Below are 57671 nucleotides of genomic sequence, written 5' to 3' on the forward strand. Positions count from 1 at the left end.
AGAGGGTAATTCACGAGAAGCAGTGCGACGCGATCGTCGTGATCGAGATTGGCCGCCGTCACGTACTGGTGGTTACCGGCGAAATCGGCGAAACCCAACGTGTGGTCGTCGAGGACCTGCAGAAAGCCCTTCGGGCCACTTCGGTACTGGATGTAGGGCCACCCGGTCTCGGCGACAGTGGCGATCTGGAACTGATCGAGCGCGCGAATCATGGCCTTCTCGCGAGTGTCGAGAGGCGTCGGGCCGTCGTCCGGTCGCTCGGTCTGTGATCCGTAGGCGGTGAAACTGCCGTCGACCTTCTGTCGCGCAATCGCAGCAGGGCCGAACATCAAGTGGTGGTAGTGGTTGCTCTGCGGCACGGGTGTCACCTTAGGACACCGGGGCCTCGCGGCAATGGACGTGTCGGAGGCAACTGCAATGATCTTCGACGCGGGATATGTGTCGATCGCGCACAATGGACGAAGACGTCAGAATGCGCCCCAGTGAGAAGGTGATAGCCGTGACCACTCAGTTCGAGTTTCGACTGAAGGGAGTGACTGCACCTGAGGGCGAGCTGGATGCCAACGACCTGATTGCTCTCGTAATGGGTCTCAAGGCAGTTGCTATGAGTATCGGCCGAAGCGAGACCGATGCCGATCGGCTCGGCCGCGCACCCTCACGAGTGCACCGGGTTGCCAATCTGGTCATCGGGTTGACCCCTGGCAGCACCAAACTTCTTGTTCGCCGCGCAGGAGCTGGTGCGGATGCGTTGGATTTCGATCTGGCAGACGAGGAAGGCTTCGACGCAACATTCCAGAAGTTGGTGGAATCGATCGGTCTCGACCATCGGCCGGACTGGGTGAGTGATTCGCTTTCGAGCGCGGCTGGCGAATTGGCATCGGCGCTTCGTCGTGCTGCTCCGGAGGTCGAGTTCAAAGCCGATGGACTGACCTTGCAGACATTCGATACGGCTGCACTTCGACCCGAGACCTGGCAGGTCGCAACTGGCGTGTCGACCGAACTCCGAACCTTTATCGGACGCCTGTACTCGGCGAACCTACATACACACCGCTTTCAGGTGGAGGATGACGCCGGCAACCAGGTCGCTCTCCCCGACGTGGCCGACGACTCGGGACTCGGTCCGTTGCTCGGCAGGTACGTAACCGTGACCGGTAGCCCGGAAGCCGACGCGGGCGGACAGTTGAAGAGGCTGTTGAACGCCAGGATGGTTGCCCTTCCTGAAGCAATAGCGGAGACAGGTGTCCCCGACCCGGTCTCCCTCGAAGACATCCTGGCTGCTGCATCCGGTATCGAGCCCGGGGGGATAGACGGGGTGAGCGACGATGAAGCTGACGCGTTCTTTGCGGCTATCGGTCTATGACCCGGCCCGTGAGTCGGGGTGCTGTTCTCGTTGATACCGACGTATTCAGCATCCTGTACATCGACCCGGTCAAGGCTGCGAATCGTGGCCTTCCTGTCGAACAACTCCGTGCACAACTGGCTGGACTTCAGGTTGTGATTGCCTTCCAGACGAGGGCAGAGGTACTCGCGGGAGCGATGGTGGGCAATTGGGGTGAGCGCAAATTGACTCACACCCGGGCAAAGCTCGATTCGGCCCCTACGATTTCGATCGACACTGGAGTCGTGGATGCTTACGCGTCTTTGACCGCTGCATGCAGGCATGTAGGTCATGCGCTGCACGACAAGATTCACACCGGCGATCGCTGGATTGCAGCATGCGCGATCTCGAAGGAGGTGCCGTTGCTGAGCCTTGACGGCATCTATGCGGGAGCGCCGGACTTGGCTCTACTGGGAGGTTGAGCGCCCGCTGTCGCTTGCCAGGTTGATGGGACCACCTGATTGCCAGAGGGTAGGGACCACCGTGGCGCGTTATTGAGGATGCGCGTTGTCGGTGGTGGCGTCCGTCTCGCGCAGCCGGGGCGTACGGTGGTACTACCGACTGTGTAGTAGCAGCACGCCCTGGGGGGACCACCATGTTCGACGACGCCTTACCTGTGAGTTCGTCCCAGGCCGACATCTGGATTGCCCAACAGTTCATGCCGGACGTGCCCTTCACCATTGCGTACTACGTCGACATCATCGGCGCTGTGAACCTCGACGCGCTGGTCGAGTGCGGTAGCAGGGCGCATCGAGAGTTCTCGTCGTCGACGATGCGCATCGTCGAGATCGACGGCACCCCGATGCAACGGTTCGAGCCTCGGGAGACCGACAGGGTGGAGATCCTCGATTTCCGCGAACACGACCGGCCGGCCGACACGGCGACGCAGTGGATGAACGACGATTGCCGCACGCACTTCCCGATGGACGGCCAGCTCGTCCGGTTGCGGGTCCTTCGCGTCGGGGACGATCGCGTGTTCTGGTACACCCGAGCCCACCACATCGCGCTCGACGGTTATGCCTCGATGAAGGTGCTCGAGCGGGCGGCGGCCCTGTATGCAGCCGCGTCTGGTGGCGTCGAGCCTGCGACCATCGATCCGACGACGCCGACCGCGCTTGTCGCCGAGGACGAGCGCTACCGCACCTCCACCCGCGCGCGACGCGATCGGGCCCACTGGCAGTCCGCAGACCTGGGTCACGCCGAGCCTCTCGGCCGGATCGCTCAGCCTGCATCGGTGCCGATCGTCGTCGGCGAGGATCGATCGGTTTCTCCGACCGCTGCCGGTCATGCGACGTCGACTGTGGTGATCGCGGCCTTCGCTGCGTACCTGGCGCGGATGAACGACACCGAGAACGTGGATCTGTCGTTGCCGGTCTCAGCGCGGCCGTTGGCGATGTTGCGCCGGGCCGGGTCCTCGTTGTCGAACGTTGTGCCGCTGAGCCTGCCGGGCATCGGATCTGCGACGGTGAACAACGTGATCAAGTCCACCGAGGTGGCGATCGGTGCCGTGCTCCGCCATCAGCGCAGCAGACCTCAGTTGTCCGAGAGTGGTAATGCGCTGAGCGCAGGGCGTTTCGGGCCGACGATCAACGTGATGATGTTCGCGAACACCGTCGCCATCGGCAACTTCGACGGTGAGATCAACATTCTGACCACGGGGCCGGTGTCGGACCTCGCCGTCAACATCTACCCCGGGCGAGGTGGAGCGCGTCCTCGCATCGACTTCGAGGCCAATCCTGCCGCCTACGCACCGAGCGACCTGGCGCGCCACCACGCTCGATTCCTGCACTTTCTCGACCGTTTCGCCGAATCCGGCTACGGAGATACCGCGATAGCAGAACTCGACCTGCTCCTGCCTGACGAACCGTGTACGACGCCCGCCTCGGTGGGCGCGGCCGTGACCGAGCGTGGATCTCTGAACGATGTGTTCTCGACGGCAATCACGCAGCACGGCAATCGAATTGCGATCCAGGATGCGGAGGTGTCGGTCACCTACGCGGAGTTGGATACGAGAGTCGCCGCACTCGCATCCGCCTGGAGTACACGAGGAATCGGTAGCGAGGACCGGGTCGCCGTGCGCCTCGGCCGATCCGTGGAGGGGGTCGTCGCGTTCTGGGCCATCGCACGAGTGGGTGCGGTGTACGTTCCGGTCGACCCGAATCACCCACGCGAGAGAGCGCAGTTCGTGGTGCGAAACAGCGGAGCGGTGTTGGGCCTGTGCACCGGAGGTGCCGAGCTGGGCGAGGTGGAATGGCTGAACCTCGATGACGTTCTCGCGGAGGGAGGCCCGGGTGATGAACCCGCTCCGACGACACCGCACCACGCGGCGTACGTCATCTACACCTCCGGCTCCACCGGCACTCCCAAAGGCGTTGTCGTCACTCACGGTGGCATAGCCGCTCTGGTGCAACAGATCAGGAGCAGCTACGACCTCGACGCCGAGTCGCGCGTCTGCCATCTCGCCTCTCCCGGATTCGATACCGCTGTGGTCGAAGTGCTCGCCGCAGCAACCGCCGGCGCGGCAGTGGTGATCGCCCCGCCGGATAGCTACGGCGGCGCAGAACTGTCGGAACTGATTGCCCAGCAATCGATCACACATCTGCTGATCACGCCCTCGGCGCTGGCCACGCTGGATCCCGCAGCCCTGTCGCGTGTCGGGACCATCATCATCGGCGGTGAATCGGCACCGCAGGACACCGTCGACCGATGGTCGGTGGGTCATCGGCTACTCAATGCCTACGGGCCCACCGAGACGACCTGCAGTGTCACCATGACCGAGCCACTGAACCTGGGCAGCGCGGACGGAATCGGTCGAGCCATGGTGGGGGCGGTGATTCACCTTCTCGATCGGGCGTTGCGCCCCGTTCCCTCGGGTGCAGTCGGTGAAATCTACATCGAAACGCGCGGCGTTGCGCGTGGATATCTCGGGCGCACCGCAGAAACAGCAGCTCGCTTCGTCGCGAATCCGTTCGGCAGCAGCGGCCTTCGGATGTTCCGCAGTGGAGATCGGGCGCGTCTGCGCGGAGATGGGACATTGGAGTTCCTTGGACGTACCGACGACCAGATCAAGATCCGCGGCAATCGCGTCGAACTGGGGGAGGTCGACGCGGCACTGCGGTCGCATCCGGAAGTCGCTGCGGCGTCGTCGTCGTTGCGCCGCAGTCGAACTGGTGACCTTCGTATCGACGGGTACATTGTCGCGACGCGGCCGAGGGAACTCGTCGACACGACGCGAATCCGCAACGATCTCGTGGGGCGTCTGCCTGCCCATATGCTGCCGGCGACCATCTCGGTTCTCGACGAGATTCCGCTGACGATCAACCGGAAGATCGATCGTGGAGCGCTGCCGTCACCCGATCTGTCCATGGTGTCGACCGGGCATCGAACTGCGCCGTCCGGTGCAACCGAGGAGATGGTGGCAGCAGCCTTCTCGCGTGTACTCGACACAGATGACGTCGACTGCGCCACATCGTTCTTCGACCTCGGTGGTGACTCACTGGCCGCGACCAGAGTCGTCGCATCGATCCGGGCCGAGGCATCGGTGGACATCGGTGTCCGAGATCTCGCGGCGGCTCCGTCCGTCCAGTCCTGCGCGGCACGGATCGATGCACTCCGTCTGGTTGGGCTACAACATAATTCGAGACCTGAACAAGGTATGTCGCAGGGCGTGATTGCAATTCCGCTGGCGCCGCAGCAACGCCACATCGATCGAAGCGCAGCGCTACCGCTGTCCAATCTGCCGTTCACGGTGTCGATAACCGGGGAGTTCGATCCAGCGGCAGCCTCGCAGGCGTTGACCGATCTGATCGAGCGACACCGCACGTTGCGCACGCGCTATCCGGATGTCGACGGGATTCCAGTTCAGGTGATCGAGCAGGATTCTGCTGGGGTGGCACCGAACCTCGACGTTCTGGACTTCGATGCACCATCAGTGACGGAGACCCTCGAGCACCCTCTCGACGTGCGTACCGAGTTCCCGATCCGTGCTCGACTGTTCGCGCTAGCACCCGATCACCACGTGCTGGCGTGCGCCGTTCACCACATCGCAGCGGACGGGTGGTCGCTCGGGCTGCTGGCGTCGGATTTCGTACTGGCTTATCACGCCAGGATGGCCGGCAGTGCACCGTCGTGGCCTGAATTGCTTTTGCAGTACGCCGATTACAGTGTCTGGGCCGTCGATCGGGATGTATCGGCCGACATCGATTTCTGGCGTGCGGAACTCGCGGGTGTCCCCAGCGGCACAGAGTTGCCGTTGGACCGGCCACGTCCGCAGGAGTGGGATTTCTCCGGTGCACGCACATCGCTTCGCTTCGATGCACCCGCCACGGAGAAAATGACCGAACTTGCCCAGCGTTGTGGGACAGGACGATTCACCGTGCTTCGCGCAGCACTGCTGATTCTGCTCGCGGAGGTGACGGACTCCACCGATATCGTCGTCGGGACCCCGGTTGCCGGACGCGACGATCCGAGGCTCGAGCAGCTGGTCGGTACCTTCACCAACACCGTCGCGATTCGGACGGACATCGCGTCCGCTACGACCGTCGAGGACGTGGTGCAGGCGGCCCGCGGGAGCGAGCTGCGGGCCTTCGATCATGCATCGGTGCCGTTCGAGGATGTCGTCGCCGATCTCGCTTCTGACACGGTGGCCGGGCAGCATCCGATTTTCCAGGTTGCGCTGTCGTTGGACGTCTTCACCGCCGCAACGCTCGACCTGGGGGACACGCGTGTCGAGATCACGCCCCGACCGATCGACATCGCGAAATGCGACCTGCATCTGCACGTCACCGAACGGCGGGACGACCAAGGGAAGGCTATCGGTATCGACGTCGATATCGTCTATCCCACAACATTGTTCGACGCGAACACCGTTGTCGCGCTGGGACGGAATCTCGAGCAGATCGTGCATGCGATGGTCGCCGAACCCGACTCGGCGTGGCGATCCCTGGCGGCACTGGACCCATCCATGCAACTACTACACAACGTGTAGCATGTGTTGTGCGTGAGGTGCACGCGACTTTCCAAGCAAGCGGGAGAACGCATGTCCACCTTCAACGGCCTACCGGCCCACATTCTTCTCGTTCACTTCATCGTGGTGCTGGCACCGCTGACCGCGCTGCTCGCCATCGCGGCCAGCATCTGGTCCGGTGTGCGCAGCCGTCTCGTGTGGCTCATCGCAGCACTGGCGGTGTTCACGTTGGTGTTGACGCCGCTGACGACCGAGGCAGGTGAGTGGCTCGAGGAGCGCGTGCCCGAGACCGCGGCCGTCGAACAGCACACCGAGATCGGCGACTGGATGATCTTCTTCTCCGTCGGTCTTGTCGTCGTCGCCGCGGCGCTTGTGTTCGTGCATCTGCGTGAGCGTCGGGGCAATACCCCCGTGCGTTGGCAGTCGATTACGGTGGTGGTGTTGGCAGTGGTTGTCGGAGCGACCACAATCGTCCAGGTGTACAGAATCGGTGAGTCCGGCGCGCGCGCCGCATGGGATGACGTATCAGTGACGGCCGTCGATGAGTGAGCCCGAGCCGAGCCTGCACGATCACGAACCGCACGCAGATATGTCCGGTCGGCTGAACTGGCTGCGGGCAGGCGTGTTGGGCGCGAACGACGGCATCGTCTCCACTGCCGGCCTGGTCGTCGGTGTCGCAGCTGCCACCACCGACAAAGGATCGCTGCTCACTGCAGGCGTTGCGGGGCTTGTTGCGGGAGCCGTGTCGATGGCGCTCGGGGAGTACGTCTCGGTGAGCACGCAGCGTGACGCCGAGCGATCCCTGTTGATCAAGGAACGCAAAGAGCTGGACGAGCAGCCCGAGGAAGAATTGGCCGAGCTCGCGGCGCTGTACGAGGCCAAGGGGCTCTCGGCAGAGACTGCCCAGACTGTCGCGCGCGAACTCACCGAACACGATCCATTTGCCGCGCACGTGGACGTCGAGTTGGGAATCGACCCCGACGCATTGACCAATCCATGGCAAGCGGCCGCATCGTCGGCGGTGTCGTTCATCAGCGGTGCGCTCTTGCCGTTGCTCTCGATCCTGCTTCTGCCTGCTTCGCAACGTATTCCGGTCACCTTTGTCGTCGTGTTGCTGGCTCTGGCGTTGACCGGAACCATCAGTGCGCGCCTCGGCGGTGCGCCGAGTCGGCCGGCGGTGACTCGTATCGTGATCGGTGGTGCGATCGCGATGGCCGTCACCTATGCGATCGGCCAACTGGCGGGCGTCGCCGGTATCTGACCGAGATCAGCGAAAGATCGAGGTGGCGACTTCTCCGGTTTCGGGGGCCACCACATCTTGAACGACGTCGAACAGTGCCGTGGAAATGACGGTGAAGGCGAGGATCAGCACCAAACCGGCCGCGAGAACCCCGCGATCACGACGGTGCCGTGGTGGTTCGCTGAGGGCCTGCACGCGGCGAACGACGTCGCCGCCGGTACTGGCGAGCGTGCGGGTTCCATGGTCGAGTTGTTTCCGCAGGAGGGCGGTTCTGGCGATGGCAGACAACGTGTCTCGACGCCCGAGAGACGCTGCGCTCTCGTCGGCCTGACGCTCGGCGGCGTGCCGGACCTTCGAGGGCACCGGCCGGAGAATCGGATTCAGTCGAGCCGCGATCTCACACATCTGAATCCACACGCTGTGGCGATGCCGTAGGTGCGCACGCTCGTGTTCGACCACGGCGCGTAATTCGTTGTCCGACAAAGCCTCCGCGAGGCCGGTGGTGATCACGACGGCCCCTCCGCCGGAGGGGACGGCAAAGGCGTCGGGAACGTCGGAGTCGACCACGACGATGCCGCCCGTCGCCCGCGCCTCGTCACCGAATTCCGATGCGATCGACGCACCGACGGCGACGCGTCGAACATGGCGGGCGACCTCGATCACGCGCCAGAACATCCACGCAGAAATGATGATTCCTACCGCTACCCAGGCAATCTCACCTGACGCCAGCAGTACCGCAGCGAGTGCGGCCATGGACGCAGCCACGGAGAATGCGGTCACCATCGACAGGATGGGCAACAGGACGACGGCGGTCGACGGATTGAGTCGACGATCGAGTTGATCGGCTCCGAATCCCAGTAGCAGTGACAGCACCCACGGCAGGACGGCCACGACCAGGAGCAGGGTCATGGGTGTTGCTCGGCTGCGTCCGACTTGGCCAGCAGTTCGCGCAGCGTCGCCTCGTCCTCGGGGTCGAGTGCAGCCACGAAGCTGGCCAGTACGTCTGCGCGTTCGGCTCTGGCACCGAGTTCGGTGCGCATCCGCATCGCAGCCCGAAGAGCCGGGATCTCGTCGACCGGGGCGTTGAGGGTGTAGACGAAGGATCGCCCGCGCCGCTCGCGATCGACCAGGCCTTTCCCGTGCAGGCGCACCAGAGCGGTCATGACCGTGGTGTGGGCGAGATTCGAGCCCAGATGCTCGCGGGCCTGGGCCACCGAGAGTTCCGTGTGCTCGCCGAGCAACTCGAGGACCGACTCCTCCAACTGTCCGGACGCTCTACGCACTGCGATTCCTCACTCGAGTCGGTACTTCGAGGATAGGCGACGGTCGGGATTCGTGAAACCGTAGTATGTCGTAGATCTGGCGGGCGGCACGATTCTGTAATACGCTGTCGAGATCAGCCCATCACCTCGAGGACCAGCCATGAGCGTCGAAGGCAATACCCGCGCGATAGAGAAGACCGTCGTCACCGACTTCAGAGACCGTATGAGTTACGGCGCGTACCTGGACCTCGACACGTTGCTCAGCGCCCAGAAACCGGTGAGCACCCCCAAGCATCACGATGAATTGCTGTTCATCATTCAGCACCAGACCACCGAACTGTGGCTCAAGCTGGTACTGCACGAGACCCTGGCCGCGCGAGCAGCTCTCGATGCCGACGACATCGGTACCGCGCTGAAATGTGTGGCCCGGGTCAAGCACATCCAGAAGACGTTGACCGAGCAGTGGTCGGTACTGGCCACTCTCACCCCGACGGAGTACTCGCAGTTCCGCGACTTCCTCGGCAACTCGTCGGGTTTCCAGTCGTATCAGTACCGGGCCGTGGAGTTCGTGCTGGGAAACAAGAATGCGGGCATGCTGACGGTCTTCGATTCCGATCCGGCTGCGCACCAATTGCTTTCGACGCTGCTGCACGAGCCGAGCCTGTACGACGCCTTCTGGCAATCGCTGGCCCGGCAAGGCTACGACGTGCCGGCATCTGCCCTCGATCGTGACGTCACCGCGGCGTACACGTTCAACGAGGACCTGATGCCGCTGATCAAGTTCGTCTACGAGAATCACACCGAACATTGGGCGGTGTACGAGGCCTTCGAGGAGTTCGTCGATCTCGAGGAGAACTTCCAGCTGTGGCGCTTCCGGCACATGCAAACGGTGCTCCGTATCATCGGGATGAAGAGCGGGACCGGAGGCTCGAGTGGTGTCGGATTTCTGCAGAAGGCACTCGAACTCACCTTCTTCCCCGAATTGCTCGCTGTGAGAACGGACATCGGACGATGACGGAACGCGCACTCGAACTCGACGAGAAGGATCCACTCCGCAGCTACCGCGACAAGTTCCTCGGCAGTGACGATCCGTCGATCAGCGCGTATCTCGACGGTAACTCGCTGGGCCGGCCCACCAAGGCCAGCGTCGAACGGATCAACACCTTCATGACGCAGGCCTGGGGTGGACGCCTGATCCGTGGCTGGGACGAGCAGTGGTTCGATCTCCCCGTCACCATCGGGGACGCCCTGGCCGACGCCACCCTCGGGGCAGCGCCCGGCCAGACCACCATCGGCGATTCGACGACGGTACTGCTGTACAAACTGGCGCGGGCTGCGATCGCCATGCGGCCGGGCCGCACCGAGATCGTCATCGACCGCGATAACTTCCCGACCGATCGATACTTGCTCGAAGGCATTGCAGCAGAGCTGAATATGACCCTGCGGTGGATCGAGACGGACCGCCGCGGTGGTATCGAACCGGAACAACTTGCGGAGGTGGTGGGGGAGAACACCGCCTTGGTGGTGATCACTCACGTCGCCTACCGTTCCGGCTTCCTCGTCGACGTGGCCGAGGCGACACGCATCACGCATGCTGCCGGAGCTTTGATGCTGCTGGATGTGTGCCACTCCGTCGGATCGGTACCGCTCGAACTCGATTCCTGGGGAGTGGATCTGGCCGTCGGGTGCACGTACAAGTACCTCAACGGAGGACCCGGCTCGCCGGCTTTCGCGTACGTGCGCAGTGATCTTCAGAGCGATTTCGTCCAGCCGATCTGGGGCTGGATGGGTCGCGCCGATCCGTTCGAGATGGCGCAGGGTTACGTTCCGGCACAGGGTATTCGACGCGTCATCAGTGGCACGCCGTCGGTGTTCGGAATGATCGCGATGCAGGACACCATCGAGATGATCGCCGAGGTGGGGATGGACGCGATACGCGCGAAGTCCGTTGCGCTGACCGAATACGCCCTCGAACTGGTCCGCGAGATGCTGGTACCGCTCGGGGTGGAGATCGCCTCACCCGAGGACGCGAATCGACGCGGCGGTCACGTCACCATCGACCATCCCGAGTTCAAGGCGATCACCGCTCGCCTGTGGGAGAAGGGCGTCATCCCGGATTACCGCGCGCCGCAGGGTATTCGCCTGGGATTGAGCCCTCTCAGTACTTCCTATCGAGAGGTGTACCTGGGAATCGTGGCGATCCGTGACGAACTCCGCTCCTAATCCTGCCGGGGCGATCCTCGACGACTTCGAGTCCCGTCCGGGAAGCGCCACCTCACTCGTGCGCACGGTGCTCGGGGCCTACGTTCGCCCGCTCGGAGGGTGGTTCGCCATCGCCGATGTCGTCATCTGGATGGACGCGCTCGGGGTGCCGCCGGAGAGCACGCGCATCGCGGTGGCCAGGTTGAAGAAGAAGGGCGTCGTCGTATCGAGTAATCGTGAGGGCCGCACCGGCTATCGCATCACCGAGCAGGCCGACGCCATGTTCGCGCGCGGCGACGGTCGGATCTTCGGGTTTCGGCGGATGGCCGACGGCGACCCGTTTCGGCTCATCTCGTTCACCATCCCCGAGACCCAACGCGCCGCGCGCCACCAGCTGAGGCGTCGACTCACCGGAATTGGCTGCGGCACAGTTTCACCCGGTTTATGGATCGCACCCGACTACCTCGCGGAGGAGGCCGGTGCCATTGTCGACGCGTTGGAGCTTTCGCCCTACGTGACGACTTTCGTCGCCTCCGAGGTCGCGCCGCCGACCACGTTGCGTGAGAGCGCTGCGCAATGGTGGGATCTGGCCGGCATCGCCGATCGGCATCGGGCATTTCTTGCCGCTTACGAGACCGTCGCCCCGGCTCGGAATCCGCGGGACGCGTTCGTCACGTTCGCGACGCTGCTCGACGAGTGGCGCGTCATTCCCTACGTCGACCCGGGCCTCCCGCCGTCCATGACACCGGAGGACTGGCCGGGAACCCGGGCCGTCGCGACATTCGAGGCAGCGCGAGGGCGCTACCTCGAGGTCAGTCGAGAATGGGTTGCGAGCTAACTGCTCTGGTACGACGGTTCCCGCTTCTTGATGTACGAGATGACGCGGTACGTGATGGGGAGGACGAGGACCTCGACGAGTGTCTTCCACAGGAATCCGACGACGACGTAGTTGATGAAGTCGGTCCACGTGCTGATGCCGATGACGCCGGCGGCGATGGCGCAGAAGATCAGCGTGTCGAAGAATTCGCCGACGACGGTTGAGCCGATCAGGCGCGCCCACAGGTGCTTTTCCTTGGTGCGTTCCTTGATCTTGACCAGGACGTAGGAGTTGAGCAGCTGGCCGACGGCAAAGCCGGCGAGACCGGCGAGTACGAGTCGGGGAACGACACCGACGACGGTTTCGAGGGCCTCTTGGTTCTCGTAGAACGAGGCGGCGGGGAGTTCGATGGCGATCCAGAAGCACACCGAGGTGAGGATCAGGGAGCCGAAGCCGAGGTAGATCGCGCGGCGTGCGGCTTTGAAGCCGTAGACCTCGCTGAGGACGTCGCCGAGGATGTAGGCGAGGGGGAACAGGAAGAATGCGCCGTCGGTGTTGATCGGCAGGATCTGCAGTGGTCCGAGCATGACGTCGGACGAGGCGAAGAAGGCGACACCTTTGCTGGCGGCCACGTTCGAGATCAGCAGCGTCGCGACGAAAAGCGCGACGATGGTGGGGTAGTAGCCCCGGCTGATGTGAGCGAACGTGGCCTGCCCAGACTCGGTGCCGCCGTTGGCGGCGGTGTGTTCGGTAGTAGTCACTGCTCGATCCAAGCACCGAGACGACGATGGGCGCGAATCCCGGGTGAGGGATGCGCGCCCATCGAGGCGGATCTCAGGTCAGGCGACGCGTCCGCGCACCGTGACGCGGTAGGCGTAGGTTCCGGCGATGATCGTGATCGGAATGGTCACCAGCAGGCCGACCACGAGCAGGATCGCACCGAGGACGTTCAGGCCGAACAGGGCGAGCGCGAGCACGAAGATCGTGCCACCGTTCGACGCGATCGCCTTGGCGCTGGCCTTGATGGCGGGGATCGGCTCGTCGCCGCGGTCGATGACGAATTGGAAGGTCCACCACGTGAAGAACGTGACGACGAGTCCGGGGATGACCAGCAGGATGTAGCCGATGCCGGTTGCGATGCCGACGAGGATGCCGGCGATGACGATGGCGAAGACGTTGTTGAACTGGAAGAACGACCCGAACGCGGGCTTCATCCCGTCCACCTCGTGCAGAGCGCCGCGGACGAGTGCCGCCTGAATGAGGAGCGTGGCGACTCCGACGATGACACTGAAGAACAAACTGAGGACGAAGTTGTCGGAGCTCAACACGTAGTTCAGAACGCCCTGGATGATCGCGGCGATGAGGACGATGCCGATCCAGACGAGGGCGTTTTCCTTGAACTTGTTGAAGCCGTAGCCGATGGCCGTTCCCACGGACAGCTGCGTCGGCATCGGTGACTCACCGAAGGCCGGAGGCGGCGGATAGTTGCCCTGCGGGGGCGGTGGGTAGTTGCCCGGGGGCGGGTAGTTGCCCTGCGGGGGAGGCGGGTAGTTGCCGGGTGGTGGATAGCCGCCCTGCTGAGGTGGTGGGTAGTTGCCCTGGGGAGGGGGCGGGTAGCCGCCCTGCGGCGGGGGATAGCCGCCGGGGTTCTGCGGATCCTTGTCGGGGTCGTAACCGCCTGAGGTCATCGTGTCCTTCTCCCTCGGGAAGAGTTGTCGCGGCCACTGTACGTCCGATTCGTGCGCAGTTGGGTCCTGTCGCATTGCAACGTGATCTCGATCGGTACAACGGTCAGAGATTCGAGGGGTCGAACACCCACGGTTCGCGCGGTACCAGCGTCGGCTTCCACTGTTCGAGCAGTTCCTCGGCGTCGTTCGCATTCGGCATGCCGAGCGAGGCGGTGATGAGCGACCACGCGTCGGGCCGCTCGCGCAGGGTCACCGCGCCGTCTCGCTTGGCCAGACGCTTGCCCTCGATGTTCAGAGCGAGAGGCACATGGACGTAGGTCGCGGGGGTGAGGCCGAGAAGTTGCGCCAGATATCCCTGCCGCGGCGCGGAGGTGAGGAGGTCGTCGCCGCGCACGATCTGGTCGACGCCCTGTGCGCCATCGTCGACGACGACGGCGAGGTTGTAGGCGGGGACGCCGTCGGATCGGCGGAGGACGAAGTCGTCCACCTGGCCCCTGTAGAGGCCGTGCAGCTGGTCGACGATGGTGAATTCGGTTACCTGCGAACGTAATCGAATGGCGGGTGGGCGGTCCTTCGCTGCTTTTTGGTCTGCGGTCAGATTTCGACAGGTTCCGGGATATGCGCCGTCGGGAGCGTGGGGTGCGGATGCCGCCTGTTGGATTTCCCGACGCGTACAGAAACATTCGTACGTCATCCCGGCGGCGGTGAGCGTGCGAATCGTGGCGTCGTAGATTTCCCGACGCTCGGATTGCCGCATGATCGGCCCGTCCCAGTCGAGTCCGATGGCGGCGAGGTCGTCCAGTTGACGTTGCTCCGAGCCGGGTTTCACGCGATCGAGGTCTTCGACGCGCATGACGAAACGTCGTTCAGTGGCGCGGGCGAAGAGCCAGGCCAACAATGCGGTTCGTAGATTGCCGAGATGCAAGTCGCCGGAGGGACTGGGTGCGAAGCGGCCGGCGGGCATGGGGTGATCTTAGTTTCTGGTGCGTTGTTGAAGTGCGGGGTGCTCTAACGATGGCCTTCGATGCTCGCGCATGCACCCGCCGGGCGCTTTGGTCCTCGGTTTTTTGCTGGTGGTTGGATCATCATGCGGGTCTTCGCAATCAAGGAAGACTTCGTTCACCGTGCTGCAGATCAGCACGCGAACGCGTTGATCGAAGCGGCGAGCGTAGTCGCAGCAGCCTGACGCACCGTTTCGACAGCTCTTGCGGGTTGCGGCTTCATTTGGGGGAGACCGCTGCTAACCCAAGAAAAGTTGCGGTGAGAGGCAAGTACAGCTCGCCCAGGGCTTTCGCCTTGTCGTCGGCCAAGACTCGATCCGGTGCTTCCGAATCTCTCCGATTGGCCGCGTAGCTGATCTTGCGTTCCATCTTTGGGTCCAGCGGAAGCTCGCTACAGGCATTCAGGCCCTTTTCGGTGGCGACTCCTGGCTTGTACAAGACGATGGGAGTCGGCTGCCCGGCTAGTTCCCGTTGCCCCTCGCTGATCAGCTCCTTCGCGAGCGGTTTTCTGCGACAGTGAATGATCTTAACGACTCCGGCGTCTTCGAAGACAAAGTCATCCGAGTCAAGATCGATCTCACGCGCTACCTTGTCTACTACGAGGACTCCAATCGCCGTTTCATCGACGCAGTCGACCACTACCCATGCCCAGAACCACGTTCCCTGAGCACCGGATGGGTCAAGCTGGTGAGCAGCAACGATGCGGTATGGCTCGTCCTCGGTCATAAAGCAGTCTTGCACGGGAGATAGCCGTGCCTTGCGCACGACCGCCGATATCAAGGAAGAACAATGTCGACAATGACTCTTCAATGACTTGCTGGTCGATCTCCGGTACTGCCCACCACAGCGCGGTTGATCAACCGTGATGCCTTGCTTGAACCGTCGTCTGGGATACAACAGAGTGACTCGGGGCCCCGCCGTCAACTCACGTTGACCGTGCGGTAACTGGACATCCTCAAACGGAACTTGTGTGCCCGAAGTCTGGTGCTAGCAGCGAGCCTTATTTCCTGCCTTGATTCGAGGCTTAGCTGGGCGGCTGCTTACGCGGGTGAGATCCGTAATAGAAACGACCTTGCCTGGGATTTAGCCCGCGACCCGAGATCGTGTATTCGAGGGGCGGCCCCTTGTCGATGGTAGTGTTCCATCCTCCCACCGATGCGACGGCTGGATGAAAAATCATGCCCGGCAGTAATGCGAATGGGGTGTACACGCGGGGATGGTCCGCCCATTGGTCGGGATCGTCGCCGGCTCCCGCCGGCATCGGTATCTGTATGGACGTGTCAGCCTGATTGAAAGTGACTTCGATTCTGCGCTCGGTGGGCTGCAGCGTGACCGCGAGTACGTCTTCACCGACGACGTCAGACATCTGGCCTGTAGTGCGAACCGCATCCGTCATCAAGGATTGGAACTTGTGCGCCGAGGTGGACCCGTGTCTTTTCAGTGCCTGGCGGAGCATTCCGTGAACGAGTGGATTGTAGGAGCCGACGGCGTTCACATGAAAGGTTTGACTGGGCACGTGTCGTTTGGCTAGTTCGGTGTGTGTTGTTCCTGACTCGCAGTGCACTGTTTCGAACATGACCTGGCGGAGGCGGGGTGTGGCGTGTTGAAGGCCTGCACCGAGGATGGTGGTTGGATAGCGCCGAACGTGTGAGGGGAGCCGAGTATAGGCGTTTTCGATCGCTGCTGAGAGCCGGCTAGTGATTGACCGGTAGTGCATTTTGTCTGCAGGGAGTCCCCAAGCGGAAATTCCGCTTCCAGCAAGATTCTTCTGGCCTGATATTGCTTCGGCGATGAATTGGTCTGTTGGTATGCCGTCCAAGTAGGCGAGGCCGGTGTAGCCGATAACAAGCCAGCAGTCACTAGCGACGACGATTACCGTCTTGTTGCTGGCAATGTCCCACGCTTGGCTTCGGTTCTTGACCCGGCTCGGCACGGTGATCAGTCGGTCGCTTGTGTGAAACACGTGGTGGCCGACCGTCGCAGCCAGGATGAGGGTCACTGTGCAGATACTAGTCTGGCCCCGAGATTACCGTTCTCTCGTTTCGTAACATAAAGAATTACGTTCGCGAGGTTGAGCGATTCAGGCCGCCGCGTCGAGGGGTCGATCTAGACAATAGGTCAGCTAACGTGGGGCGGCCGTATCCTGACGTTGTGTTAACTGCAGTTTTCGTACGGGCGGGGTCGAGAACCACGGCGTCCAAACGCTCACGGCGTAAGCCCCTTCGCCTTTCCATCCATAGTTACCGACCGATAACGAACCGCGCCCCACCCGGAATCTTCAATCCCACTGCATCCGCGACCCGCACAGTAGATCCCGCCGCCAACTCCACTTTCAACACCGTCGAGCCCACCGTCACGTCGGCGATGCTGCGAAATCCGGTTGGCCTTAGACCCGAAACAACCCCACGAATCCCGTTGTCATTCAGCGCAATCAGCTCATGTCGCAACAGCAGCACGGCAGGCCCGGCCGGCAGATAAACTCCGTCGACCTCCAGCTCCCCGAGCTCGGAGCTATGCACCCCAACCCCATCCCACTGCCCCTCGATTTCGTTCATCCCGCCCATCAGTCGCGAGACTGCCAACGTGCTCGGGCGCGTGTAGGCCGTTGCGATATCGGAGTGATGCTCCAATCGGCCGTCGATGAGCACCGCCACCGAATCGGCCAGCACCGCCGCTTCCTGCTGATCGTGGGTGACGAGTAGCAGGGTCTGATCCAGCGTCGAACGCAATTCGCGCACCAGATCGTGCATCTCGGTACGCAACACCGGGTCCAGCGCACTGAATGGTTCGTCCAACAACAACACTCGCGGCGACCCGGCGAGTGAACGCGCCAACGCCACCCGCTGCGCTTGCCCGCCCGACACCTCGGAGACCGCCCGTCCCCCGATGTCACCCAGATGCACCAGGTCGAGGTACTCCCGGGCACGTTCGCGCGAACGCTTGCGACTCTCCCCGGCAGCTCGGTAGGCGAAGCCGATGTTGTCGAGTACCGACATGTGCGGGAACAACATCGGACGCTGAAACACCATTCCGACGCCGCGCTTCTCGGCCGCTGTATCGGTCACCTCGTGGCCGTCGATGTGCACGGTGCCGGCAGTGGGCGAATCCAGTCCCGCGATGAGCCGCAGCGCCGTGCTCTTTCCCGAACCCGACGGCCCGAGAATCGCCGTACACGACCCCGGCGGCACGGTGAGATCCAACGAATCCAGTGCCGCAACCGATTGACCGGTATGGACTTTGGTGAGTCCGTGTACGGACAGTTCGACGCTCATCGTGCACTCCTACGACGCAGCCGGGCCAGCATGAGCACCAGCAACAGCGGCGGCACCACGGCGGCGACCGACAGCGCAGCCACCACCGAATCGTTACCGGTTCCCGCAGCGAACGAGGCGACGAGAATGGGCACGGTGACCAGTCTGCCTCCACCGATCAACAAGGTGATCACGTAGTCGCTCCACGCCACGAGGAACGCGAGCAACGCCGCCCCCGCCAACGCCGGAGCCAGCAGGGGAATGCGAATTCGCCGCAGCACCATGGCACTCGACGCACCGAGAGTGCGTGCCTCCTCCTCGTAGCCGATGTCGTACGCGCCGAACGCCACTCGCATCAGATACGTCGTGTACGGAATGGCCGCAACGGTCAGCAACGCGATCACCGCCACCGTGCTCGGAATGCGTGAGCGCAGCACCAGAACATCGAGTCCCAATGCCACGGCGAACGGGGGAAGGGCAAGCGGCGCGAAGAGGATCCCGGCCACGAAAGCGGGGAAGCGGACAGTACCGTTCACCAGGGCGCGAGCGGCCAACGCGCCCAATGGCGTTGCGATGGCGGCGACGACGAGAGCGAGAAGGGTCGATCGCACGAACGCATCGACGCCACCAGTGTCGAGAGCACTCCTAACGCCGTCGAATCCCCATTCCTGGGGAACCGAACCGGGAAACGACCAGCGATTGCTGATGGCCCACAAGACAACCGGAATCAGCGGCAGCAGGAACCACAGGACCAGAGCGGACCTGCCGACGGCGGGAAGAACCCTTTTCATCTCCACGCTGCCGATCTGCGCAGATAGTGCAGGGCCACGGCGGCCACGACCACCGTCAGCGCGGTAGCGATCGTCGCGGCAGCTGCTGCCTGCGGACGCGTCTGAAGATCGATCGAGGTGAACAGGCGAATTGCCATCACCGACAACGGCTCCGGATACGGTCGACCCAGAATGCGGGCCACCTCGTAGGAGCCGACGGTATAGGCGAACGCGATGGCCGCCGACGCGATCAGCGCGGGACGAGCCAACGGCAGAGTGACCAACCGGAGCCGAGCCCACCGGCCGGCACCCAAGGTCGCCGCCGTCTCTTCGAATGCGGCGACTCGGGTGGCGAGCGTTCCGGCCACGACGACGGCTACGAAAGCCGATTCCTTCCAGGCATATTCGGCGACGACAGCGATCCACCACCGCCCGCCGACCAACTCCGGCCAACCGCCGTCGGTGAGTCCGAGAATGCGGGGCAGCATGCCCGAATCCGCCAGCAACAGGGCCATCGCGGCCGCCCCGATCAAGTGCGGCACCGTGACGGCCAATCCGGCGGCGACCAACGCGGCGCGTCCACCCGACAACGCCGTCAGCGCCGCGGCAAGCCCGATCACCGTGGCCAACGCCGTCGACACGACGGCAATCGACAGCGTCAGCACCACCGAGCGCCACAGGTCATCGCCCAGAGCGGAGTATGCGTCGACCGATAGTTCGGGGGTTCCGACCAACGGCATCAGACCCAGGCTCTGCAGCACCACGGTTCCGAGACCGCCGCCGACGACCAGAACTACCAGCACTACGGCAGGCAAGACCGCCGCCGTGCCGCGAAAGCTCTTCGTGGACGCGCTCACTGACCGGCGAGCACGCTTCGACGCCAACCCTCGTCGACCGGCGAGACCCAATCGGCCGAGAGTTCGGGATGCGCGTTTTCCGACAGCTCCTCGTAGGAGGGCAGAACAGTCGAGCTCGGCAACGCCTCGAACCGGGCTCGGGCGTCATCGGGCAATCGGTCGATATCGAGCACGGTGAACTGCCCCCACACGTCCGGCGTCGCCTTTTCGAGTTGTTGCTCGGGCGACAAAGCAAGATTGGCAACCACCTGAGCCGCGGCCGACTTCCCCGACGTCGACGGAATGGCAAGGAAACTCGCATTCCCGACGGTTCCCTCGTCGAGAGTCAGGACGCGGGTCTCCGGTGGGAAGGTGCCGTCGGCGACGAGCTTCGGGAGGGTTGCGGGGCCGTACGTCATCGTCATGTCGACCTGGCCACCGGCGTAGAGGGCGTCGAGCTCGGAGGAGGACTGCGGGTACGTCGTTCCCTCGCGCCACAGCGACGGGGCGAGCTCGTTCAATTGATCGAACAACGCCGGGGCCAAGCGGTCGTAGGAGTCCTGATCGAACTGAGCGGGAACCTCGTCGACCCCGCCGGAGGCATTGATCAACGCCTCACGCACGAACACCGAGCCGGTGAAGTCCGGGGGAGCGGGGTAGGTGAAGCGACCCGGGTTCGCGCGAGCCCAGTCGAGCACGCCGTCGAATGTCGTCGGCGGATCGGGGATGGCTGCCGCGTTGTAGACGAGGGTGAATTGAGCTTTGTGCCAGGGTGATTCGCAGTTCTCGACCGGAGTGCCGAAGTCGTCGAGCAACAGCTGATCCTCGGGATCGGTCAGTTCCATGTTCGGCAGATTCTGCGGCCAGCCGCACAGCCATGCGCCGGCCTGCTTACCGGTGCCGAAGTTCGCGCCGTTGACCCACACCAGATCCACTTCGCCGTCGGTGACCCCGGCCTGTCGCTCGGACAGGATGCGGTTCACGGCGTCGGTGGTCGATTCCACCGGCACGCGCCGCAGCGTGACACCTTCCGCGGCCGCCGCGGGGGTGAGCACGTCGTCGACGTAGGCATTGCCCTGCTCGTCGCCGCCGTACATCCAGAGCGAGACGGTCTGCCCCTGCGCCTGCTGTTCGATCTCGCTCCACGACTGCGCCTCGGCAATCGGTGCTTCCGAATCCGGCGCAGCGCAGGAGGTCAGCAGCAGCCCTGCGCTCGCCGCAATCGTCACTGCGCACCGTACTGAACGAATCACCGTGGGCCCTCCAGATCAACCGAAGCAGCCATCGTCGACGCTGCCCTCACCACCGTAATCGGTCGAATGAGACAACCGCTGAACACGCGGGCACACGGGTCTTGTGCACAATGGATCCTGACCGCCGGACGAGAGGCACACACCGTGACGCAGGACCGCCCGACGCGTAGTCGCCGCGGCACCACCCTGAAATTGCTCGCGGCTGCCGTGGTCGTCATCGCTCTGGTGATCGTGCTCGGCACCGTCGACCTACCCGATCCGTCGTTAATCCGTGACCGAGTCGCATCGGCCGGGCCGTGGGGCATCGCGCTGTTCGTGGTGCTCTATGCCGTCCTGTCGGCCACTCCGTTCCCCGCCAGCACGTTGACCATCGCGTCGGGACTGCTGTTCGGATTGGCGGTGGGCGCAACCGTCGTGGTGTTCGCCGCCACGATCGGGGCGTATCTCGGGTACTGGGGAGCGCGGGCGCTGGGACGCGGCCAGGTGGCCCGCACCGAATGGGACAGGCTCCGCCGGCTCGACGCCATGCTCGGACGACGTGGATTGCTCTCGGTTCTACTCGTGCGTCTGGTGCCGCTGCCGTTCTCCTTGGTCAACTACGCGGCCGGAGTCAGCGCGGTGGGGCAACGTGACTACGTGGTGGGCACGATGGTCGGCATCGTGCCGGCGACTGTCGCCTACACCGCGCTCGGGGCCTACGGAACGTCTCCATTCTCGTGGCCGTTCGCCATCGCATTGCTCGCAGTACTGGCTATCGCGGCCGGTTCGGCGCTGTTGGCACGCCGCCTGGGTCTCACCGGCGCTGCCGAATGATCGACAGCTTTCTGCGTCGCCACCTCGAAAGCCCGCTCGATCGCTGTGCCCGGGCCCTCGACCGCCCCGCGATCACACCCGACCGCATCACCGCCGCTGGACTGGTGCTCGGCCTCGGCAGTGCACTGGCCGCGGGGCTGCAGTTCTGGTTGCTCGCCTTGGTGTTGTGGATCGTCTCCCGCATCGCCGACGGCCTGGACGGGCCACTTGCGCGTAGGCGTTCCAATACGGCTGGTGCGGGCGGATTCTTCGACATCACCGCCGACTTCGTGGTGTACGGCACCACGGTGGTGGGCGTCGCGGTCGGTGCCTCGGCCGGATACGACGCCCCCTGGTGGCCGTTCTTGCTGGTGCTGTTGGCGTACTACATCAACGGCACCGCGTTCCTGGCGTTCTCCTCGATCGCCGAGCGCACCGGTCGTACCATCGACGACGGTCGATCGCTGTCGTTCCTGGGCGGATTGGCCGAGGGTGCCGAAACCATTGCGGTGCACAGTCTCTGGCTACTGCTGCCCGGTATCTCGTGGCAGATCGCGGTGGTCTGGGCGGCGGTGGTCGCGGTGAGCTCCACCCAGCGAATCATCGCTGGGTATCGCGCGCTCTCCTGATCCACGTGCCGCGCACTTTCGCCAGTGCGGTCGTTGCTCGGGAAATCACCGGAGAACCCAACTGCGCCTTCACGTCTGCTATCGCCGCGTTCCACGGTCCGTCGTTGTACGTCGGATACGGATGGGTGGCTCCGGCTAGGTCACGGGTACGCAGCCCCTGCTCGATGGCGATGATCAGCTCGCCGATCGTCTCGCCCGCTCGCGGTCCCACCACACACGCCCCGACGATGCGACGCTTGGCATCGAGCACCAGCGTCGTCGATCCGTTCGTAGCTTTCTCGGTGACGGCGCGATCGACGTGGTGGTGGTCCAGAATTTGCAGCCGTAGTCCGCGACTGCGAGCGGTCCGCACATCGATTCCCGCCGAGGCGATCTCGGGATCGGTGAACGTCACCCGCGGAGTTCCCGTCGTACTCACTTTTCGGTTCAGACCGAGTGCCGCATTGCTCGCAGCCAGACTGCCGTGCACACCCGCAGTGTGCGTGAACTGAGGATGACCGGTGAGATCTCCGGCCGCCCAGATGCGAGGATTGGTGGTTCGCAGATGCTCGTCGACCTGCACGAATCCGTTGTCGTTCAGTTTCACACCGGCCGCGTCCAAGCCGAGCGACGCGGTTCTCGGAGTCCGTCCGGTGGCGATGAGCACTCGATCGAATGGGATCTCGACACCCGTATCGGTCACGGCCGAGCCGTCGGCGATGCGCACGACGGTGGTGCAGGTCAGCACGCGCACGCCCTCGTCGGTCAACGCCTGCGTCAGGATCGACGAGGCCTCAGGATGCTCGCGGGGAAGGATCGTGGCCGACCGTCCGACGAGGGTGACGTCCGATCCGAGACGCGAGAATGCCTGCGCCATTTCGCAACCCACCGTACCGGCACCGACTATGAGCAGTCGCTGCGGCAAGTCCTTCAGATCCCACAGGGTGTCACTGGTCAGATAGTCCACGTTGTCGATGCCGTCGATCGCCGGCACCGTGGGATGCGCGCCGGTGGTCACGATTGCCTGACCGAAATGCAGTATCCGCGTTCCGACTTTCACCGTGTTCGCACCCGTGAAAACGGCGTCGCCACTGATCACGTCCACCCCGGCTTCGGTGAGTGCCTCCGGCGAATCGATCGGCGCGATCTCGGCGATCGAGCCGTGTACGTGCTGCATAACGCGTGCGAAATCCACAATCGGTGGCTGGGTGACGATGCCGAAGCGGGACGCGGATCGAACCGTCTGTGCCGCCGAGGCCGCCGCGAGCAGTGCTTTGGACGGAACGCATCCGGTCCAGAGGCAATCGCCGCCGGTGCGTTCGCGCTCGATCAGCACGACGCGAACGCCGAAGCCAGCTGCGGTCTTCGCCGCCACGATGCCGGCGGTGCCGCCGCCCACCACGACCACGTCGGCACGGTTCTCGGGCACACTCGAAGACGAACGACGGATTCCCATACTTCCCACTATGCCCGCGCCCTGGAGAGACCCGACATGAGACGACCGACGAAATACACGATGTCGGCCCGCCTGTACGACGTGATCTCCTTCGAATGGCCGGTGTATCGAGCCGGTCGGGAGTCGGCGTTCGAGCTGCTGAATCTGCCTGCGGGAAGCCATGTTCTGGACCTCGGCTGCGGTACGGGTCTGAACTTCGCCGGTTTGCAGCGGATGATCGGACCGACCGGCTCGATCACCGGAGTCGACGCGAGCTCACAGATGCTCGAACAGGCCAGGCGGCGAGCCGACCGAGCCGGCTGGGACAACGTCACGCTGGTCGCCGCCGACGCCACGGCCCTCACCAGCGCGGATCTGGGCGAGGCTGAGTTCGATGCTGCGCTGAGTACGTATGCGCTCTCGCTGATGACGCCGTGGCAGGCGGCTCTCGACTCGATGATCGCGCACACTCGCGAGGGCGGTGCCGTGGCCGTCGTCGATATGCAGCGACCCGTCGGACGGGCGGCGGTGTGGACCCCGCTGGCGAAGCTTGCCTGCCGACTCGGAGGGTCAGACATCGAGGCACATCCGTGGACGACGATGACGCCACGGCTGCATGATCTGTCGACTCGCTCCGTTCGCGGCGGCCACATCCAGGTTCGCGTCGGGACTGTTGTATCTCGCCCAGCAGCGCCGAGTTCGTAACCGACGCTCGCCTGCGTGACGACCGGTGAGTTTTTGCTCGCGCCGAGGTCCACCTGATCATGACGACACAGACCGTTTCCGTTCGCGGTGCGACCCTGACCTACGACGTGATCGGCGAGCTCGAGCCCGGGGCCACGCCCTTGGTGCTCATCGGCTCACCGATGGATGCCAGTGGGTTCGGTACGTTGGCATCGCACTTCCGCGACCGGGTGGTCGTCACCTACGACCCGAGAAATGTCGGACGTAGTCGACGAGACGACGCGACCGCGGCGGTCACCGTCGGCGAACATGCCGACGACCTGCATGCAGTGCTCACCGCCGTCGGCCACGGTCCTGTCGATGTCTTCGCCTCCAGCGGGGGCGCGGTCAATGCGCTGGTTCTCGTCAGCAAGTACCCGTCCGACGTTCGGACGTTGGTGGCCCACGAACCGCCCGCCGGAGGCACTCTGCCGGACCACGAGAACATTGCGGCGGTGTGCGCACACATGGTGGCCACGTACGACGCTCACGGCCGAGGCCCGGCCATGGCCGAATTCATGTCGCTGCTGATGCACGTAGGCCCCATCGACGATGCGTTCTTCGCTCGCCCGGCACCGGACCCGGCGCAGTTCGGCCTTCCGACCGAGGACGACGGAACCCGCGACGATGCCCTGATGTCCAACATGCGCGGGGGAGGCGTCGATTTCGCGCCGGATGTCGATGCATTGCGCGCTGCTCCCACCGCGGTGGTGATCGGCGTAGGGGAAGAATCCGGCGGTCCCGAGGACGGTCACATCGCGGCTCGCGCAGCGTATTCGACTGCAGCGCTCCTCGGATCGGAGCCGATCGTCTTTCCCGGCGGCCACTCGGGCTTCCTCGGCGGCGAATTCGGCCAAACGGGAAAGCCGACCGAATTCGCCGAGACACTACGAAAAGTATTGATCTGAAAGAGATTCCGTCCTACAAAACCAGGAGCAATCATGGGCCTCATCACGTTGGAGCTGTTCGCCACCCTCGACCTCGTCGCACAATCACCCGGAAGCCCCGAGGAAGATCCCGAGAATTTCCCCTACGGTGGCTGGCAGGTTCCTCTGCTCGACGAGGTCTCCGGAGCGCAGGTCGACGCCGCATACGAGGGCACGGACGCGCTCCTGCTCGGGAGGCACACCTACGACATCTTCGCCGCGTACTGGCCGAACCAAAAAGGCTCGTTCGCAACGTTGTTCAACGCCATACCGAAATACGTGGCCTCGCGCGGCACACCCGATCTGCGGTGGGACGGTTCGACTCAACTCGGACCGGACCTGGTCGGCGCGGTGCGCGAAATCCGAGATCGACACGACCACATCAAGGTCGTCGGAAGCCTCGATCTGGTTCAGACTCTGTTGCGCGAGAAGCTCTTCGATCGACTCGATCTGTGGGTGCATCCCATCCTGCTCGGAGTGGGAAAGAGAGTCTTCGCCGACGGCACCGTGCCCAGTAACCTGACGTTGCTCGTGCCACCGGCTGTCGGTGACAAAGGCACTGTCTACCTGTGTTACGGCCTCGATGCCGGAACCCCGGAAGTCGGCAACATGGACGATGTTCTGGGCGAATAATTCTGCGGGTAACTCACTTCTTCTGGCGTCGGCTCCCACCGTGCCAGTCCTGCTGCACGCCCGCCTCGTCCTCCTGAACGCCCAGCGCCTTCAGCTGGGGGAGCTCACGCAGACTGCGCTTCATCTCGGCGAATCCGGGGAAGCGAGCGAGTCCGATCACGTTGTCCCACAGTGGCACTGCCTCTTCGTCGCTGGGTAGACGGCTGATCACCGGCCCGAAGAACGCGACGCCGTCCGGCGGCTCGAAGGCGATGATGGGGGTGCCGACGTCCTTGCCGGTCAGTGAGAGAGCATGATCGGTTTCGGCCTGGATCTCGTCGTCGAGGGACGAATCATCCAGTGCTGCAGTGTGACGGGTGGGCAGTCCGAGTTGTTCGAGGATCGGCCCGAGGAATTCTGCGGTGCCGCGATGGCCGTGGCTCGTAGCGTCGTCGGGCACGACCTCGGTGTCGAAGATGTGGGTGCCGAGGGCCTCGTACAGTGGCCCGATCGCGGCCGACCCGTGCTCACGACGAATATCGGCAGCAGCCCGCAACAGCCGCAGACCCGCGGTGTGCCCGGCCTCGTACTCGGGTGGAAAGTGCGCGTCGTAGTCGATGTGCGAGTTGAGCAGTCGCAGCGAGATGAACCGCCAGTCGACGGTGTAGTCGCGCTGGGCCTGGACCTTGCGAACCCATTTGCTGGTCATCCAGGCGAACGGGCACACCGGATCGAAATAGAACTCGATATCTGTCATCGGGGGGACTCTCCTTATGGGACGTAGGTATTCAGTGTTCACCCAGCAGTGCCGAGCGCTGTTCGGTGACGACGGCCCGGATGGCGTCGACCACCGCCGACACCTCCGGCCGTCGCAGTGTTTCGGTACGGGTGACGAGCCAGTAGGTCAGTTTCACGGCGATGGCGTCGGGCAGGACTCGTCGGAGGTCGGGGTGGCGGTCGGCCATGAAGCACGGCAACAGCCCGATGCCCGCGGATGCGCGGGTGGCCTCGACGTGGACGAAGACGTTGGTGGAGGTGACCGATTCGCGCATCGTCGGGGTGAAGTTGGGGGCCAGATCGAGATCGTCGACGTGCAGCATCGAATCGATGAAGTAGATGAACGGGTGTGCGGAGAGGTCGGCCGGCACCTGCGGAGTTCCGTGGTCCTCCAGATAGTCCTCGGATGCGTAGAGGCCGAGTAGATAGTCCCCGAGCCGGATGGCCTCGGCGCGATGCACTTGCGGTTGGCCGACGACGATCTCGATGTCCAGGCCCGATCGTTGCTGCGACGCGCGCCGGGTGACCGCCACGATTTCCACGGACACCCGCGGATGAGCGCGCTGCACCCGCGCCGCGGCCGGAGCCGCGATGTAGGCGCTGAATCCGTCGGTCGCCGAAATTCGTACGACGCCTTCCAACGCGCCGACATCGCTCGAGACGAGGGTGCGCAGCGCATCCTCGACGGCCTCCGCCGCGGCCAGTGCGCCGCGGCCAAGCTGTGTCAGTTCCCAGCCACCGGCACCACGGGTGAGAACCCGGCCGCCGAGCGTGTCCTCGAGTGCGGCGATGCGTCGGGAAATGGTCGTGTGGTTGATGCCCAGGTCGTCGGCGGCGGAGCTGTAGCGACCGGTACGACTGACAGCGAGCAGCACCAGCAGGTCGTCTGCACTGGGGATCTTCGCGCCACCGAGCGTCATGTGTGCAGTTTTGCAGATCCGACCTGCGTTCATGGCTCTTGCGCCCACAAACATCTGCACCAATACTCAGAGCAACCCGCAGTTGTGTGGTCCATCACATGCATGAACGTGACGTGCTGAGTAACACAGGAGAAAACATGAGCGTCGATCAGCCGCTGACAGAACGACCAGAACCGGATCCCGATGCCACGCCCACAGGCCTGAAGAAGGTCGTCGGGGCGTCGATGGCAGGCACCATCGTCGAGTGGTACGAGTTCTTCCTCTACGGCACCGCCGCAACGCTGGTGTTCAGCAAGATCTTCTTCGCTGCCGGAACCAGTGAGCTCGACGCGATCCTCGCGGCCTTCGTCACCTACGCCGTCGGGTTCGTCGCACGTCCGTTGGGCGGCATCGTCTTCGGCCACTACGGCGACAAGTACGGCCGAAAGAAGTTGCTGCAGTTCAGCCTCGTCCTCGTCGGCGGAGCCACGTTCCTCATGGGCTGCCTACCGACCTTCGAGGCCATCGGCTACTGGGCACCGGGACTGCTGGTGACCCTGCGATTCATCCAGGGCTTCGCCGTCGGCGGCGAATGGGGCGGCGCGGTTCTCCTCGTCGCAGAACACAGCCCGAACAAGTCCCGCGGATTCTGGGCCAGCTGGCCGCAGGCCGGCGTCCCCGCAGGCAACCTGCTCGCCACCGTCGCGCTGCTCGTCCTGACGACCACACTGTCCGACGAAGCCTTCCTCAGCTGGGGCTGGCGCGTCGCGTTCTGGCTCTCCGCCGTCATCGTCTTCGTCGGCTACTACATCCGCACCAAGGTCTCCGACGCCCCGATCTTCCTCGAGGCACACAAGCAGGCCGAGGTCATCAAGGCCGCGTCGTACGGCGTCTTCGAGGTCGTCAAGCGTTACCCGCGTGGCGTGTTCACCGCGATGGGACTGCGCTTCGGTGAAAACGTCATGTACTACCTCGTCGTCACCTTCTCCATCACGTACCTGTCGGTCGAGGTGGGTACCGACACCTCCACGATCCTGTGGTGGATGCTCATCGCCCACGCGATTCACTTCTGCACGATTCCGTTGGTGGGCAAGCTCGCCGACCGCGTCGGACGTCGCCCGGTCTACTTCGCCGGAGCCGTCACCGCAGCAACGTGGGGCTTCTTCGCCTTCCCGATGATGAACAGCGGCCACAACGTCGTCATCATGCTGGCCATCATCATCGGTCTGATGTTCCACGCCTTCATGTACGCCACGCAGCCGGCCATCATGGCCGAGATGTTCCCGACGCGGATGCGGTACTCCGGTGTGTCCCTCGGCTACCAGGTCACCTCGATCGTCGCCGGTTCGCTGGCCCCGATCATCGCGGTCAAGCTGCTCGACATCTACGGCTCGTCCGTCCCGATCGCGGTGTACCTGGCCGTGGCCTGCGCGATCACCGTCGTGGCCGTCGTCGTCGCTCGGGAGACCAAGGGACTGGCGCTGGAAAGCATCGACATCGCCGACGCCAAGAACCTGGCCACCGAGGCCGAGCTGGCGAAGGCCGGTCTGCTCGACAAGACTGCACAGCGATGACCGACCTGAACGGACGCTCCGCCCTCGTCACCGGGGGAGCGTCCGGCATCGGGGCCGCGTGTGCACGCGAGCTCGCCGGTCGCGGTGCCCGCGTCACCGTCGCCGATGTGAACGACGTTGCCGCAAAGGAATTGGCGTCGGAGATCGGTGGAGACGTCTGGTCGGTGGATCTGCTCGACACCACCGCGTTGGACGACCTTCGGTTGGACGTCGACATCCTCGTCAACAATGCGGGTATCCAGACCGTCGCACCGATCGTCGACTTCGACCCGGGCGCATTCCGCAGAATCCAGACGCTGATGGTCGAGGCACCGTTCCTTTTGGTCCGAGCTGCGTTGCCGCACATGTACTCTCGCGGTTTCGGTCGGGTGGTGAACCTGTCCTCGGTGCACGGACTGCGTGCCTCGGAATTCAAGGTCGCCTACGTCACCGCGAAACACGCACTCGAAGGACTGTCGAAAGTGACGGCTCTCGAAGGTGCCGCCCACGGTGTGACGAGCAACTGCGTCAACCCGGGATACGTCCGAACGCCGCTGGTGGAAACACAGATCGCAGACCAGGCCAAGGCACACGGCATCCCCGAGAACGAGGTACTCGAGAAAGTTCTGCTGACCGAGGCGGCCATCAAGCGACTCGTCGAACCGGCCGAAGTCGCCTCACTGGTGGGCTGGTTGACCTCCGAAAACGCCGGCATGGTGACCGGAGCGTCATACACCATGGACGGTGGTTGGTCGGCTCGATAGTTCGGCCCCGCCCCGCGTCAATGGACCACTGCATACGTCTGGCCGCGTCAATGTGACATCGACGCGGAGACGTGAACTGGGTGGATGGACCACTGCCTACGTCTGACCGGTGCAGTGGTCCATTGACGCGAACGGGGTGGGCGCGAACCAGAGCGGGCGGGTGAACAATCTCGCCTCGAACAGCAAGAAGCCCCCGTGACATGTCACGGGGGCTTCTCTGGCGGAGGATAGGGGATTTGAACCCCTGAGGGCGTTAACCCAACCCGCGTTCCAGGCGAGCGCCATAGGCCACTAGGCGAATCCTCCGTGGGGGAGCTTACCCGGTTACCCCCACCATCTCCCAAATCGGGAGGCGCGAAGGGTGGTGATGTGATGTCGGACGGGAGGCGGCTACACTTCCTAACGGATCCCGCGCGGCGCGCATCCTGTGAACTCCCCCAGGGCCGGAAGGCAGCAAGGGTCAATGGGCTCTGCCGGGTGCGCGGGGTCCCCTTTATTTCAGTGACATCGACACTGTCCGGGGAACCCGTCACCGAGAGGCCGCTCCGCATGCCAGCGCAAACCCAGTTGGGTCTGATGAACCATGAGGAGCTTGCCTCCGAGCACGAGCGGCAGAGCGCGAAGTACACGCAGCTCAAAGCCGAGAAGCTCACTCTCGATCTCACCCGCGGCAAGCCGTCGCCCGAGCAGCTCGATCTCGCTGCTGACCTGCTGACGCTTCCGGGTGCGGATTACAAGGACGGCAACGGCACCGACTGCCGCAACTACGGCGGCCTCGCGGGCCTGCCGGAACTGCGTGCCATCTTCGGTGAACTTCTCGGCATCCCGGTGAAGAACTTGCTCGCCGGCAACAACGCCAGCCTCGAGATCATGCAGGACCTGGTGGTCTGGGCGCTGCTGCACGGGCTGCCCGATTCCCCTCGCGCCTGGTCGGCCGAGCCGAACGTGCGCTTCCTCTGCCCTTCGCCCGGCTACGACCGGCACTTCGCGATCACCGAGAGCTTCGGCATCGAGATGATCCCGGTTCCGATGGGACCCGACGGCCCGGACGTGCACGAGATCGCCAACCTGGTGGCGTCGGATCCGCAGATCAAGGGCATGTGGGTGGTGCCGAACTACGCGAACCCCACCGGTGCCGTCTACTCGGAGGACGTCGTTCGCGCGCTGGCCACCATGCCTGCGGCCGCACCCGATTTCCGACTGTTCTGGGACAACGCCTACGCGGTGCATCCATTGACCGAGGAATTCGCGCCGTCGTACGACGTGTTGGGCATGGCCGCCGAGGCCGGGTTCCCCAACCGCCCGTTCGTGTTCGCGTCGACCTCGAAGATCACGTTCGCCGGTGCCGGGGTCAGCTTCCTCGGCAGTTCCGAGGAGAACCTCGCCTGGTACCAGAAGCATTTCGGCAAGAAGAGCATCGGCCCGGACAAGTTGAACCAGCTGCGGCACCTGCGCTTCTTCGGCGATGCCGCCGGTGTGCGGGCCCACATGGCCAAGCATCGCGAGATCCTGGCCCCCAAGTTCGCTCTGGTGCAGCAGATCCTCGAGGACCGGCTCGGTGCGTCGAAGATTGCATCCTGGACCGAGCCCAAGGGCGGCTACTTCATCAGCCTCGACGTGCTCGAGGGCACGGCCGCGCGGTCGATCGCGCTGGCCAAGGAAGCCGGAATCGCTCTGACGGCCGCCGGCTCGGCCTTCCCGTACGGAAAAGATCCGGAAGACAAGAACATTCGCCTCGCCCCGAGCTTCCCGTCACTCGGTGAGCTGGAGAAGTCGATGGACGGCGTCGCGACCTGCGTTCTGCTGGCCGCGACGGAGAAGCTGCTCGAAGGCTGACGCACGTGAGCGGAACTTCGTAGCAGGCTACGAGGTTCCGCTCACATGCGGCGAAGCCGCTCAGTGCCCGACGACTACCGCACCTTCGGGTGCCGACGGCAGTGGCCCACTCTTGAGCAGCGTTGCCGACAGCACCGCGCCGAGCAGGAAGATTCCCGACGCCCACCAGAACGTGGTGGTGTAGCTGGCGATCTCCGCGTTGGCCTGTAGCAGTGCCACATCGGTTGCCGTCGCCATGTTCGAGCTGACGTAGCTGGTCGCCGCATTGGCTGCCACGGTGCTCAGCAGCGCCGTGCCGATCGAGCCGCCCACCTGCTGCATCGTGTTCACCGTTGCCGATGCGACACCGGAATCGTCGGGGTCGACGCCCGAGATTGCGCCCTGCATGGCCGGGGCCATGGTGGCTCCGAGCCCGAGGCCCATGATGACCAGGCCGGGCAGGATGTGCGTGACGTAGCTGCTGTCGACGTCGATCTGCGTCAGCAGTGCCATGCCGATCGAGGCCACGACCAGGCCGGTCGTCATCAGGATGCGGGGTCCGAAGCGAGGCAGGATCAGCGCCGTGGACAGCGTCGCCGTGAGGATCAGCGACGCGATCATCGGCATGAAGGCGAACCCGGTGGTGATGGGCGTGTACTTCAACGTGTTCTGCAGGTAGTACGTCAGGAACAGGAACACCGCGAACATGCCTGCGCCGGTGACGAATACAGCGAGGAACGATCCCGCACGAGTGCGGTTCAGCACGATCCGCAACGGCAACAACGGATGCTCGACGCGCATCTGGATGGTCACGAACACTGCGAGCAGTACGACACCGGCGGCCAGGAATCCGAGGGTGACCGAGTTGCCCCAGCCGTCGGACTCGGCGTGAGCGAAGCCGTAGACGATGGAGAACAGTGCGGCCGAGACGGCGAGGGTGCCGGGGATGTCGAGCTTGGGGCGGACGTCCACCTTGTGCTTGGCCAGGAACAGGAACCCGCCGACGAAGGCGAGTGCGGCGAAGATCAGGTTGACGTACAGGCTCCAGCGCCAGTTGGCCCATTCGGTGAGCATGCCGCCCAGCAGCAGGCCGAGAGCGCCGCCGCCGCCGGCGATGGCACCGAAGATGCCGAATGCCTTGGCGCGTTCCTTGGTGTCGGTGAAGGTGGTGGCCAACAGGGACAGGGCCGCGGGGGCGAGCAGAGCGCCGAAGACACCCTGACCGGCGCGAGCCGCGACCAGCATGCCGAAGTTGACGGCCGCGCCGCCCACAGCCGACATCAGCGCGAAACCGACGAGCCCGATGAGGAAGGTGTTGCGTCGTCCGAAGAGGTCGCTCAGTCGTCCACCGAGCAGCAGCAGGCTGCCGAACGCGAGTGCGTACGAGGTGACGACCCAGGAGCGGTCGGCGTTGTCGAAGCCCAGGTCGAGCTGGGCGGCGGGGAGTGCGATGTTCACGATGGTCGCGTCGAGCACGACCATGAGCTGAGCCAGCCCGAGCGTCGCGAGAATCAGCCAACGATTCCGATGCGAACGTTCGTCGACCGGCGTGGTGTTCGACGTGGCGTCGCCCACGTTCTCCGATGAAAGGGCGGTCATAGTGTCCTCGGTTCGACTATGCGGAGGTGTACCCTCCGGTTGTAGAACAAGGTAGCAGCGAAGTGGAGGAATGTCCTCCGCTTATCGGGTGAAACGGACATCGAATGAGTGTGAGAGCGGACACAGCGGCATCGAAGCCACTTCGGGCTGATGCCGAACGCAATCGACGTCGCATCGTCGACGCGGCCCGCGAACTGTTCGCGTCACACGGCATCGACATCACGCTCGACGACGTCGCGGCGCACGCCAAGGTGGGCGTCGGCACCGTCTATCGGCGGTTCTCGTGCAAGGAAGAACTGATCGACGGCGTGTTCGAGCAGCGTCTCGAAGACATGCTCGCGACCGCCGAACGGGCGCTCGAAGCCGAGGATCCGTGGGACGGGTTGGTGCAGTTCCTCGGCGATGTGTGCGCGGGAATGGCACTCGATCGCGGTCTCGGAGACGTCGTACTCGGGTCCGATCAGGGCTGCCGAGGGATCGCTCAGGTTCGCTCGCGCATCGATCCGTTCTTCGAGAAGATCGTCGAACGAGCACTGGCATCCGGTCAGCTTCGGCCCGACGTCGCCGTCAACGACTTCTATCCGGTGCTCGGCATGATCGGCGCGAGCGTCGAATTCTCCAGCACCGTCGACGCGTCGAACTGGCGACGCTATTTCACCGTGTTGCTCGACGGTCTGCGCGGCGACGGCGTTCCAAGGTCGACGCTGCCGGGGCGGCCCTTCACCAGCGACGAGGTCGATGCGGCCAAGACGGCGATGCATCGTCGTCGACGCTGATCGTGAGGACACCGAACTAGCCCTATGCGTTGTGTGACGCATCACGTAAGGTGCGTCACGATAAGTGCTACACGGGGTAGCGCTCACTTGAAGTCAAGTGATCGACGTTGGGGGTTATCAGGTGCGTTGCAAGCGCGTGTTCGGGTCGGCTGTGGCGGTAGCAGCAGTATTCATGGGGGTGACGGCACCCGCGGTGTCAGCGGCACCCTCGACGGGATCGACCGTCGAATCCGATTTCTACATTCCACCGAGCCCGCTCCCCGCAGGCTCCCCGGGTGACGTGATCCGGTCCGAGCCCTCGCATCTCGCGCTGTCGGTTCCCGGGATCGGTGGCCCACTGCCCGGTGCGGCAACCCGAATCATGTACCGCAGCAACGATTCCAACGGCGAAGCCAATGCTGTCACGGGAACCTACATCGATCCCGCCGCGGAGTGGACCGGGCCCGGCCCGCGTCCGCTCGTCGTCCTCGCCCCGGGAACCCAGGGACAGGGCGATCAGTGCGCGCCGTCGAAGATGCTCAACAACGTCATCACCTACACTCCGCCGCTCGGCTTCATGGTCGAGTACGAGGTGCTCGCGGCATACTCGCTGCTCTCGCAGGGTTACGGCGTGGTCATCACCGACTACGAGGGCCTCGGTACGCCGGGTGCGCACACGTACGTCAACCGCGCGTCGGAAGCTCACGCTGTGCTCGACGCGGCCCGCGCCGCACAGAACCTGCAGGGCACCAAGATTTCCGCCGACGGCCCGGTGGCCGCGTACGGCTACTCGCAGGGCGGCGGAGCAGCCGCTGCTGCAGCGGAACTCGCCGATGAGTACGCACCCGAGATGAACCTCGTCGGCACCTACGCCGGCGCACCTCCCGCAGATCTGAAGGCGACCCTCGAGCAGGTCGACGGCACCATTCTCACCGGAGTCATCGGATACACCCTCAACGGTCTGCTCAACTCCGATCCGGGTCTCCAGCCCATCATCGACGAGAACATCAACGACGCAGGCAAGGCCATGCTGAATCTGGTCGCGAATCAGTGTGTGGGGGAAACGATTCTGAACGTCGGGCTGCACCGCACCAACGAGTACACCAAGACCGGCGAGCCGCTCTCGGTGGTGCTGGACAGGCTGCCGGTCGCTCAGGAGATCCTGGCCAAGAACAAGATCGGTGAGCGGACGCCGAATGCCCCGGTGCTGATTCAGTCCGGTACGTCCGACGACATCGTTCCCCACGGACAGGCCGTCGGACTGGCCGGTGACTGGTGCGGCAAGGGTGCCACCGTGCAACTGAGCGCCGCGCAGGTTCCGGCCATCGTGCCGGGTTCGGGTGCCGGACACCTGATTCCGGATATCCTCGGCCTCGGCGAGGCGCAGAACTGGATCAAGGACCGGTTCTACGGGGTGCCCGCGCCGTCCAACTGCTGATCTTCTCGGTACGGCCCGCGTGAGTCAGCGCGGGCCGTACATGATCACCGCGACGCCGATGAGTGCGATCGACGCTCCGGTGATGTCCCACCGGTCGGGTCGGAAACCGTCGACCACCATTGCCCAGAGCAACGATCCCGCGACGAACACCCCGCCGTACGCCGCCAGAATCCGGCCGAAGTTCGCGTCGGGTTGCAGAGTCGCCACGAAGCCGTAGGCGCCGAGAGCGATCACCCCGGCTCCGGCCCACAGCCACCCGCGATGCTCTCGAATTCCTTGCCATACCAACCATGCTCCGCCGATCTCGAACAGAGCGGCGACGCCGAACAGCACTATCGACTTCAACACAGTCATGGCGTTCAGCGTCGCACAGCGCCGTGGGAGGTGTAGAAACAAGTGTTCGGGGGTAAGGCCTACAGGCCCAACAGGGCCGAACGGTAGGGGTTGAGTACTTCATGCGGGACAGTTACGCCGAGACATTGGATTCGCTGGCGTCGAATTTGTCCGAAATGTCGCGAATCGCTGAGAAGGCGATGGCGGACGCGACTCGATCGTTGTTGACGGCAGACATCGTTCTCGCCGAGCAGACCATCGAATACCGCGAAGAAATCGACATGCTCGCAGTCGAATGGGAGCACGGAGCCTTCGGCTTCCTGGCCCTGCAGGCACCCGTTGCCCACGATCTACGACGCGTCGTCTCGGGCATCAACATCGTCGCCGATCTCCAGCGCATGGGGGGCCTGGCCGTGCACATCGCCGAACTGGTTCGCCGTCGCCATCCCGCGCACGTACTGCCGCCCGAGGTCGAGGGCGTGTTCGAGCAGATGGGTCGCGTTGCCGTCGCGCAGGCCGAGTCCACGCAACGCGTCCTGGAGACCCGAGACGCCGAACTCGCCGCCGACCTGCGAATTCAGGATCAGGAGATGGACGCGCTGCACCGCAGCCTGTTCATGCTGACCTCCGCGCCCGACTGGCCGCACGGCGTTCCTGCCGCAGTGGACATCACGCTGCTCGGGCGCTTCTACGAGCGATACTCCGACCACACCGTCGAGGTCGCCAAACGAGTCATCTTCCTGGTGACCGGCGATCGCCCCACCGACGAGTCATAGTCTGCGCGAACGGCTCGAAGATGGCAGGATCGGCACGATGAAACGTGATGTCTCTGCGTACCTCGATGTCGACGTGACCGAGGCCAGCACCCTCGAGTTCCAGATCGCAATTGCACCGCATCCAGGAACCGATGTGTGGGAAGCACTCTCGTTCACACTCGACGGTCAGCCGATCGAGGCGCAGGAGATCAGCGGTGCTCACGGCACCCGCATCCACAAGATTCACGCCGGCGTCGGCAAGCTCGAGGCGTCGTACTCGGCGACCATCTACGGAAACACCGAGCCCGCTCCGGTCTCCGACTACGACCTCTCGCTGTACCTGCGGCCCAGCCGCTACGCCGAAGCCGACAAGTTCTTCGGCTTCGCAGCAACGGAATTCGGCTCTTACCCGCCGTCGGAGAAGTTGCTCGCCGAGGTGTCCTCGTGGGTCGGCGCGCGGCTGAGCTACGTACCGGGCAGCAGCGACCCCATCGACGGCGCAGTCGACACCCTCCTTGCCGGTGCCGGCGTCTGCCGCGATTACACCCACCTCGTGGTTGCGCTGCTGCGTGCCGTCAACGTCCCTGCTCGCCTGGTCGCGGTGTACGCGCCGGGCTGCGATCCCATGGACTTCCATGCGGTCGCCGAAGCATTCGTCGAAGGCCAGTGGCGAGTGGTGGACGCGACCTGCCTCGCACCGCGATCGACCCTCGTGCGCATCGCCACCGGACGCGACGCATCCGACACCGCCTTCCTGGACAACCACGGCGGATCGATCATCCTCAACAGCGCCGTCGTCGGAGCCGTCGTCGACGGCCCATTGCCCTTCGACGACATCACACAGTTGGTGTCGATCACCTGACCCCAGGGGTGCGTGGCAGGATCGAGGCCATGTCCCGCACACTGCACCTCGTCGGCGATCCTGAGGCCGATGCACTGCTCGCCGAGGATCCGTTCGCGCTGCTGATCGGCATGCTGCTCGATCAGCAGGTACCGATGGAATCGGCGTTCGCAGGACCGAAGAAGCTCGTCGACCGTCTCGGCGATCTGAACGTCGATACCGTCGCCGACGCCGATCCCGACGAGTTCGCTGCCCTGTGCGCGCAGACCCCGGCCGTCCACCGGTTCCCGGGTTCGATGGCCAAGCGCATCCAGGGGCTCGCGGCGTTCCTGGTCGAGAACTACGACGGCAAGCCGCAGGAGATCTGGACTCGGGACGATCCAAACGGTGCCGAAGTACTGAAGCGTCTCAAGGCCCTCCCCGGCTACGGCGATCAGAAGGCCCGCATCTTCCTCGCGCTGCTCGGCAAGCAGATGGGCGTCACGCCCGACGGGTGGCGCAAGGCCGCCGGAGCGTACGGCGACGACGGTGCGCGTCGATCCATCGCCGACGTGGTGGACGAGAAATCGCTGCTCGAGGTACGTGAATTCAAGAAGGCAGCGAAAGCCGCAGCCAAGAACAAATAGGTATGTCGGTGCCCGTCGATACAGTGGCCAGAACTTTCACCGGGGGGCGAAATGACCGACAGTATCGAGACCTACGAGGGCTGGCTGGCGTCTCTCGACGAGGACGCACTGACCGATCTGCTGCACCGTCGGCCGGACGTGGCGACCGACCCGCCACCGCGCTCGTTCGGCTTGCTCGCGCAGTTGCTCGGTGCACCGTCTCGGGTGTCGATGCTGCCGCGTCGACTCGACAGCGGCGCGCTCGCTCTCCTCGAATTGTTCGCGCTCATGGGCGACCTGAGCCGCGCCGAGATCGGGCACTGGGCGAGTGAGGGATCGGTCAACGAGACGCCGCACATCGATGCCGCTCTCGCCACACTGACGGCCTACGGGTTGATCTGGCCGCACTCCTCGCCCGGTGCAGGCACGGTCGAATACTCACCCATCGATCTGTCCGGGGTGTTCTCGCATCCGTTCGGACTTGCCCGCAGGCAGCGAAAACTGTTCCTGCACTGCGCCGTCGAGCAGGACCGGCTGGCTGTGCTGTCGATCCTCGGAATCGACCCGGCGCTCGAGCGAGGGACGCGCGCCGACGCCATTGCAGCCGCGATGACGCCCGAACGGATCAGGGCGCTGTTCGACGGCGGGTCGGAGGAGATGCGAGCGATGTTGTCTCGCTTCGTCGATGGCAAGCCGGTGTCACTGATCTTCGACATTCCGTCGAGCGCGGGGACCCTTGCCTTCGAGCGGGGATTGTTGTATCGACTCGACGGGCACCGCGTCGAGATGCCGCTGGAGGTGAGCATCGCCCTGCGCGGGGTCGGGTGGCGTCTGCCCATCGAAGCCACGCCGCCGACCTTCGAGACCCGCGTGCTCTCGCACGACGACGTGCGGCGCACTCGTTCCATCGCACTGCTGCAGTTCTGCGAACACACGCAGGCATTGCTGACGGCCATCGACGCCGACGGCCTGACGACGATGAAGACCGGCGGCGTCAGTGCCAAGGAACTTCGGTCGCTGACGAGCAGGTTGGGGTTCGCCGACGAACACGACACCGCGTTGATGTTGATGCTGGCACGCGAAGCCGGGCTGCTGGCCGAACGCGGAAAGACCGGCGTCGCGTTGCCCTCGGCCTACGAGACATGGTCGACGAGCGCCCGAGCCGAACAGGCGGCGACGCTGGTGACCGCGTGGTGGAGTTCGCCCATCACTCCCACCCACCGAGTGCCCCGTGCGTCGCAGAAGACCGTTCCCGTGCTCAAGAAGATGCTCGACGACCCCGCGGCAGCGGACCTGCGCGCGACGGCGCTGACAGCTCTGCTCCGATACGAGGACGTCGCCTCGCCGGTGACGGTTCTGCAGGATGCCGAGGAGTTCGCCCGGTACCTGGACTGGCACATCCCGGTCGTCTCGACGAGCGCCGGGCCCGGCCACGTGCACGCGCTGTGGTTGGAGGCGAGTCGACTCGGTATACTGGCCGACGGTGCACCGACCGATCTGTGCCGCACCCTCACCGAGTTCCCCGCGGGTCGAGACGGTGACCCGCGCGAAATCCGTGCGGCTCTGGCCGCACAGTTGCAGGACATGGCCGAGTGGGTTCCGTTCTCCGTTCGGCTGTTGCCCGATTCCACCGCGGTGGTGACCGGACCACCCAGTACCGAGGTGGCGTCGATTCTCGGCGCGGCCGCGCAGCCCGAGTCGAGGGACGTGGCGTCGGTCTGGCGGTTCACTCCCGCGACCATTCGAGGGTTCTTCGACACCGGCGGCACCGGCGACGAGCTGATCGATGCGTTGACCGCGATGGCCGACACCGACGTACCCCAGGCTCTGAGCTACACGATCCGGGACTGCTGGCGTACCTACGGCGCACTGGCCGTGCGCAGAATTCCCTGCGCCATCGTCTCCGAGGACGTCGTCCTGCTGACCAACATCGAGACCGACGAGTCCCTGGCCGTGCTGCAGTTCCAGCGCCTCGCTCCCACCGTTCTGGTCAGTTCTGCCACGCCGATCGACACCATCGCGGTACTCCGCAGGCACGGATACTCCCCGGTACGGCACTCCGACACCGGGCAACTCCAACTCGACAGCGCACCTCGCATCCGCGCGGGGGACACCCGGCCGACGCATCGTGCCGTCCACCCGGCACGGCACCGACGCGAACCACGCGAGCTCGCGCGGCTCCTGCTGGCCGGCAGCAGCGGAACCGTCGACGAGGCACGAGTGCGGTCTGCGCTGGATTCCCACAGCCGACTGCTGCCGCGAGAGCTGGATCTGTTGACCGACGCCGCAGCGCGCGGCACACCCGTCACGATCGACTATCAGAACTCCAGGGGAGCCATCGTGCGGCACGCGATCTCGGATGCGTTGCAGGACGGCCATTGGCTGTACGCGCTGTCGGAATCGACCGGAAGCCGCGAGAGCTTCGCCGTCATGAACATCAGAGCGGTATCCACCGCCGCACAATGACCGGCGATGCAACTGTGTCCGTGGTCGCCGGTACCCTTTCGGGCGTGGCCCTCTACCGGAAGTACCGCCCTGCGACGTTCGCCGAGGTCGTCGGTCAGGAGCACGTCACCGAGCCGATCAGCGTGGCGTTGGACAGCAACAGAATCAACCACGCCTACCTCTTCTCCGGGCCGCGCGGCTGCGGAAAGACTTCCTCGGCGCGGATCCTCGCCCGATCGCTGAACTGCGCCGAAGGTCCCACGTCGACGCCCTGCGGCGTGTGCAACTCCTGCGTCGCCCTCGCCCCGGGCGGACCAGGCAACTTCGACGTCGTCGAGATGGACGCGGCCAGCCACGGTGGCGTCGACGATGCCCGTGATCTGCGAGACAAGGCCGTGTATGCCCCGGCCGAATCGCGCTACGTCATCTTCATCATCGACGAGGCACACATGGTGACCCCGGCGGGCTTCAACGCGTTGCTCAAGGTCGTCGAGGAACCGCCCGAGCACCTCGTCTTCATCTTCGCGACCACCGAACCCGAGAAGGTTCTCCCCACCATCCGCTCGCGTACCCACCACTACCCGTTCCGGCTGCTCGCGCCGTCGACGATGCGCGTTCTGCTGGAAAAGATCTGCGGCCAGGAACAGGTTCCGGTCGAAGACGCGGTCTACCCGTTGGTCATCCGCGCCGGCGGCGGCTCGCCCCGTGACTCGCTCAGCGTCATGGATCAGCTCCTGGCCGGAGCCGGGCCGGAAGGCGTCACGTACCCGCGGGCACTGTCGCTGCTCGGCGTCACCGACGTCGCGCTGATCGACGAGGCCGTCGACGCATTGGCTGCGGGCGACGGCGGCGCACTGTTCGGCACCGTCGACAAGGTGATGGACGCCGGCCACGATCCACGCCGGTTCGCCATCGACCTCCTCGATCGCATGCGAGACCTGATCCTGATGAAAGCCGTGCCCGACGCCGGAGAACGCGGTCTGGTCGACGTGCCGGGCGACGTACTCGAGCGACTTCGTGACGAGGCCGATCTGCTCGGCTCGGCGACGCTGACTCGCTACGCCGAGATCGTGCACTCGGGACTCGGCGAGATGCGTGGTGCCACCGCCCCGCGTCTGCTGCTCGAAGTGATGTGCGCCCGCATGCTGCTGCCCTCGGCCTCCGACGCGGAATCGGCGGTGCTGCAACGACTCGAACGCGTCGAACGTCGCTTGGACGTCACCCTTCCGGCGGGGGAGCAGGCAGCCGTCGCCCAGGCAGTGGCGGATCCGACGCGACCGCAACTGCAACCCACCGAGGAGCCCGCCCCCTCGGGTCCGGCACCGGTGAGCAAATTCCAGCGACCGTCACAGCGCCCACCGGCCGCAGAGCCGACAGCGCCCGCACCGGCTCCGGTGGCGGCCGCACCCGCAGTCTCAGTCCCCACACCGGCACCAGCCCCAACGCCCGAGCCCACGCCGACACCTGAACCCGAACCGACACCTGAGCCGGTTCCGACCCCCGAGCCCGCGCCGACACCCGAGCCCGAGCCGACACCTGAGCCGGTCCCGACACCTGAGCCCGAGCCGACACTCGAGCCTGCGCCGGTGCCGACCCCCGAGCCCGCCCCGGAACCCGCTCCCGTGCAACAGGATTCGCCTCCGACCGCCCCGGCTGCATCAACTGCCCCGACGCCGCATGAGGATTTTCCGCCGGAGCCCGAGGACGATTACGGTCCCGAACCGGATCCCGTGTTCGAGTCGGAACCGGAACCCGTGGCGGCCCCTGCAGCCGCGTCGAGCGAACCCGACGCAGCCGCGGTTCGCGCGGTGTGGTCCGAGGTGCGTACGAAAGTGCGGGAGCGGAGCCGGACCGTCGAGGTGATGCTCTCCGGAGCCTCGGTGCGTGCTGTCGAGAACGGCACCATCACGCTCGGCCACGACTCGGCACCGTTGGCCAAGCGGCTCGAGGAGCCCCGCAATGCCGACGTCATTCGCGACGCTCTGCGTGACGTGTTCGGCGTCGAATGGTCGGTGGTATGTCTGGTCGGTGCCGCGGCACCACCGGAACAGTCATCAGCAAAAAAAGATGAACCGGCAGCGAAACCCGCGTCGCTGCCGAAGTTCTCGAGGCCGAGCCAGGCAGGGGCTCCCCGTCCCACGTCGGACGGGTTCGGATCAGCGGGCGACGGATCCTCGGCCGGCATCGGGGCGGACGACATTCCGATGCCGGAAGCCCCGGACTATCCGGACGAGCCCGAGCCGGTAGGGCCACCGCCGCCGGAGACCCCGGAGGACGAGGAAGAGTTGCTCAAGGCTGCCGCCGAGCCTGCCGATCCCACGGTTCGCCGGGACCCGGAGACAGTCGCGATGGAACTGCTGGTGAGCGAACTGGGAGCGGTACCGCTCAAAGAGATCTGATCGACGGGTGACTCAGCCGACGGTGAGATCCTCGTTGTCGGCGAACACCAGGCGGCCACTGTCGAGTGCCACGGCCCAACGCCGTGCCACCGCCCATTCCCTCGACGTGGTGTCGGGGGTCTGCACGCCGAAATCCTCGACGATGGCTCCGGTCTCGTAGGCGTCCTGACCGGACTCGTCGTCGGTGCCGGTGGTGTGAATGCGTACTTTGACGCGGGCGCCCACGGTCAGTTCGTTGTCGGTTTCCATGGAGGGTCTTCTTCCGCGCTCGGTAGATCTGATCTATCCGAGTGTCCCATGCCGACTTCGTTCAAACCTGAACTTCCGCGCCGGTCATGGAGAACGCTCGTTTCGGTCCTTATGTCGGATCGACCCGCGGTCCTACTGTGAAGTGAGCTGAGGTCTGTTGTGGCCTCGCATCGACGCGGTCGGCCAACACGGCGACGGCGACGCCGATCGAGAATGTGGAAGGAACTGCGCGCTGTGACTACAGAGGCATTCATTTATGAAGCCATCAGGACTCCCCGAGGCAAAGGAAAGAACGGCTCCCTGCACTCGGTGAAGCCGATTTCCCTGGTGACCGGCCTGATCGACGAGCTTCGTCGACGTTTCCCCGACATGGACGAGAACCGGATCTCCGACCTCATCCTCGGAGTGGTCTCGCCCGTCGGAGACCAGGGTGCCGACATTGCCCGCACTGCCGTGCTTGCTGCGAAGATGCCCGACACAGTCGGTGGCTTCCAGCTCAACCGTTTCTGCGCGTCCGGCCTCGAGGCCGTCAACCTGGCCGCGCAGAAGGTGCGTTCCGGTTGGGACGAGCTCGTCGTCGCCGGTGGCGTCGAGTCGATGTCGCGTGTGCCGATGGGCAGTGACGGCGGCGCGTGGGCCATGGACCCCGCCACCAACTACGACACGTACTTCGCCCCGCAGGGCATCGGTGCCGACCTCATCGCCACCATCGAGGGCTTCACCCGTGAAGACGTCGACGCCTACGCCGCGCAGTCGCAGGAGCGTGCCGCGGCAGCGTGGTCGGGTGGATACTTCGCCAAGTCCGTCGTACCGGTCACCGACCAGAACGGTCTGCTGATCCTCGATCAGGACGAGCACATGCGTCCGGGTAGCACCGTCGAATCGCTCGGCAAGCTGAACCCGGCCTTCACCGGTATCGCTGCCATGGGCGGATTCGACGACGTCGCACTGCAGAAGTACCACTGGATCGAGAAGATCGAACACGTCCACACCGGCGGTAACAGCTCCGGCATCGTCGACGGCGCAGCACTCGTCCTCGTCGGCAGCGAGCAGGCCGGCAAGGATCTGAACATGGTTCCGCGGGCGCGCATCGTCGCCACGGCCACCAGCGGTGCCGACACGACCATCATGCTCACCGGGCCGACCCCGGCGTCGAAGAAGGTTCTCGCCACCGCGGGGCTGACCGTCGACGACATCGATCTCTTCGAGCTCAACGAGGCGTTCGCGTCCGTGGTGCTGCGGTTCCAGAAGGATCTGAAGATTCCGAACGAGAAGCTCAACGTCAACGGCGGAGCCATCGCCATGGGCCACCCCTTGGGAGCTACCGGCGCGATGATCACCGGCACCGTGCTCGACGAGCTCGAGCGCCGCGGCGGTCGTTACGCGTTGATCACCCTGTGCATCGGCGGCGGCATGGGCGTTGCCACCATCATCGAGCGAGTCTGAGGTAAAGGCATGAGCAACAACATGATTCAGTGGGACCAGGACGCCGACGGCATCGTCACGCTGACAATGGACGACCCCAACCAGGGCGCCAACACGATGAACCAGCTGTACAAGGACTCGATGGGCGCCACCGTCGAACGCCTCGAGGCCGAGGTCGACTCCATCACCGGTGTCGTGATCACGTCCGCCAAGAAGACGTTCTTCGCCGGCGGCGATCTGCACACCCTCATCGCAGCCAAGCCCGAGGACGCCCAGCAGGTGTTCGACGAGGTTCAGGAAGTCAAGGGGCAGCTGCGTCGCATCGAGAAGCTCGGTAAGCCGGTCGTGTCCGCCATCAACGGCGCAGCACTCGGCGGCGGACTCGAGATCGCCCTCGCGACGCATCACCGCATCGCGGCCGATGTTTCCGGCGTCCAGATCGGTCTGCCCGAGGTCTCGCTCGGACTGCTTCCCGGCGGCGGCGGCGTTGCTCGCATCACGCGACTGCTCGGCATTCAGACCGGTTTCATGACCGTCCTCGCCCAGGGCACCCGGTTCCGTCCGGCGAAGGCTCTCGAGATCGGTCTGATTCACGAATTGGTCGGCAGCATCGACGAATTGGTGCCCGCTGCCAAGGCGTGGATCAAGGCCAACCCCGAGGGTGGCGTCGCACCGTGGGACGTCAAGGGCTACAAGATCCCCGGCGGAACGCCGTCGAACCCGAAGCTCGCGCAGATCCTGCCTGCATTCCCGTCCAACCTGCGCAAGCAGATCAAGGGCGCACCGATGCCGGCTCCGCGTGCGATTCTCGCTGCGGCAGTGGAGGGTGCGCAGGTCGATTTCGACAACGCGTGCACCATCGAGTCGCGGTACTTCACCGAGTTGGTCACCGGTCTGGTGTCCAAGAACATGATTCAGGCGTTCTTCTTCGACCTGCAGGCGATCAACGCCGGTAAGTCCCGCCCGGACGGCATCGAGAAGACCACGTTCACCAAGGTCGCGGTTCTCGGCGCAGGCATGATGGGCGCGGGTATCGCGTACGTGTGTGCCAAGGCCGGAATCGATGTGGTGCTCAAGGACGTCGCCCTCGAATCGGCTCAGAAGGGCAAGGCCTACTCCGAGGCCATCGAGGCCAAGGCGCTCTCCCGTGGCAAGACCACCCAGGAGAAGTCCGACGCTCTGCTCGCCCGTATCCACCCGACGGCCGACGCCAAGGACGTCGAAGGCGCAGACCTCGTCATCGAGGCCGTCTTCGAGTCGGAAGAGTTGAAGCAGAAGGTGTTCCAGGAGATCGAGGACCTCGTCGATCCGACGGCGCTGCTCGGTTCCAACACCTCGACGCTGCCCATCACGAGCCTCGCTCAGGGCATCAAGCGTCAGGAAGACTTCATCGGAATCCACTTCTTCTCACCCGTGGACAAGATGCCGCTGGTGGAGATCATTCGCGGCGAGAAGACGTCGGATGCAGCCTTGGCCAAGGCATTCGACCTGGTGCAGCTCATCAAGAAGACCCCGATCGTCGTCAACGACAGTCGCGGCTTCTTCACCTCGCGTGTCATCGGCACGTTCATCAACGAGGCCATCGCGATGTTGGGCGAGGGCGTCGAGCCGTCGACCATCGAGCAGGCCGGTCTGCAGGCCGGTTACCCGGCTGCGCCGCTGCAGCTCTCGGACGAGCTCACGCTCAACCTGATGCAGAAGATCCGCAAGGAGACCTACGACGCGCTCATCGCCGCGGGTCAGACTCCTCCCGAGGATCCGGCCGGTGCCGTCATCGACAAGATGGTCGACGAGTTCGAGCGTCCGTCGAAGGCCAAGGGTGCGGGCTTCTACGAGTACGAGGACGGCAAGCGCGCCGGACTGTGGCCCGGACTGCGTGATGCGTTCAAGTCGGGCTCGGCGGACATCCCGTTCGAGGACCTCAAGGAGCGCATGCTGTTCATCGAGGCCATCGAGACGCAGAAGTGCTTCGACGAGGGTGTCCTGAACACCACCGCCGACGCCAACATCGGCTCGATCTTCGGCATCGGATTCCCCGCCTGGACAGGAGGCGTGCACCAGTACGTCGTCGGCTACCCGGGTGGTCAGGCCGGATTCGTCACTCGTGCAGACGAATTGGCGAAGAAGTACGGCGATCGCTTCCAGGTTCCCGCCTCGCTGCGCTGACCCCATGTGAGTGGAACCTCGTAGCAGGCTACGAAGTTCCGCGCACATGCGCGTAGCGCACTCAACCGCGGTGCGCGATCAACCTCTCGGCGCCGTCTGTGAATTGTTGCTTCATCAATTCGCAGGCGGCGTCGATGTCGTTTCGAACGAGTGCCTCGATGAGGGCCTCGTGGTTGCGTACTGTCGCTCGGCCCCAGTCGCGGTCGGTGGCGTAGAGGCGGGTGGGTGTGTAGCGGGTGGCGTTGTTGAGAAACCACGCCAGTTTCGCGGATTCGGCGAGTCGGTTGAGGACTCGGTGGAACTCGAACTCGCAGTTCTCCACGTCCTCCGGCCGACCGTTCTCGACGGCGATCGACAGTGCGGCGGTGAGCTCGGCGAGCCGGTCGAGCTCGGCCTCGGTGATCTTCGGCGCGGCGCGGCGAACCAGCTCGGCGGCGATGTGGCCCTGCAGCCAGAAGATGTCGACGATGTCGCTCGGCGTCAGGGGCGAGACCTTGTATCCGCGATGCGGGACGAGTTCGACGATGCCCTCACCCCGCAGCGTCAGCAGCGCCTCACGAACCGGAGTGACGCTCACCCCGAGTTCGGCGGCGGTCTCGTCGAGTCGGATGAAGTCGCCTGGGCTCACTTCGCCGGACATGACGAGATGCCGGACGTGGTTGGCCACCTCCTCCGACAGCTGCGGCCGTCGGCGCAGAACCGATGCTCGACGCTTGTCCACCATTCCGAAAGCCAATCACACGGCGGGCTTCGTGCGAAGGAGGACCTTCGCGACCGGTTCGACGACTCGCGCCGCGATGGGCCCCAGGATGGCCATCAGCAGCACGTATGCCGTGGCCAGAGCAGCCAGCTCGCCCTCGACGGCACCCGCGGCCACGGCCAGCCCGGCGATGACGATGGAGAACTCGCCACGCGCCACCAATGCCGCACCGGCGCGCAGTCGGCCCGGCCGCCCTATTCCTTGACGCCTGGCCGCCCACCAGCCCGTCGCGATCTTGGTCGCTGCGGTGGCAACCGCCAGGACGACGGCCCAGCCGAGCACCGGCGGGATGGTTGCCGGATCGGTGGCGAGCCCGAACACCACGAAGAACATCGCCGCGAACAGATCTCGAAGAGGTTCGAGAACGCGGGTGGCGTTGGCGGCCGTGGAGCCGGAGATCGCGATACCGAGCAGGAATGCGCCGACGGCGGCCGAGACCTGCAGTTCCGACGCGATTCCGGCCACCAGCAGGGCAGCGCCGAGGACGTTGAGGAGCATGACCTCACGGTCCTTGCTGTCGAGCAGCGCAGAGACCGAGCTGCCGTAGCGCAGAGCGATGACCAGGACGATCGTGACCACCAGCAGGGAGATTCCGAGAGCTTCGAGCCCGCCGAGGAAACTGGCACCCATCAGAACGGTGGTGAGGATCGGCAGGTAGACGGCCATCGCAAGGTCCTCGAACACCAGGATGGACAGCACGATGGGGGTTTCTCGGTTGCCGAGCCGGCCCAGGTCGGTGAGGACCTTGGCGATGATGCCCGAGGACGAGATGTAGGTGACACCGCCCATCACCAGCGCTCCGACGCCGCCCCAGCCGAGTATCAATGCCACCACTGCGCCTGGAGTGAAGTTCAGAGCGATGTCGACCAGGCCCGCCAGCCAGGATCGGCGCAGTCCGGTGACGAGTTCGGTGGCGGTGTACTCGAGTCCGAGCAGGAGCAGCAGCAGGATGACGCCGATTTCGCTGGCGATCTCACTGAATTCGTCGATGCCGCCGAGGCTGACGATTCCGCCGTTGCCGAAGGCGAGACCGGCGAGAAGATAGAACGGAATGGGGGAGACCCCGAACTTGCCTGCCACGCGGGCGAGTAGGCCGAGGACGAAGAACACCGCTCCCAGTTCGGTCAGAGCGAGTGCAGTCTCGGCCACCGGGTCAGACCCGACGATTGTCAGGCATTGCCGAGGATCTTGGCAGCTGCGTCCAAACCGTCGGCGGTTCCGACGGCGACCAGCAGGTCGCCGGAGACGAGGGTGAAGCCCGGAGTGGGTGACGGTTGTACTTGGCCCGCGCGCATCACTGCGACGATCGAGACGCCGGTCTTGGTGCGCATCCCGGTATCGCCGAGGGGGCGGCCGTCGAAACGCGAGCCCTTCCTGACGGGGAGCTGGCGGGTGTGGATTCCGGGGAGGTCGCGATGCTGTTCCCCGAGCTGAGCGATGAGTTGCGGCGACCCGAGCAGATTGCCCAGAGCCGCCGCTTCCTCATTGCTCAACGTGATGGATTCCTGCGTCGCATCGGGGTCGTCCTTGCGCGAGACGATCAACTCGTTCGCGCCGTCCTTGCGGGTGATGACGCCTATGCGACGCCCGGAAGCGAGGGCGAAATCCTTCCGCACCCCGATTCCCGGCAGCAGGGTCACTTCGACGTTCATGGTCGAAATGCTAGCCCTGCAGGCAACGCATTATCGCAGGATCGGGTGTGAGCCCGACCCATGTCGATCAGGATGCGACGGCAGCCAGGAGGGCTTCGCGCTGGTTTGCACCGAGGCCACCGATACGGCGGGTATCGGCGATGGACAGCTGCTCGAGCAGCTGTGCGGCGCGCACGGAACCAACACCCGGCAGGGCCTTGATCAGGGCGGACACCTTGGTCTTCTTGACGATCTCGTCGTTCTCCGCCTTGGCGAGAACGTCAGCGACGCTGAGTTCGCCGGACTTGACGGATGCGAGCAGCTTCGACCGCGCAGTGCGTGCCTCGGCCGCCTTGGCCAGCGCCGCGGTGCGCTGTTCCGGTGTCAATACTGGTAAAGCCATGGCCTGTTCTCCTCGATTGTGGTGACCCGTCGCTCGTTGACAGGTCTCGACCCTCTTGCATCGTGCCTGGTGGCTCTCCCAATCTAACCGAACAACACGACTGTCATTCCGGTCGAGCCACCGAACCTTCCCAGCCAGGCTACGTCCTATCCGATTCGGGGTGTGCCCCGACCAGCACTTCGGCCCCGTGTCGGCCCTCGAAGGGCGTCGTGTACCGGGCATGTCCGACGCCTCCCTGCCCGCCTTTCAGGCAGGTGCCGGCGAGTAGGTCTTCCGGAGTGCGACCTTGACCACCTTGCCGCTCGCGTTGCGTGGGAGGGCGTCGACGACGACCAGATCCTTGGGGTGTTTGAACCGCGCGAGATGGTCGCCGAGCCACACCAGAAGCTCGTCGAGTGTCAGGTCCGGGGTGCCGGGCGAATCGTGCAGTGCGACCACCGCGACGGGCACCTCACCCCATCTGTCGTCGGGGCGGCCGATCACTGCGGCCTCGAGGATTCGGGGGTGGGAGAACAGGACGTTCTCGACTTCGGCGCAGTAGATGTTCTCGCCGCCGGAGATGATCATGTCCTTCTTGCGGTCGACGACGAACACGAAGCCTTCCTCGTCCTGGCGTACGAGGTCGCCGGAGTGGAACCAGCCGCCGTGGAATGCGTCCGCCGTCGCGTCCGGGTTCTCCCAGTAGCCCTGCATCAATGTGGGCCCTCGATAGACGATTTCGCCGATCTCGCCCTGCGCCACGTCGTTCATCTCGTCGTCGACGACGCGCGCGGCGATGGTCGGGATGACGCGTCCGACGGAGCCGAGTTTGCGGAGGGCGTCGACACCGTCGAGCACGCAGGTGATGGGCGACATCTCCGTCTGCCCGAAGACCGCGACGTTCAGCGCTCCCGGGAACGTTGTCGACATCGCGCGCAGGACGGTGTCGGAGGCCGGGGCGGCACCCCAGGAAATGACCCGCAGGGCAAGTTCTCTCGGGTTGGCGGCCTGCTCGGCGCACATTGCCTGCCATTGCACGGGGACGAGGAAGAGATTGGTGACACCCTCGGCGGCGAGTACGTCGAGCAGAGTGCCCGGATCGAACGCACCGACCGGGTGGACGACGGTGGGAATGCCGAGCAGCAGGCTCGGCGCGAGACTGCCGAGTGCGGCGATGTGGAACATCGGTGAGGCGCAGAAACCGACCTCGTCGGTCGCGCTCATCTGCAGTGCCCGGATGCAGGTGAAGGCCTGGGCCTGCATGTTCGCATGCGTGAGCACCGCGCCCTTGGGTCTTCCGGTGGTACCCGAGGTGTACATGATCAAGGCCGGGGCGTCGTCCGGAACGTCGACGGTGTCCGCCGGCTCAGCCGCGGACAGCAGTGCCTCGTAGTCGTCCCCGACGGTGATGATTCCGTTCAGTGAATCACTCTGCGCCACAACTGCTTCGGCCAGCGGAGCGAGCGTGTCGTCGGTGATCACCAGGGTGGAGCCACTGTTCTGCGCGAGAAAGGCCACCTCGGGCGGAGTCATCCGGAAGTTCACCGGCACTGCCAGAGCCCCGAGCGCATTGATTGCCAGCACCGCCTCGAGGTACTCGGGTCGGTTGAGCATCACGATCAACACCCGGTCGCCGAATCCGATTCCGCGGCTCTGCAGAACGCCTGCGCATCTCGACACGCGGTCGTCGAGTTCGCGCCACGTGATCGATCGCCCCTGGAACCGGAGCGCCACGGCGTCGGGCTGCATGAGGGCGTGCCGTCGAACGTGGTTGTTCCAGTGGTTTCGGTTGGACAACCCGGGTTCGTTCGGGTGAGCGGCCATCGCCGGTTCCTCTCGTCAGCGGTAAGAGCAGGGGATCGAATGTGATGCAGCCTACAGATCGTGTATGGCTTTGTCCGGAGCTTCGCCGACTGCATTTCTGCAGCTCAGCACGCCAATAAGTTTGCGGTCATTCGCATCGATGCCGCTACTATGGGGAATCGAGACGACCGGCGGTGCAAGGGCAGGCGATGAACGAGACAGGTACGACGGCGCAGCGGCGTCGGCCACGGAATCGAAAGGCGCAGATTCTGGTGGCCGCGGCCGAGGCCTTCAGTGAGCGCGGCTATCACCCCGTCGGAATCGAGGACATCGCCGCCACCGTCGGCATTTCCGGGCCCGCGCTGTACCGGCACTTTCCCACCAAGTACTCCTTGTTCGTCCACACAGTCATGCGGATGACCGACTCGTTGGTCGCGGCAACCGATCCGGCCGTCATCGATGTGGAGGATCCGCAGGCTCGCATCGACGCGGTCATCGGTGCCATCATCGCCACCACCCTCGACAATCGGCGCACCGGTGGGTTGTATCGATGGGAGGGGCGCTATCTGGTCGGTTCGGACCGTGAGTACTTACGCCGAGCGCTGCGAACGGTGCACGAGCGGGTGACGGTCCCGCTGCGACAGCTTCGCCCCGATCTGTCCGAATCCGATGCAGCGCTGCTGGCCACCGCGGCAATCAGTGTGGTCGCCAGCATCACCGCGCATCGATCGGCGTTGTCGGCCAAGCAGATCGAGGAGTCGATGCTCGCTGCCGCACGGTCGGTTCTGTGGACCGAACTTCCGCAGCAGGGCAGCGCATCTCCTCACCGCGAATCCGTGCTCGAGCATGCATCGAAACGCGAAGAGCTGCTGCATCATTCGATCAGGCTGTTCTATCTGCACGGCTACCACGAGGTGGGCCTGGACGACATCGGCGCAGCGGCGTCGATCACTGCCTCCAGTGTGTACCGCTATTTCCCCAGCAAGGCCGAACTGCTCGAGGCTGCGTTGCACCGTGCCAACGACCAGCTCACCGACACCCTCGCCGGTGCGCTCGAGCAATCGAGCTCCCCGGTCGACGCGGTGCGGACGTTCGCCAGGCTGTACACCGAATTGACCTTCCGGCAGGGCGAACTCGTGGCCGTGTACTTCGCCGAGATCGGAAATCTACCGGCCGATCGGCGGACGACGCTGCGCAGAATTCAGCGCCACAACATCGACGGCTGGGCGCAACTACTGCGGGAAGCACGGCCGAACACGAGCGTGGTGGTCTCGAAATTTCTGATCCACGCCGCTCTCGGGTTGGTCTTCGACGTCGGTCGCACGGTGCGGTTCGAGCGCTCCGACCGAACCATGGCCCGGGTGCAGCAGACGATGACCGCGGTACTGCTGGGGTGATCGCCGCCGAACTCAGGCAGGCGTGGCCACGGCGGTGTACGGGCACGTACCAGCTCCCAGATCCCGAGGGCGGTAGCCGACGGGATAACCGGGGTAGGTCTTGTTCGACGCGTCGGCGGTGGCGCGCGATTGCGTCCGCTTGGGCAGGAACCGCTCCACGCGGGCTCGGGCACGCAGAGCCCGCACGGCGGCCCGCTCGATCGTCGCCGAGCCGGACGGGAAGCCGAAGGCACCCGCCATCCGGTCGTCCAGCAATGCGAAGACACCCTGTTTCACGGCGGGGGTGAACGCGGCGGGGTACCACGAGCAGTACAGCTCGAGGGTGTACGTGCCGATCCGTCGGTTGTCCTCGCTGAAGCGAAACGTGCGCTCCTCGTAGTCGAGCTTGAACTGCGCGAACTCGGCGTACGAGGAGGGAATGTTCTTGATCCCCATCCGCTTTCCCACTTCGCAGTAGAAGTGGAACGTTGCGAGTCGCTCCTTCGGATGCAGGCGACGCCATCCGTAGGTGTCGATCCACTCGATCGGCTCGTAGATGAACGTCGTCAACACGTAGAGCATGTCGTCGTTCGAGATGTCGAACTGCCCGTGCATCCGGTTGACCATCCGAAGCGATTCGCGCCCCCGCTCGGAGTCGTATCCGTGCTCGAGCAATTCGGCCATCAGCAGCGCGGTGTCGTCGTAGCGCTTCTGCGGCCGGTTCTCGAATTCGCCGGTCCTGACCAACAGAGCCGAGATGGTCGGCACACAGTAGGTACGGAACAACGCGAATTCGAGTGCACGCTGGTAGTCCCACGGAAACTCGTAGCCGGCGGTGATGCGGTGGATCGTGTGGCAATCCCGCACCGGGTCGAGTTCCTCGATGCGGCGGAGCCAGCCGAAGCGCCCCTTCTTCGGCTTGATGTCCATGTTCAGCCCCGTCCGTGACGAAGCTTCAGCGCCAGCACGGACAGCTTCATGTTTCGCGCTTTGCGCTTCATCGTCAGCAGATTGACCGGAGCTGCAAAACTCTGCACGGTCAACGATTTCACGGTGCTGAATTCACGGAGACCGTCGGCACCGTGGATTCGTCCGAAGCCCGAGTCGCCCGTGCCGCCGAACGGCAGCGCCGGAACACCGGCGAAGCCGAGCACCGAATTGACCGTCACGACACCGCAATCGAGCTTCTCGGCGGCGCGTCTGCCCACCGCTCCGTCCTGGGTGAACACCGATGCGCCGAGTCCGTACTTGGACGCGTTGGCGCGCTCGATGGCCTCGTCCAGATCGCGTACCTTGTTGACCACCACGGTCGGACCGAAGGTCTCTTCGGTGATCGCCGTCGAATCCTCGGGTACGTCGGTGAGAACCACCGGGTCGATGTACGGACCGTGCAACGAGTCGAGTCCGCCGACGACCGCCTTGCCGCCCTTGGCCAGAGCGTCCTCGATCTGGCCGCGCACGATGTCGCTCTGCTTACCCAGCGTCATCGGACCGTAGGACGAGGTCTTCGTTCCGCCGGGCTTCAGCGCTTTCACCGCGGCGGTGAACTCGCCGACGAAGCGGTCGTACACCGGAGCCGCGACGTAGATGCGTTCGACGCCCGCGCAGGTCTGGCCTGCGTTGCCCATAGCACCGAACGTCGCGAATTCCACTGCGGCAGTGATGTCCGCGTCTGCGTCGACGAGCATCGCGTCCTTGCCGCCGCACTCGGCGACGAGTGGGGTCAGCGACTTCGCGCAGGTGGCCATGACCTTCTTGGCCGTGGCGGTGGAGCCGGTGAACGCGATCTTGTCGACACCGGATTCGACGAGGGCGGTGCCGGTGGATCCGTCGCCGGTGATCGTCTGGAACACCGGGTGCGGAGCGGCAAGCGACTGCCACTTTTCGGCCAACCAGGTCCCGACGCCAGGCGTCAGTTCGCTCGGTTTGAACACGACGGTGTTGCCTGCCGCGAGGGCGTACGCGATCGAACCCATCGGTGTGTAGAGCGGGTAGTTCCAGGGGCCGATCACTCCGACGACACCGAACGGGCGGTACCCGACGTAGGCCTTCTGATTCACCGCGAGCAGGCCCGATCCGACCTTGCGCTGCCGCAGGATCTTCTCGGCGTTGCGGGCCGCCCAGTCGAGGTGTTCGACGCCGAGCATGACCTCGAGCAGAGAGTCCTCGTCCGGCTTGCCGGTTTCGGCGGCGATGACGGTAGCGAGGCTTGCGGCGTCCTTGGCGATGGCGGACTTGAATTCGAGCAACCACCTTTTGCGTCCGACGAAGCCCTGTACGTCCCACCAGCGCGCGGCCGACCGGGCGCGAGCGACGGCGACGTCGACTTCTGCGGTGCCCGCGATCGGATACGTGGCGAGTGCGACACCTGTTCTGGGGTCGAGGCTTTCGAAGGTGCTCTCGTTCGTTCGTTCGATCTGGTCCGTCACGGGCTCTATCCTCCAGCAGATCGCATCACATATATTTGATGTGATTCAATGTTGTCCAGGACACACTATGCGTCCGATTCGGTTGCTACAACCCCCGCCGCCTCGATGTGCAGGAGCCGATTCATGAGTATCGATCTCACCCGGGAACAGACCGCGTTCGCCCAGGCTGTCGCGTCCTTCTGCGCCAAGGAAGCCGGTACCCGCGCCCAGCGGGACGCGCTCACCGAGCACGGGAAGCACACCCACAACCAGGCGCTCTACGACAAGATGGCCGAGCTGGGCTGGCTGGGTGCGATCATCTCCGAGGAGCATGGCGGGGCGGGCGGCAGCACCGTCGACCTGTGCATTCTTCTCGAAGAATCTGCCAAGGCCATGGCTCCCATCGGCGGCATCGGACCCACCCTGATCACCGGTGCGGCCTACGAGAAATTCGGCACACCCACACAGAAGGAGACCGTTCTCGGCGGCATCGTCGCCGGGCGGAGCTATTCGATCTCGATGTCCGAGCCCGAGGCAGGCTCGGACGTCGGCAACCTCAGCTGCCGCGCCGAGAAGACCGACACCGGCTGGCTGATCAACGGCCAGAAGACCTGGTGTTCCAATGCGCACTTCGCCGATCGGATCCTGCTCGTCGCACGCACCGGCAGGAGCGGAGCCGGCGGAGCGACCCAGGGAGGCAGAGCGGGTGGGAAGCACGAAGGCCTGACGATGTTCGACGTTCCGGCCGATGTCGAGGGCCTGAACATCGTCGGCATCGACACGATGGGCGGCAAGGAAGTCAACGATTTGTACTTCACCGACTGCGCGCTGCCCGAGGACGCGGTGGTCGGGGTGGAAGGGCAGGGGTGGTCTCAGCTGATGACCGGTCTGAACATCGAGCGCCTCATTCTCGCGGCGATGATGCTCGGTACGGCGCAACGAGCATTCGAAGACACACTCGACTTCATCACCCAGCGCAAGCAATTCGGACGGCCCGTCGGAACGTTCCAGGCACTACGGCACCGCATCGCCGATCTGGCCACCGAGATCGAGTGCGGACGGCTGCTGGTCTACCACGTGGCTCGGTTGGTCGACGAGAACCCGACGAAACTCTTCCCGCGCGAGGCATCGATGGCCAAGCTCAAGCTCACCGAGACCGCCAAGAAGGTGGCGCTCGAAGGCATGCAGATGATGGGTGGCTACGGCTACGCCACCGAGTTCGACATGGAAAAGCATGTCAGGACGACTCTCGTGTCCTCGATCTACGGCGGTACCAACGAGATTCAGCGCGACATCATCGGCAAGACGTACGGACTGTAGGTCATCGTGTTGCGTCGTCGACCACAGCTCGCGGAGGATGTCGCCGCCAGTATTCGCCAGCAGATCGTCACGGGTGCGCTCGAGCCAGGGGCATTCGTGCGAATCGACGAGACGGCGGCGGAGTTGGGCGTCAGTGCCACTCCGGTGCGCGAAGCACTCGTTTCGCTGCGCGGGGAAGGGCTCGTCGAGCAGGTGCCTCGACGCGGCTACCGCGTCGGTGAGCTCTCGCGCCAGGATGTGGACGACATCTTCTGGCTGCAGGGGACCATCGCCGGCACACTCGCCGGTCGGGCCGCTCGCAGCATCACACCCGAGCATCTGGATCGGCTGACCGCACTCAACGACGGTCTCCGTGACGCCGTGGCCCGCTCGGATACCGAATCGGTTGAGTACTACGAGTTCGAGTTCCACCGATTCGTGAACAAGATCGCAGGCGGAACCAAGTTGGCGTGGTTCCTCCTCGGTGCGGTCAGATACACGCCGCGGTTGTACGCGACCGACAAGCGATGGGGTGAAGATGCAGTGCGCAGTCACGAAGAACTGATCGAGGCCTTTGCGCGACGCGATGTCGAGGCCGCCGACGACGTGATGCGTCGACAGTTCCGGCAGTGGGACATCGGCGCGGAATCGACGCCGTCGTGACCGGCGATCCGGATTTTCTGCGCAAGTCCATGACCGGGCTGGGGCTGCTCGCCGGCTCGGCGAACGTCATCATGCAACTGGGGCACCCGGCCGTTGGGTACGGAGTGTTCGAGAGCCGGGTCGAATCCGGACAGATCAACCGGCACCCGATCAAGCGCACCCGAACCACGTTGTCCTATCTCGCCGTCGCGGGTATGGGCGACGACAAGACCAAGGCCGCATACCGCAAGGCGACCAACCGATCTCATGCAGCCGTGAAGTCGACGCCGGACAGTCCGGTGAAGTACAGCGCCTTCGATCCCACCTTGCAGCTGTGGGTGGCGGCGTGCCTCTACCGGGGTCTCGAGGATGTGTACGTCGCCTTGTACGGGCCACCCGATCCGGGACACCGTGGACGAGATGTACCAGGCATGCCACGTCCTGGGCTCGACGCTTCAGATGCCACCCGAGATGTGGCCCGCAGATCGAGCAGCCTTCGAGAAGTACTGGGACGCAGCGCTCGACGACATTCCTATCGACCCGACGATTCGACGCTACCTGCACGGCATCGCCTCGGCCACGTTCACCAAGCCGGCTGTACTGCATCCGCTGATCGGGCCGTTCTTCCGCTTCGTGACGACCGGATTCTTACCCCAGCGATTCCGGGACGAGATGGAATTGGCCTGGGACCCGGTCAAGCAGAGACGGTTTGCGCTGTTGCTGCGCAGCGCGTCCCTGCTCAACCGGATATCGCCGCCCGTCGTGCGCGCATTTCCGTTCAACATCCTGCTC

At 64.6% G+C, this 57671-nt stretch carries 53 protein-coding genes, 1 tRNA gene, 1 other RNA gene and 1 pseudogene (2 of these 56 only partly in view); 30 read left to right on the forward strand and 26 right to left on the reverse strand.

Features of this window, described 5'->3' with window-relative positions; genetic code table 11:
* On the reverse strand, positions 1–329 hold the 5' portion of the coding sequence (locus tag R3P95_RS17825) for a pyridoxamine 5'-phosphate oxidase family protein (protein WP_394855437.1). It extends 328 nt beyond the left edge of the window; the window shows 329 of its 657 coding nt (coding positions 1–329); it begins with the start codon at positions 327–329; its stop codon lies beyond the left edge, outside the window.
* 170 nt (positions 330–499) lie between these two features.
* On the opposite strand from R3P95_RS17825, the gene R3P95_RS17830 reads away from it, so the two are divergent.
* From R3P95_RS17830 to R3P95_RS17850, 5 genes are all read left to right on the forward strand, one after another.
* Entirely contained in the window at positions 500–1360 is an 861-nt protein-coding gene (locus R3P95_RS17830; RefSeq protein WP_317549030.1) for a hypothetical protein, read from the forward strand.
* 8 nt (positions 1361–1368) lie between these two features.
* Positions 1369–1800, forward strand: a complete 432-nt coding sequence (locus R3P95_RS17835) for a PIN domain-containing protein (protein ID WP_317549031.1) — start codon at positions 1369–1371, stop codon at positions 1798–1800.
* Between the two features lie 194 nt (positions 1801–1994).
* Positions 1995–6365: an amino acid adenylation domain-containing protein gene (locus tag R3P95_RS17840; protein WP_317549032.1), complete on the forward strand. Its 4371-nt coding sequence runs from the start codon at positions 1995–1997 to the stop codon at positions 6363–6365.
* Positions 6366–6416: 51 nt separating this feature from the next.
* The gene (locus R3P95_RS17845; protein WP_149407228.1) at positions 6417–6893 is read left to right on the forward strand and encodes a DUF2231 domain-containing protein; all 477 of its coding nucleotides are present in this window, start codon (positions 6417–6419) and stop codon (positions 6891–6893) included.
* A complete protein-coding gene (locus R3P95_RS17850) occupies positions 6886–7605 on the forward strand; it encodes a VIT1/CCC1 transporter family protein (protein WP_068054727.1) in 720 nt (239 codons plus the stop codon). The genes R3P95_RS17845 and R3P95_RS17850 overlap by 8 nt, the downstream gene beginning before the upstream one ends.
* A 6-nt stretch (positions 7606–7611) precedes the next feature.
* Here R3P95_RS17850 and R3P95_RS17855 read toward each other — a convergent pair whose 3' ends face one another.
* Entirely contained in the window at positions 7612–8493 is an 882-nt protein-coding gene (locus R3P95_RS17855) for a M56 family metallopeptidase (RefSeq protein WP_317549033.1), read from the reverse strand.
* Entirely contained in the window at positions 8490–8867 is a 378-nt protein-coding gene (locus R3P95_RS17860) for a BlaI/MecI/CopY family transcriptional regulator (RefSeq protein WP_317549034.1), read from the reverse strand. The genes R3P95_RS17855 and R3P95_RS17860 overlap by 4 nt, the downstream gene beginning before the upstream one ends.
* Before the next feature lie 139 nt (positions 8868–9006).
* Here R3P95_RS17860 and R3P95_RS17865 point away from each other — a divergent pair, with 139 nt between their 5' ends.
* From R3P95_RS17865 to R3P95_RS17875, 3 genes are read left to right on the forward strand one after another with little or no spacing between them, the layout of a single operon-like run.
* Positions 9007–9861 (forward strand): tryptophan 2,3-dioxygenase, encoded by an 855-nt coding sequence (locus R3P95_RS17865; protein WP_317549035.1) that lies wholly within the window; start codon positions 9007–9009, stop codon positions 9859–9861.
* The gene (gene kynU, locus R3P95_RS17870; protein WP_317549036.1) at positions 9858–11069 is read left to right on the forward strand and encodes a kynureninase; all 1212 of its coding nucleotides are present in this window, start codon (positions 9858–9860) and stop codon (positions 11067–11069) included. Before R3P95_RS17865 ends, kynU begins: the two co-directional genes overlap by 4 nt.
* Positions 11050–11886: a PaaX family transcriptional regulator gene (locus tag R3P95_RS17875; RefSeq protein ID WP_317549037.1), complete on the forward strand. Its 837-nt coding sequence runs from the start codon at positions 11050–11052 to the stop codon at positions 11884–11886. The genes kynU and R3P95_RS17875 overlap by 20 nt, the downstream gene beginning before the upstream one ends.
* On the opposite strand, the gene R3P95_RS17880 is transcribed toward R3P95_RS17875, so the two are convergent.
* From R3P95_RS17880 to R3P95_RS17920, 9 genes are all read right to left on the reverse strand, one after another.
* Positions 11883–12626, reverse strand: a complete 744-nt coding sequence (locus R3P95_RS17880; RefSeq protein ID WP_068054742.1) for a queuosine precursor transporter — start codon at positions 12624–12626, stop codon at positions 11883–11885. The genes R3P95_RS17875 and R3P95_RS17880 overlap by 4 nt on opposite strands.
* Positions 12627–12704: 78 nt before the next feature.
* Positions 12705–13553 carry a hypothetical protein gene (locus R3P95_RS17885; protein ID WP_317549038.1) on the reverse strand — a complete coding sequence of 283 codons (849 nt, stop codon included), beginning with the start codon at positions 13551–13553 and terminating at the stop codon, positions 12705–12707.
* 103 nt (positions 13554–13656) lie between these two features.
* Positions 13657–14517 (reverse strand): tRNA glutamyl-Q(34) synthetase GluQRS, encoded by an 861-nt coding sequence (gene gluQRS, locus R3P95_RS17890; protein ID WP_317549039.1) that lies wholly within the window; start codon positions 14515–14517, stop codon positions 13657–13659.
* 256 nt (positions 14518–14773) lie between these two features.
* Positions 14774–15280 (reverse strand): hypothetical protein, encoded by a 507-nt coding sequence (locus tag R3P95_RS17895; protein ID WP_317549040.1) that lies wholly within the window; start codon positions 15278–15280, stop codon positions 14774–14776.
* Between the two features lie 298 nt (positions 15281–15578).
* Positions 15579–16553 (reverse strand): hypothetical protein, encoded by a 975-nt coding sequence (locus tag R3P95_RS17900; RefSeq protein ID WP_317549041.1) that lies wholly within the window; start codon positions 16551–16553, stop codon positions 15579–15581.
* Between the two features lie 241 nt (positions 16554–16794).
* Complete coding sequence (locus R3P95_RS17905; protein ID WP_317549042.1) at positions 16795–17826, reverse strand: ABC transporter ATP-binding protein; 1032 nt, start codon at positions 17824–17826, stop codon at positions 16795–16797.
* Positions 17823–18596: an ABC transporter permease gene (locus R3P95_RS17910; RefSeq protein ID WP_317549043.1), complete on the reverse strand. Its 774-nt coding sequence runs from the start codon at positions 18594–18596 to the stop codon at positions 17823–17825. Before R3P95_RS17910 ends, R3P95_RS17905 begins: the two co-directional genes overlap by 4 nt.
* Positions 18593–19378, reverse strand: coding sequence for an ABC transporter permease (locus R3P95_RS17915; RefSeq protein WP_317549044.1), 786 nt, complete (start codon positions 19376–19378; stop codon positions 18593–18595). The genes R3P95_RS17910 and R3P95_RS17915 overlap by 4 nt, the downstream gene beginning before the upstream one ends.
* Before the next feature lie 50 nt (positions 19379–19428).
* Positions 19429–20640 carry an ABC transporter substrate-binding protein gene (locus tag R3P95_RS17920; RefSeq protein WP_317549045.1) on the reverse strand — a complete coding sequence of 404 codons (1212 nt, stop codon included), beginning with the start codon at positions 20638–20640 and terminating at the stop codon, positions 19429–19431.
* 168 nt (positions 20641–20808) lie between these two features.
* Here R3P95_RS17920 and R3P95_RS17925 point away from each other — a divergent pair, with 168 nt between their 5' ends.
* Together R3P95_RS17925 and R3P95_RS17930 are read left to right on the forward strand one after the other, a co-directional pair.
* Positions 20809–21477, forward strand: coding sequence for a TVP38/TMEM64 family protein (locus R3P95_RS17925; RefSeq protein WP_317549046.1), 669 nt, complete (start codon positions 20809–20811; stop codon positions 21475–21477).
* The gene (locus R3P95_RS17930) at positions 21474–22085 is read left to right on the forward strand and encodes a CDP-alcohol phosphatidyltransferase family protein (RefSeq protein WP_317549047.1); all 612 of its coding nucleotides are present in this window, start codon (positions 21474–21476) and stop codon (positions 22083–22085) included. The genes R3P95_RS17925 and R3P95_RS17930 overlap by 4 nt, the downstream gene beginning before the upstream one ends.
* Here R3P95_RS17930 and R3P95_RS17935 read toward each other — a convergent pair.
* Positions 22057–23493, reverse strand: coding sequence for a dihydrolipoyl dehydrogenase family protein (locus R3P95_RS17935; protein WP_317549048.1), 1437 nt, complete (start codon positions 23491–23493; stop codon positions 22057–22059). The two genes, R3P95_RS17930 and R3P95_RS17935, sit on opposite strands and share 29 nt — an antisense overlap.
* A 63-nt stretch (positions 23494–23556) precedes the next feature.
* Here R3P95_RS17935 and R3P95_RS17940 point away from each other — a divergent pair, with 63 nt between their 5' ends.
* The 3 genes from R3P95_RS17940 to R3P95_RS17950 are packed head-to-tail and all read left to right on the forward strand — an operon-like array spanning position 23557 to position 25781.
* Positions 23557–24204, forward strand: a complete 648-nt coding sequence (locus tag R3P95_RS17940; RefSeq protein ID WP_317549049.1) for a class I SAM-dependent methyltransferase — start codon at positions 23557–23559, stop codon at positions 24202–24204.
* Positions 24205–24263: 59 nt separating this feature from the next.
* On the forward strand, positions 24264–25130 hold the full coding sequence (locus R3P95_RS17945) for an alpha/beta fold hydrolase (RefSeq protein ID WP_317549050.1): 867 nt from the start codon (positions 24264–24266) through the stop codon (positions 25128–25130).
* 33 nt (positions 25131–25163) lie between these two features.
* Entirely contained in the window at positions 25164–25781 is a 618-nt protein-coding gene (locus tag R3P95_RS17950) for a dihydrofolate reductase family protein (protein ID WP_317549051.1), read from the forward strand.
* A 13-nt stretch (positions 25782–25794) separates the two neighbouring features.
* On the opposite strand, the gene R3P95_RS17955 is transcribed toward R3P95_RS17950, so the two are convergent.
* Together R3P95_RS17955 and R3P95_RS17960 are read right to left on the reverse strand one after the other, a co-directional pair.
* Positions 25795–26517, reverse strand: a complete 723-nt coding sequence (locus R3P95_RS17955; protein WP_317549052.1) for a mycothiol-dependent nitroreductase Rv2466c family protein — start codon at positions 26515–26517, stop codon at positions 25795–25797.
* A 31-nt stretch (positions 26518–26548) separates the two neighbouring features.
* The gene (locus R3P95_RS17960) at positions 26549–27457 is read right to left on the reverse strand and encodes a LysR family transcriptional regulator (protein ID WP_149407250.1); all 909 of its coding nucleotides are present in this window, start codon (positions 27455–27457) and stop codon (positions 26549–26551) included.
* A 137-nt stretch (positions 27458–27594) separates the two neighbouring features.
* On the opposite strand from R3P95_RS17960, the gene R3P95_RS17965 reads away from it, so the two are divergent.
* Both R3P95_RS17965 and R3P95_RS17970 read left to right on the forward strand, forming a co-directional pair.
* Positions 27595–29010: an MFS transporter gene (locus tag R3P95_RS17965; protein ID WP_094669902.1), complete on the forward strand. Its 1416-nt coding sequence runs from the start codon at positions 27595–27597 to the stop codon at positions 29008–29010.
* On the forward strand, positions 29007–29753 hold the full coding sequence (locus R3P95_RS17970; RefSeq protein WP_149407251.1) for a 3-hydroxybutyrate dehydrogenase: 747 nt from the start codon (positions 29007–29009) through the stop codon (positions 29751–29753). Before R3P95_RS17965 ends, R3P95_RS17970 begins: the two co-directional genes overlap by 4 nt.
* A 218-nt stretch (positions 29754–29971) precedes the next feature.
* On the opposite strand, the gene R3P95_RS17975 is transcribed toward R3P95_RS17970, so the two are convergent.
* Positions 29972–30059, reverse strand: a tRNA-Ser gene (locus R3P95_RS17975).
* 95 nt (positions 30060–30154) lie between these two features.
* On the opposite strand from R3P95_RS17975, the gene ffs reads away from it, so the two are divergent.
* An RNA gene (gene ffs / locus R3P95_RS17980) (signal recognition particle sRNA small type) lies at positions 30155–30249 on the forward strand.
* A gap of 53 nt (positions 30250–30302) precedes the next feature.
* The gene (locus R3P95_RS17985) at positions 30303–31589 is read left to right on the forward strand and encodes an aminotransferase class I/II-fold pyridoxal phosphate-dependent enzyme (RefSeq protein ID WP_094638959.1); all 1287 of its coding nucleotides are present in this window, start codon (positions 30303–30305) and stop codon (positions 31587–31589) included.
* Between the two features lie 60 nt (positions 31590–31649).
* On the opposite strand, the gene R3P95_RS17990 is transcribed toward R3P95_RS17985, so the two are convergent.
* Positions 31650–33167 carry a DHA2 family efflux MFS transporter permease subunit gene (locus R3P95_RS17990; RefSeq protein ID WP_317549053.1) on the reverse strand — a complete coding sequence of 506 codons (1518 nt, stop codon included), beginning with the start codon at positions 33165–33167 and terminating at the stop codon, positions 31650–31652.
* 104 nt (positions 33168–33271) lie between these two features.
* Here R3P95_RS17990 and R3P95_RS17995 point away from each other — a divergent pair, with 104 nt between their 5' ends.
* On the forward strand, positions 33272–33943 hold the full coding sequence (locus tag R3P95_RS17995) for a TetR/AcrR family transcriptional regulator (RefSeq protein WP_094671499.1): 672 nt from the start codon (positions 33272–33274) through the stop codon (positions 33941–33943).
* A gap of 172 nt (positions 33944–34115) precedes the next feature.
* Positions 34116–35360 (forward strand): lipase family protein, encoded by a 1245-nt coding sequence (locus R3P95_RS18000; protein WP_149407253.1) that lies wholly within the window; start codon positions 34116–34118, stop codon positions 35358–35360.
* Positions 35361–35384: 24 nt separating this feature from the next.
* Here R3P95_RS18000 and R3P95_RS18005 read toward each other — a convergent pair whose 3' ends face one another.
* A complete protein-coding gene (locus R3P95_RS18005) occupies positions 35385–35714 on the reverse strand; it encodes a YnfA family protein (protein WP_068050448.1) in 330 nt (109 codons plus the stop codon).
* Positions 35715–35815: 101 nt separating this feature from the next.
* Here R3P95_RS18005 and phoU point away from each other — a divergent pair, with 101 nt between their 5' ends.
* The 5 genes from phoU to R3P95_RS18030 are packed head-to-tail and all read left to right on the forward strand — an operon-like array spanning position 35816 to position 42738.
* Positions 35816–36469 (forward strand): phosphate signaling complex protein PhoU, encoded by a 654-nt coding sequence (gene phoU, locus R3P95_RS18010; RefSeq protein WP_068050449.1) that lies wholly within the window; start codon positions 35816–35818, stop codon positions 36467–36469.
* 37 nt (positions 36470–36506) lie between these two features.
* Positions 36507–37310, forward strand: coding sequence for a transglutaminase-like domain-containing protein (locus tag R3P95_RS18015; RefSeq protein WP_068050450.1), 804 nt, complete (start codon positions 36507–36509; stop codon positions 37308–37310).
* A 29-nt stretch (positions 37311–37339) separates the two neighbouring features.
* Complete coding sequence (locus R3P95_RS18020) at positions 37340–37915, forward strand: HhH-GPD-type base excision DNA repair protein (RefSeq protein WP_149407259.1); 576 nt, start codon at positions 37340–37342, stop codon at positions 37913–37915.
* A 51-nt stretch (positions 37916–37966) separates the two neighbouring features.
* A complete protein-coding gene (locus R3P95_RS18025) occupies positions 37967–40360 on the forward strand; it encodes a helicase-associated domain-containing protein (RefSeq protein ID WP_317549054.1) in 2394 nt (797 codons plus the stop codon).
* A 44-nt stretch (positions 40361–40404) separates the two neighbouring features.
* Positions 40405–42738, forward strand: a complete 2334-nt coding sequence (locus R3P95_RS18030) for a DNA polymerase III subunit gamma and tau (protein WP_317549055.1) — start codon at positions 40405–40407, stop codon at positions 42736–42738.
* 12 nt (positions 42739–42750) lie between these two features.
* Here R3P95_RS18030 and R3P95_RS18035 read toward each other — a convergent pair whose 3' ends face one another.
* Positions 42751–42987 carry a hypothetical protein gene (locus tag R3P95_RS18035; RefSeq protein WP_068050455.1) on the reverse strand — a complete coding sequence of 79 codons (237 nt, stop codon included), beginning with the start codon at positions 42985–42987 and terminating at the stop codon, positions 42751–42753.
* Positions 42988–43221: 234 nt separating this feature from the next.
* Here R3P95_RS18035 and R3P95_RS18040 point away from each other — a divergent pair, with 234 nt between their 5' ends.
* Together R3P95_RS18040 and R3P95_RS18045 are read left to right on the forward strand one after the other, a co-directional pair.
* A complete protein-coding gene (locus R3P95_RS18040; protein ID WP_149407263.1) occupies positions 43222–44433 on the forward strand; it encodes an acetyl-CoA C-acetyltransferase in 1212 nt (403 codons plus the stop codon).
* 9 nt (positions 44434–44442) lie between these two features.
* Positions 44443–46578: a 3-hydroxyacyl-CoA dehydrogenase NAD-binding domain-containing protein gene (locus R3P95_RS18045; protein ID WP_269595575.1), complete on the forward strand. Its 2136-nt coding sequence runs from the start codon at positions 44443–44445 to the stop codon at positions 46576–46578.
* 61 nt (positions 46579–46639) lie between these two features.
* Here the strand turns inward: R3P95_RS18045 and R3P95_RS18050 are convergent, their stop codons facing one another.
* The 5 genes from R3P95_RS18050 to fadD5 form a co-directional block, all read right to left on the reverse strand.
* Positions 46640–47302: a GntR family transcriptional regulator gene (locus tag R3P95_RS18050; RefSeq protein WP_188078771.1), complete on the reverse strand. Its 663-nt coding sequence runs from the start codon at positions 47300–47302 to the stop codon at positions 46640–46642.
* A 12-nt stretch (positions 47303–47314) separates the two neighbouring features.
* Positions 47315–48487: a cation:proton antiporter gene (locus R3P95_RS18055; protein ID WP_269595576.1), complete on the reverse strand. Its 1173-nt coding sequence runs from the start codon at positions 48485–48487 to the stop codon at positions 47315–47317.
* A gap of 20 nt (positions 48488–48507) precedes the next feature.
* Positions 48508–48990 (reverse strand): cation:proton antiporter regulatory subunit, encoded by a 483-nt coding sequence (locus R3P95_RS18060; RefSeq protein WP_149407266.1) that lies wholly within the window; start codon positions 48988–48990, stop codon positions 48508–48510.
* A 67-nt stretch (positions 48991–49057) separates the two neighbouring features.
* Positions 49058–49372 carry an integration host factor, actinobacterial type gene (mihF, locus tag R3P95_RS18065; protein ID WP_008712632.1) on the reverse strand — a complete coding sequence of 105 codons (315 nt, stop codon included), beginning with the start codon at positions 49370–49372 and terminating at the stop codon, positions 49058–49060.
* A 246-nt stretch (positions 49373–49618) separates the two neighbouring features.
* Complete coding sequence (fadD5, locus tag R3P95_RS18070) at positions 49619–51175, reverse strand: fatty-acid--CoA ligase FadD5 (protein ID WP_317549056.1); 1557 nt, start codon at positions 51173–51175, stop codon at positions 49619–49621.
* A 188-nt stretch (positions 51176–51363) separates the two neighbouring features.
* On the opposite strand from fadD5, the gene R3P95_RS18075 reads away from it, so the two are divergent.
* The gene (locus R3P95_RS18075) at positions 51364–52551 is read left to right on the forward strand and encodes a TetR/AcrR family transcriptional regulator (protein WP_317549057.1); all 1188 of its coding nucleotides are present in this window, start codon (positions 51364–51366) and stop codon (positions 52549–52551) included.
* Between the two features lie 12 nt (positions 52552–52563).
* Here the strand turns inward: R3P95_RS18075 and R3P95_RS18080 are convergent, their stop codons facing one another.
* Both R3P95_RS18080 and R3P95_RS18085 read right to left on the reverse strand, forming a co-directional pair.
* Positions 52564–53460, reverse strand: a complete 897-nt coding sequence (locus tag R3P95_RS18080) for an oxygenase MpaB family protein (protein WP_317549058.1) — start codon at positions 53458–53460, stop codon at positions 52564–52566.
* A gap of 2 nt (positions 53461–53462) precedes the next feature.
* Positions 53463–54980: an aldehyde dehydrogenase family protein gene (locus tag R3P95_RS18085; RefSeq protein WP_394855438.1), complete on the reverse strand. Its 1518-nt coding sequence runs from the start codon at positions 54978–54980 to the stop codon at positions 53463–53465.
* Positions 54981–55082: 102 nt separating this feature from the next.
* Here R3P95_RS18085 and R3P95_RS18090 point away from each other — a divergent pair, with 102 nt between their 5' ends.
* The 3 genes and pseudogenes from R3P95_RS18090 to R3P95_RS18100 all read left to right on the forward strand — a co-directional run.
* Positions 55083–56258 (forward strand): acyl-CoA dehydrogenase family protein, encoded by a 1176-nt coding sequence (locus tag R3P95_RS18090; protein ID WP_317533253.1) that lies wholly within the window; start codon positions 55083–55085, stop codon positions 56256–56258.
* A 6-nt stretch (positions 56259–56264) separates the two neighbouring features.
* Entirely contained in the window at positions 56265–56900 is a 636-nt protein-coding gene (locus tag R3P95_RS18095) for a GntR family transcriptional regulator (protein WP_255183170.1), read from the forward strand.
* A 29-nt stretch (positions 56901–56929) separates the two neighbouring features.
* Positions 56930–57671: pseudogene (locus R3P95_RS18100) on the forward strand (oxygenase MpaB family protein) (it continues 45 nt past the right edge of the window).

It is taken from the genome of Rhodococcus cercidiphylli (assembly GCF_033042225.1).
In the GTDB taxonomy this organism is placed as follows: Bacteria; Actinomycetota; Actinomycetes; order Mycobacteriales; family Mycobacteriaceae; genus Rhodococcoides.

Coding starts and splice junctions, on each gene's coding strand:
- R3P95_RS17845 (WP_149407228.1), top strand. CDS start 6,417: ATGTCCACCTTCAACGGCCTACCGGCCCACATTCTTCTCGTTCACTTC.
- R3P95_RS17850 (WP_068054727.1), top strand. CDS start 6,886: ATGAGTGAGCCCGAGCCGAGCCTGCACGATCACGAACCGCACGCAGAT.
- R3P95_RS17855 (WP_317549033.1), bottom strand. CDS start 8,493: ATGACCCTGCTCCTGGTCGTGGCCGTCCTGCCGTGGGTGCTGTCACTG.
- R3P95_RS17865 (WP_317549035.1), top strand. CDS start 9,007: ATGAGCGTCGAAGGCAATACCCGCGCGATAGAGAAGACCGTCGTCACC.
- kynU (WP_317549036.1), top strand. CDS start 9,858: ATGACGGAACGCGCACTCGAACTCGACGAGAAGGATCCACTCCGCAGC.
- R3P95_RS17885 (WP_317549038.1), bottom strand. CDS start 13,553: ATGACCTCAGGCGGTTACGACCCCGACAAGGATCCGCAGAACCCCGGC.
- gluQRS (WP_317549039.1), bottom strand. CDS start 14,517: ATGCCCGCCGGCCGCTTCGCACCCAGTCCCTCCGGCGACTTGCATCTC.
- R3P95_RS17895 (WP_317549040.1), bottom strand. CDS start 15,280: ATGACCGAGGACGAGCCATACCGCATCGTTGCTGCTCACCAGCTTGAC.
- R3P95_RS17905 (WP_317549042.1), bottom strand. CDS start 17,826: ATGAGCGTCGAACTGTCCGTACACGGACTCACCAAAGTCCATACCGGT.
- R3P95_RS17910 (WP_317549043.1), bottom strand. CDS start 18,596: ATGAAAAGGGTTCTTCCCGCCGTCGGCAGGTCCGCTCTGGTCCTGTGG.
- R3P95_RS17930 (WP_317549047.1), top strand. CDS start 21,474: ATGATCGACAGCTTTCTGCGTCGCCACCTCGAAAGCCCGCTCGATCGC.
- R3P95_RS17940 (WP_317549049.1), top strand. CDS start 23,557: ATGAGACGACCGACGAAATACACGATGTCGGCCCGCCTGTACGACGTG.
- R3P95_RS17945 (WP_317549050.1), top strand. CDS start 24,264: ATGACGACACAGACCGTTTCCGTTCGCGGTGCGACCCTGACCTACGAC.
- R3P95_RS17950 (WP_317549051.1), top strand. CDS start 25,164: ATGGGCCTCATCACGTTGGAGCTGTTCGCCACCCTCGACCTCGTCGCA.
- R3P95_RS17955 (WP_317549052.1), bottom strand. CDS start 26,517: ATGACAGATATCGAGTTCTATTTCGATCCGGTGTGCCCGTTCGCCTGG.
- R3P95_RS17960 (WP_149407250.1), bottom strand. CDS start 27,457: ATGACGCTCGGTGGCGCGAAGATCCCCAGTGCAGACGACCTGCTGGTG.
- R3P95_RS17965 (WP_094669902.1), top strand. CDS start 27,595: ATGAGCGTCGATCAGCCGCTGACAGAACGACCAGAACCGGATCCCGAT.
- R3P95_RS17970 (WP_149407251.1), top strand. CDS start 29,007: ATGACCGACCTGAACGGACGCTCCGCCCTCGTCACCGGGGGAGCGTCC.
- R3P95_RS17985 (WP_094638959.1), top strand. CDS start 30,303: ATGCCAGCGCAAACCCAGTTGGGTCTGATGAACCATGAGGAGCTTGCC.
- R3P95_RS17990 (WP_317549053.1), bottom strand. CDS start 33,167: ATGACCGCCCTTTCATCGGAGAACGTGGGCGACGCCACGTCGAACACC.
- R3P95_RS17995 (WP_094671499.1), top strand. CDS start 33,272: ATGAGTGTGAGAGCGGACACAGCGGCATCGAAGCCACTTCGGGCTGAT.
- R3P95_RS18000 (WP_149407253.1), top strand. CDS start 34,116: ATGGGGGTGACGGCACCCGCGGTGTCAGCGGCACCCTCGACGGGATCG.
- R3P95_RS18005 (WP_068050448.1), bottom strand. CDS start 35,714: ATGACTGTGTTGAAGTCGATAGTGCTGTTCGGCGTCGCCGCTCTGTTC.
- phoU (WP_068050449.1), top strand. CDS start 35,816: ATGCGGGACAGTTACGCCGAGACATTGGATTCGCTGGCGTCGAATTTG.
- R3P95_RS18015 (WP_068050450.1), top strand. CDS start 36,507: ATGAAACGTGATGTCTCTGCGTACCTCGATGTCGACGTGACCGAGGCC.
- R3P95_RS18020 (WP_149407259.1), top strand. CDS start 37,340: ATGTCCCGCACACTGCACCTCGTCGGCGATCCTGAGGCCGATGCACTG.
- R3P95_RS18025 (WP_317549054.1), top strand. CDS start 37,967: ATGACCGACAGTATCGAGACCTACGAGGGCTGGCTGGCGTCTCTCGAC.
- R3P95_RS18035 (WP_068050455.1), bottom strand. CDS start 42,987: ATGGAAACCGACAACGAACTGACCGTGGGCGCCCGCGTCAAAGTACGC.
- R3P95_RS18045 (WP_269595575.1), top strand. CDS start 44,443: ATGAGCAACAACATGATTCAGTGGGACCAGGACGCCGACGGCATCGTC.
- R3P95_RS18050 (WP_188078771.1), bottom strand. CDS start 47,302: ATGGTGGACAAGCGTCGAGCATCGGTTCTGCGCCGACGGCCGCAGCTG.
- R3P95_RS18060 (WP_149407266.1), bottom strand. CDS start 48,990: ATGAACGTCGAAGTGACCCTGCTGCCGGGAATCGGGGTGCGGAAGGAT.
- mihF (WP_008712632.1), bottom strand. CDS start 49,372: ATGGCTTTACCAGTATTGACACCGGAACAGCGCACCGCGGCGCTGGCC.
- fadD5 (WP_317549056.1), bottom strand. CDS start 51,175: ATGGCCGCTCACCCGAACGAACCCGGGTTGTCCAACCGAAACCACTGG.
- R3P95_RS18075 (WP_317549057.1), top strand. CDS start 51,364: ATGAACGAGACAGGTACGACGGCGCAGCGGCGTCGGCCACGGAATCGA.
- R3P95_RS18080 (WP_317549058.1), bottom strand. CDS start 53,460: ATGGACATCAAGCCGAAGAAGGGGCGCTTCGGCTGGCTCCGCCGCATC.
- R3P95_RS18090 (WP_317533253.1), top strand. CDS start 55,083: ATGAGTATCGATCTCACCCGGGAACAGACCGCGTTCGCCCAGGCTGTC.